The organism is Candidatus Saccharibacteria bacterium (assembly GCA_016700315.1).
GTDB lineage: Bacteria > Patescibacteriota > Saccharimonadia > Saccharimonadales > SZUA-47.
This window is the reverse complement of sequence record CP065013.1, coordinates 57,072-114,742: the sequence shown is the minus strand read 5'-3', so window position 1 is coordinate 114,742 and position 57,671 is coordinate 57,072. Positions and strand designations below refer to the sequence as shown.

The window sequence follows — 57,671 nt, the reverse complement described above, 5'->3', positions numbered from 1 at the left end:
AAGAGTTGGATTAGCGGTGGGCGCCGGAAGTGTCCATTTGCTTGGTACTGCGGGGGCGGTTTTTAGCGATTATCCAAGCAATCAGACTCGGATCAAAGACATAAGTTTAGCGAACTTTGTTGGGGTGGAGGATGTTTGCCAACCAACTAATGATCCGCAAGCCGTAGGCGGTATGACAACCAAGCTCGAAGCTGCAAGGCTCTTTCTTGATGCTCCGCAAAAGGCGCTTTACGTGGCCTCTGCCGAAGAACCCTATGCATTAGCCGAAGCCGAAAAAGGCCAAATCGGTACCAAATTCACGCTCTAAAAGGCGTATAATGAGTTAGTAAAACTAAAGGGAGAATCAATGAACCCAAATTCTTATCTAGAAACAGCCAAAAAAGAGTTCGACAAAGCTCGTGAACGTTTTGAGGACGAGGCCAAGAAGCTTCGTACTGGCCGGGCCCACCCGAGCATGGTTGAGGGTGTCACTGCGCTAGCCTACGGCACGCCAATGCCACTGGTTCAGCTGGCTACTATTACTACTCCTGAGGCTCAGCTGATTCAAATTTCTCCTTTTGACCCAAGTAACCTGAGTGCCATCTCTCAAGCAATTCGTGACAACCAGAGTCTGGGCTTGAACCCCTCGGACGATGGTCATGTGATACGCCTGCAGATACCGCCGCTCACAACTGAACGCCGCGCCCAAATCGTTAAGCAGCTCCATGAAAAGCTTGAGGAGAGCATGATTGCTATGCGCAACGCCCGACACGAAGCTAGGAGTAAAATTACTCAAGCCGAAAAAGATAAGCTTGCAAGTAAAGATGACGTAGCCCGACTAGAAAAGCAGATCGACGAAGCTATGGCAAAGGTCAAAGCCGAAATTGAGTCGGTAGCCAAAGCCAGAGAGCAAGAAATAATGACACTTTAGTAAATTCTAAGTACTAAATCCTAAATTCTAAAGTAAGATAAACTAGTAATTTGACAGATTTGTTAAACATTTGTTAAACTTAGGATATGAAAATTATTGAATCTAACCCAAAAAAAGTACGAGAAATAGGCTTAAGACAGCTAAGGCTAAATGCAGACGAGGTTGTTGAGGCAGTTCGAAGTGGCCAAAGTTATTTGGTGCGGCGAAAAAGCGAAGCAGTTTTTCGTATTGTGCCTGTCGAGGAAGAAGTCTGGCAAACAGTAATAGATTTTACCAAGGTCAACCACGAAGGTGTGGAGATCAAAGATATATTGGGTGCTATGGAAAAGGTCAAGCGAGATAATCCTGATAAGTATGGCCGATAAGATCGAAAAGTTTCTAAATAAACTATCCCGCAAAGAATTTGAACTTTTCGAGTCTTTGCTTCTAGACATTCGTAATGATCAGTTGGACAATCTTGACGTAAAACCTTTAAAAGGCCACAAAGATATTTATAGAGTTCGAAAAGGCCAAATTCGAATTATTTTTAGCAAGAAAACAACAGGCACTGTCATTATTTTAGAGCTCTCCAGACGAGACGATCAAACGTATCGTAATTTTTAGCTACAATCAGCGAGTTAGCTAATGTATACTGTAGCTAATGTCATTGTTTCTAATCATTTTGGGGTTGGTGCTTTTCATCTGTTTGGTGTTGGTGCACGAGTGGGGACACTACAAAGCCGCTCGTTCTAGTGGAGTTGATGTTGAAGAATTTGGTCTAGGCTTTCCACCACGAATTTGGGGCAAAAAACTCAAAAGCGGCATGCTTTTGAGTGTTAATTTGTTGCCACTAGGCGGTTTTGTAAAACTCAAAGGCGAGCACGATGCCGACCGCAGTAAGGGGAGTTTCGGCGCGGCAAGTGATGCCGATAAGATTCGGATTATGCTGGCCGGCGTGGTAATGAATTTAGTGGTTGCGATTAGCCTCTTTACCTTGCTAGCGATGACGGGGTTACCGAAGTTAATCCCACATCAATTTAGTATAAAATCGGACACAAAAATTGTTCGAAATGACGTGTATGTCGGTTATATTGAGCCCGACAGCCCGGCTAGCAGCGCGGGCTTAAGGGTTGGAGATAGGCTGCTAAGATACAGCAGCGATGATTGTTCGGAGGCCCAGACCTGCAAACTTTTTAGTTCTGCCGATGGCCTGAGAGCCGCTACTAGCAGTAATGCCGGCAAAACTATAACTGTCGAATACGAACGTGATCGAACTATAAAAACCGCAAGCGTAAATTTGCGCTCCAATGAAGAAGTTGAAGCTAGCAATAGCACCGATAACCCCAAAGGATTCATGGGAGTTTTACCAAGCGAGTTTACGCAGACTCGTAGCACTTGGAGCGCGCCGATCCAAGGTGTGGTTTTGAGTTACCAGATCACCAAGGAGACTTTTAAGGGTATAGGAAGGGCGCTAAGTAGTCTGGTCAAAGGAGACACGACAACGGCTAGCGAGCAAGTTTCAGGACCGTTAGGAATTTTTAAGATTCTTCAAGAGGGCAGTAGGCTGGGAATAAACTTTTTGCTAGTGATCATTGCCGTAATCTCTCTGACGCTGGCGATTATGAACGTGCTGCCGATACCGGCGCTCGATGGTGGTAGGTTATTTGTGATGATGCTGTTTCGTTACGCCAAAAGACCTCTGAGTAAAGAGACCGAAGAGAGAATTCATGGTACTGGTTTTGCAATCCTTATGTTATTGTTCATTCTTATAACTATTGTCGACGTAAAACGGTTTTACTAATGTCTATCACAACCTCTAAAAAAAAGAATCCGCAGCAGGGTACTTTCTCACTACTTAAAAAGCTAACTGAGTCATTAAAAGTTGTAACTGGTAGCGCTGCGATATTTGTAGGTGCACAGTTTCTGGCAATGATATTGTTAGGAATATTTCTAAGTGCTGCCGGTGGGTTTGACGCTGCAAAAATTGAAAATCTACTAACTGATTCTATACTGACGCAGTTTGTTCTCGTACTAATGATTGAAGCATTAGTTGTTGCAGGTGTCTGGGTTATGGTGCAATTCTATGATCGTAAGCTAAAAACTGTTTTTAATCTTCAGAAACCTACGTTATCGCTATTGTGGAAAGTAGTAAAAGTTTTTCTCCTTTATCTACTGGTTTCGTGGGCCGCAATGTTACTAATAAGCCAGACTCTACCCAGAGTTGATACCGAAATGGAGCAAGACATAGGATTTAAGAATGCGGCAGGCTGGCAATTATCAATTGTTTTTCTTGCGCTATGTGTGGCTGTGCCAATCGGTGAGGAGCTAATGTTTAGAGGTCTGCTTTTTAAGGGGCTAAATCGGTACGTTGGCTATCTAATTGCCGCAACTATAACTACCTTACTTTTTGGAGCGGCTCATCTAGAGTTTATTGGCGGAAAGCCGCTCAACTGGGCGGCCGGGATTGACACGGCGATTCTGTCTGTCTTCTTGATTAAGCTGTATAAAAGAACTGGGACTATAACAGCCCCGATTATGCTACACGCTCTAAAGAACTCGCTAGCCTTTGTGTTTCTCTTTCTCGTAAAGTAAAATAACACTTATATGAGACGAAGTGAATTATTTACTCGCACTTCCAAAACGGCGCCAGCCGACGAAGTCGCAAAGAATGCCCAATTATTAATTCGAGCAGGCTATGTTTTTAAGGAAATGGCCGGAGTCTACGATTATTTACCGCTGGGACTTAGAGTAATAGAAAAGATCAAGCAAGTTGTCCGCGAGGAAATGAACAAAGTTCGTAGCCAAGAAGTCATTATGAGTAGTCTGCAACGCAGAGAAATATGGGAGAAAACTGGCCGCTGGGATGATAAAGTGGTCGATGTTTGGTTCAAAACCAAAATGCAAGACGGCATAGAGCTTGGTCTGGGCTGGAGTCACGAGGAACCAATTGTGGAAATGATGAAGCAGCACATACATAGCTACAAAGATTTGCCTGCAAGCTTATATCAGTTCCAAACCAAACTACGCAATGAACTGAGAGCCAAAAGCGGCATTATGCGTGGTCGTGAGTTTGTCATGAAAGACATGTACAGTTTTCATGAATCTGCAGAAGATTTGGACGATTACTACAATCAAACTATCGAAGCTTATAAAAGGGTCTACGAAAGATTAGGGCTTGGCGGCGATACTTATGTGACCTTCGCTAGTGGCGGCGCGTTCACTAAGTTTAGCCACGAATTCCAGACTATCTGTGGTGCTGGCGAAGATGTTATTTATCTTCATCGAGAGAAGAATATCGCAGTCAATGAAGAGGTTATCGACGAAGCCATCAAAGAGCTCGGGATAAACCGGCAAGAGTTAGAGCCTATAAAAACAGCCGAGGTCGGCAATATTTTTAATTTTGGTACTCAGAAAACGGATGAAATGGAACTGTTTTATACCGATTCAAGTGGTACCAGAAAATCGCTCTATATTGGTAGTTACGGTATAGGTATTACTAGAGTTATGGGAGTGATTGTTGAGAAATTTGCAGATGAAAAAGGCATTGTTTGGCCAGCAGAAGTAGCGCCTTTTAGGGTCTATCTTGCAACGGTAGGGCAAGCAGAATCGGTCTCAAAAGCCGCCGAAGAAATCTATCATAATTTAGAAGATGCTGGTATTGAGGTGCTTTATGATGATAGAGATGAACGCCCTGGTGAAAAATTCGCTGACGCCGACTTGCTGGGCATCCCTTTCAGAGTTGTAATTAGCGAACGTACACTGTCGGGGGGTTCGGTTGAGCTAAAAGAGAGAACAAGCTCAGACATACAAATGGTCAAAATTGAAGATTTAGTAGCGGCGATAAAAGTCTAGCCAAGTCCTTTTAAGCTTGGTATAGTAAAGACTAGTTGGGCGTTATGTGCGGAGGAAACTCCAGTAAGTTCAGGCAAAAACCAACAAGCGACGGTAGATAAATCTAGTAACCTAAAAAGGATATTTTATTTCATGAAAAAGCAGTTTCACTTGACCAAAGAAGGGGTGGCCGAACTTGAGAAAGAGCTAGAACTACTTAAGAGTCAGCGAACGGCGGTAGCCGAGCGTATAAAGACCGCTCGTGAATTTGGTGATTTGGCCGAGAATGCTGAGTATAGCTCAGCGCGTGAAGAGCAGAACAAAGCCGAAGGCAGAATTTCTGATATTGAAAATATACTTCTAAATGTTGAAGTGATTGCAAAACCCAAAGGCGATAACAAAGTTGCCATGGGTAGTAACGTGAAGCTCAAGAGCGACGACGGTAAGGCGAAAGAGTTCCAGGTAGTAGGCACAGTTGAAGCTGACCCTCTTAAAGGTAAAATTAGCGATGAATCGCCAATTGGCCAGGCATTAATCGGTAAAAAAGTTGGCGACCAAGTAGAAATCAAGACGCCGGCAGGCATTGATAGTTACAAAGTAGCTGAAATATCATAAGTTAGTAGTTAGTAGTTAGTAGTTAGTAGTTAGTAGTTAGTAGTTAGTAGTTAGTAGTTAGTAGTTAGTAGTTAGTAGTTAGTAGTTAGTAGTTAGTAGTAGTTCGCTGCGGGTAGATTTTATGTCTATTTGGGTCAGTGCAACTTAATGGTCCCACAAAATTCGGAATTCTATAATCTATAATCTATAATCAATTACATATGGCAACACTAAAAGATTTTCGTGATGAGCGACTGCGCAAACTTGAAGAGCTGAGAAAGCTTGGCATAAACCCATACCCGGCAGATTCTAATCGTACACACAATTTAGGGCAGATATTGAATGACTTCGACCAGCTAGAAGGTGCGACGGTCGGTGTGGTTGGTCGCATAGTCTCAATCCGTAAGTTTGGCAAAATAGCGTTCGTGGTCATAAAAGATGCTAGTGGTGAACTGCAGCTTTTTGTTAAGGCGGATAACCAATCTGGCAACCCGAAACGGGCTGATAGCGAGCTGGCAGTGCCAGAAGAATTACCACTGCTCGACAGTGGCGATTTCGTTGAGGCTAGAGGCGAAGTGGTTAGAACCCAGACCGGCGAAATATCGGTCGAAGTAAAAACTATGCGCTTGCTTTCCAAAGCTTTGAGGCCGATGCCAACACGTCAGGAGGGTTTTACTGACAAAGAACAGCGCCTACGTCGTAGATACATAGATACCAATGTCAATGATGAAGTAAAACAGCGATACATTAGGCGTAGTAAGTTTTGGCAGGCTACCAGAGATTTTATGAATGAGCGTGGGTTTTTGGAAGTAAACATCCCAGTACTTGAGCACACAACTGGCGGGGCTGACGCGAACCCATTTGTTACTCACATGGATGCGCTGGATCAGGATTTTTATTTACGCATTAGTCATGAGCTGCCACTTAAAAGATTGATAGGCGGCGGTTACGAAAAAGTCTACGATATCGGGCCGCGTTTTAGAAACGAAAATTATACAGAAGAGCATCTGCCAGAGCATATCGCAATGGAATGGTATTGGGCTTACGCTAGCTGGCAAGATGGTATGCAGCTGATGGAAGACATGTTTAGCTTTGTGCTAGAAAAAACTTTTGGAACCAAGAAGTTCAACCTTCGTGGTTTCGAGGTCGATTTTGCAAAACCATGGGCCAAACTCGATTACGCAAGTGTTATCAAAGCCGAGTACGGTATAGATGTTTTTGATTGTACGTTGGAGCAGGTCCAAAAAGCATTAAAAGAACACAAACTTGAGGTCGAAAAAACCGATAATATTCCGCGGTCTATCGACAAGCTTTGGAAACGAATCAGGGCAGGTGTGGCGGGGCCAGCTTGGCTAATCAATACGCCGTTATTTATTAGTCCGCTTGCAAAAACTAATCTTGAAAATCCCGATACTGTGCAGCGTTTTCAGGCAGTGATTGCTGGCAGCGAATTGTGCAACGGCTATTCTGAGCTTAATGACCCAATTGATCAGTTAAATCGCTTCCTAGAACAAGAAGCGATGCGCGCCAGCGGCGATGCAGAAGCTCAAATGCTTGATATTGATTACGTCGAAATGCTCGAATATGGCATGCCGCCAACTTGTGGGCTTGGCTTTTCTGAACGTGTTTTTTGGATTTTTGAAGGTGTTTCGGCCCGTGAGGGTGTGCCGTTCCCACAAATGCGCCACGAAATAGACGACGTAACAAAGTCTATCTACTCAGAACTGAAATTTTAGAGAAATAAGATGAAGACTCTGACGTAATTTGGGCGGTAGTTTTAATAACCCCCAGCTCGACATTAGTCAACCCAAGTAAACAGGAATTACACGTTTGCACCTTTTTGATGAAAATCTCCGTTACGCGCTCACCGTACGTTGAGTACGGCTCGGCTTGCGGTACTCTATTTTCATCCGAAAATGCACTAAACACGTAATTCCTGTAGTTCTCGGAAACATTATAATAATATTGTAATATTTTGCGGAATTTGCTAAAGTCATAGTATGACAGTAACAACAATCCAAAAAATTATAAAAATTGGCACATCCGCAGGAGTCACGATACCTGCAAAAAACCTCAAAAGCCTCAACCTAAAACCGGGCGATGAAGTTAGTGTTACATTTAAAAAGCTAGAAGCGCCTGCTAATGAAGTAGCACTAAACTACAAAAAATTTAAACAGCAATACGGCCAGGCGCTCAAAAATCTAGCAGGTAGATAATAGTGAAGTATCTTAGTACAGAAGATATTCTGTTGATACATTTTCAGCTAATTGAAGACTATGGCGGAAGTCATGGTGTTCGTGATGAGAGAAGTCTGTTTTCGGTTATAGCTGCACCACAACAAAGCGTTTTCGGGCAAGAGCAGTACAATGGAGTTTTCGAAAAAGCTGCGGTTTACGCGCGTATCGTTATTTCTGATCATCTTTTTGTTGATGGGAACAAAAGAACAGGTATCACTTGTGCTGCTTTGTTTATGATGCAGAATGGCCATCTGTTAAATGCTATGCCTAAAGAACTAGAAGATTTTGCGGTTCATATAGCCTTCTCGAAAGCGGATATTCCCGAAATAGCTGCTTGGTTTAAATCACACACCTCCAGTATCTAGACATCAGAAAGCTACAACAAACTTTGCACATGTGCGCAAAGTTTGTTGTATTTAAGGTCTTAACTGGCCAGATGGGATACTGCAAGCTTGCTGCGAGTGTATACTAGAGCAGATGAAGCAAGCTATGGCTCTGGGGATTTTGAGTGAAGGTAATTCTGTTTTTTTGACTGGGCCCGCAGGTAGCGGAAAAACGTACGTTCTTAACGAGTTTGTTAAGTGGGCGAGGGCCAATGGAAAGAAAGTAGCCGTTACCGCGAGCACAGGCCTTGCTGCAACTCATCTTGGAGGAAACACGATACACTCCTGGGCGGGTATTGGTATCGCTGATGAACTTAATAAAGGGCAGATCGAATCGATGAGTAAGAGCCGAAAGGCACAAATCCAAACCTCCGACATTTTGATCATCGACGAAGTTTCTATGCTTCATGATTTTAGGCTAGATATGGTGGAAAAGGTTTGTAGATTGGTTCGAGAAAACGATTCACCGTTTGGTGGTTTGCAGGTTGTGCTGAGCGGTGACTTTTTCCAATTACCACCTATTAACCGAGATGGTAGTAGGCAGGGTGATTTTATTTTTGATAGTTTTTCATGGCAAGAGCTTGATCCAATAGTTTGTTATCTGGAGGAACAGCATCGTCAGAACGACGACATGCTTAGTGAAATTCTGACGGCCTTTCGTGAGAATGATTTACGTCGTCGTCATGTTGAGGCGCTAATGAATAGACGTTTAAGCACTGAATTACCGGAGGGGACAACAGAACTCTACACTCACAATATAAATGTAGATGTAATAAATAACGCTAAGCTCGGCGCAGTGGAGGGTGAAGAACATGAGTTTTTTATGAACTCAAGTGGGCGCAAAACGGGCGTAGCTACGCTCAAAAAAAGTTGCCTAGCGCCAGAAGTTTTGAAACTTAAAGAGGGTGCATTTGTGATGTTCGTCAAAAACAGCCAAGAGCAAAAATATGTTAATGGTACGCTTGGCGAGGTGGTCGGTTTTGAAGAAGATTCGGGATTGCCAATAGTCAGAATCAAAAACAGTAAGCAAGTAGTTGCCGACTACGAAACATGGGAACTAAGAGACGGTGAAAAAAAGATAGCTAGCATTAGTCAGATCCCGCTGCGCTTAGCCTGGGCGATCACCATTCACAAAAGCCAGGGTATGACCCTGGACTCTGCGCACATTGATCTATCAAAGGCCTTTGTCCCGGGCATGGGTTACGTAGCGATCAGTCGTGTTAGGTCGCTGGATAGTTTGAGTCTTGGTGGGCTTAACAGGACGGCCCTAACAATGAATGAGCGTGCGCAGGAAATCGATAAACAATTACGAAAATCATCTCTCCAAAATGACGCTTTGTATAAAACCCTAGAGAGCGCATGGGAAAAAGCATGTGCTCAAAAGAAGCTCAAAAAGACTAAATCAGGCGGAACTTGGGCAGAAAAACTTGCCAAGATGAGACTTGAGTATCCGAATGCCTATACTCCATGGACAGGGCAAGATGACCAAAAACTGCTCAAACTAAACTCAAAAGGCAAAACATTCCGGCAATTGAGCCAGCAGTTTGGCCGTCACGAAGGCTCTATAAAAGCTCGCTTAGAAAAACTGGTACTTTAACCCCAGATCGACATAAGGCAACCCAAGTGTTGTGTTGAGCTGGGGTTATCTAAAGCAAAAGCTTCCTAACATTAAATTTTGTACTTGACATTACTTACTACCTTGTATAACATAGTAGTGTATGAATCAGACTACTGACCAAAACGAATTCGTCGAATCAAGTGCCGTACAGATGAAAAAGGGCGCTTTAACCTACGCCGTGCTACTGCTTTGTTCGCAAGGAAAAGTGTATAGCAGTCAAATAATTGTCAAACTTCACGCCAGTGAGCTAATCGTCGTCGAGGGGACGCTCTATCCGCTGCTAAACCGATTAGCTGGAATTGGGCTTTTGGGCTATGAATGGCAAGAGTCAGAGCAGGGACCGCCCCGTAAATACTACTGGTTAACAGATGAGGGAAAAACGGTAATGAAGGGTCTAGCGGCCGCCTACAAGAATTTAAATAGTGCGATAAAGAAACTGGAAGGAGAAAAAAGCAGATGAACGAAGTGAAACGCATCAACCTTAACCGTTCGCAATTCGTGATTGCGCACGATGCCTACAAACACCTGCAAGTGTACCTAGAGGCTGTCAAAAAACACGCCGAAAGTGAAGAAGTTGTTAACGAAATTGAAGCACGAATGGCCGAACTACTAATTGAGAATCGTGGTATCGCTAATGAAAAGGTTGTTCTAAAAGAAGATATTGAATACTTAAAAAACCAGCTTGGTCAGCCGGTAGACTTTGAAAGTGACGAACCGGTAGGTGACAGGTATAATAGTAGATCAAAAACAAACGAAAGCCGTAAACTGATGCGAGACCCAGAGGGTCAGATAATCGGAGGCGTGGCCAGTGGTTTGGGTGTATATTTTGAAACCGATCCTCTGTGGTTTCGACTACTATTCATCGCACTAGCATTTGGTAGTGGTTTCGGTGTCATGCTGTATGTTGCGATGTGGATATTGCTCCCTCAAGCAATAACCGAATCAGACAGACTCAAGATGCAGGGGATCCCCGTGACAGTTGATAATATAAAAGAGAGAATCGAATCTCTAAACATCAACGATAAAACCACTCAGGCTAGCAAGAAGTTCACAAAAGCTGCATCTTTTATCGTCAGCCTAGTTGTTAATTTTTTCGCCTATATCTTACTTGTAGTTTCTTTATTGTCTTTGTTCGGGGTTTTTACAGCGGCAAGTTATATATATTTTGCAAATCTGAAGTTAAACGGAGTCGATATTTTCCCACTAACCCTAATTGAGAAGTTTGGTTTTGGGTTTACGATACTGTCGGTATTGCTGTTTTTCGCAGGCATAGTAATGGTTAGCCTGAGAATAATTCGTAAGAAAAGGGCCATGTCAGAACGTAAGGCAAACTGGTTCGGTGTTATTATGGCATTCAGCTTTTGCTTGGGATTGAGTATGATTGGTAGTACTGCGCCAAAGTTGGAAGCGCGTTATCGTAGCACGTATAGCGTTGAAAGTAGAACACTGAAGCCGTTCAACTCCATAATTGTAAGCGGTAAGCTCGAAGTTAGTGACAACAGCAAGATCAATAATCATGTTTTAGACACTTGGTACAGCAACGTCAAGCTTACTACCCATAAAAATATTGATATATCCAAGATAAAGACGGTTGTCAACGAAAGTGGCGTTTTGTCTGTCGACACTACGGCGGTCGATACTAGCGAAGACAGTTGTCCGGAAATATGCACGATCCCAATCCCCATAATTGAAGTATTAAATTAGTGTACAATAATAGTAATGATTGAACTAAAAAATATATCCAAGACTTATGGCAAAAAAGAGACTGCCTTCACTGCTCTCTCAGAAGTGAGCTTTTCAATTCCTGATGGCGCTAGTGTGGCGATAGTGGGTAAAAGCGGCTCTGGCAAGAGCACTCTGATGCACGTCATGAGTGGGCTTGACCCTGCAACAGAAGGCCAAGTGATTGTTGACGGTGTAAATATTGCTGGGATGAAAGCCAAGGCCAAAGACAGTTTTAGAAGCAAAAAAATGGGTTTTGTTTTTCAGTCGTTCTTTGTCGAGGCCAACCAAAAAGTTCTTAGCAATGTCAGCTTACCTCTAGAAATTTCCAATGTCAGACCAAGGGCTCGAAAGGCAAGGGCACTCCAGGCTTTAACGCAAGTTGAGCTTGCCGACAAAGCCGATTCAAGAGCTCGTAATCTATCTGGTGGCCAGAAGCAGCGCTTGGCGATAGCCAGAGCAATTGTTAACAAACCAAGCATAATTTTTGCCGATGAGCCTACAGGCAACCTCGATAGTGAGACTGGTGACAAAATCATGCAGCTGCTCTTTAACATGAACAAAAAACTGGGTGCAACTTTGGTTATGGTGACCCACGATCATGACCTGGCTAGTATGTGTGACATAAAAGTTTACATCAAAGACGGACGGCTAGAAAAGATCACTGGCGCCGCCAAAGCTGGAGGCAAAAAATGAGATTGCTTGATACAATTGCTCGAAGTGGCCGAAGTTTGCGGAGTGCTAAAGGCCGCACGATTCTAACGGCACTCGCCATTGCTGTTGGAGGTTTTACGCTTACAGCAACTTTGGCAGCCGGTAATGGCATTAGGCAGTACACCTCGAATCTTATTAAGAGTAATTTTGACCCATCTGAGCTGATAGTTGGCCGCGACCCGGAAGTGGCTAATACCGGCAGCCCAAACACCGCACCAAAAGAGTATGACGAGAATACATCCAACCTAAACTTCGGTGGCGGTGGTGGCGGTTCGAGTAGCATCGCAATAAAACAAGTTAGCAGCACCGATCTAGCTGAGCTAAAGTCTCTACCTTACGCTGAAAGAGTCAGGGAAGAAACGCAAATTTCAGCTCGCTACATTACCCGCGAAGGCCAGAAAAAGTATGCACTAAGTTTGATCGGGTTTAACCCGGCGCAGCGGCCAGAAATAACAGCTGGCAATCTAGACCAGGACTCACTAAGCCCGGGGCACATCATTATTCCAGATAATTTTTTGGGTGCTTTGGGTTTCAAAGATGCTAACGAAGCTCTTGGCAAAACCGTGAATCTGAACATTCAACAATCTTTTACTACTGCAAATGTACAGAGTTTAGTTGATAGTTTTAAAAGTGGGCAGCTAAACCCGCAGAGTCTGGCTGAGTCACAAGTTGCCAGCAAGGATATGGTGTTAACTATCTCAGCAGTTAGTCGAAAATCACCAACTAGTTTTAGTTTTGGTGCGCCACCATTCATTGTTTCCGAGAAAGATGCCAGCGACATATACGAATATACCTCTAAAGATACGTCTGGCTATGGTAAGTATATTTACGCATATGTACGTATACGAAATGGCCAAGATCAAAAAGCAATGGACGAAGCCCGAGACGATCTCGGCAAAAAAGGCTATTACGTCATCGGTACAAGAGAAATCCAGAAATCAGTCACACAAATAGTTGATACACTTCAGATTGTCGTGGCGGTTTTTGGGTTCATAACCCTCATCGCCTCAATCTTCGGCATTGTCAACACGCAGTACATTAGCGTGTTAGAGCGTACTCGCGAGATTGGCTTAATGAAAGCATTGGGTATGCGCAACCGTGATGTGCGAAGGCTGTTCATGCTCGAAGCTGGGTGGATTGGTTTACTCGGCGGTATCTTAGGTGCGCTGATAGCCTTTGTTGTGGGGACAATGATGAACCCATGGATTAGCAAGAAACTCGATCTAGGCAATGATCTATTGATCTTTAGAATTGAGCAGGTAGTCATGCTGCTTTTGGTTCTCTGTTTTGTAGCAATAATGGCAGGTTATTTGCCGGCCCGTAAAGCCGCCAAGCTTGATCCTATTGAGGCTCTCAGAACAGAGTAAAGCTAAAAAAGGGGCATTATGAAGGCCATTTGGAAAGATAAAATAGTTGCCGAATCTGTGCAAGACGACCTAGTTAATATTGAAGGCAACTGGTATTTTCCGCCTAGTAGCGTCAATCTTAAACTTTTGCGAAAAAGTGACACACCATACACATGTCCGTGGAAGGGTGCCTGCCAGTTCTTCGATGTCGGTGAAGGCGAAGACTGGTCAGAAGACAACGCCTGGTGCTATCCAGAACCGATGGCCTCGGCTGTTCAGCGAGTAGGCAGGGAATTTGCTGGATACATAGCCTTCTATGGCAATGTAAAGATTACCGACTAACCAAAGAGTATGACAAAAAAGACTAAAAAAACCATTGAACAAAAAAAGGTTGGTGGTAATAACTTGAAATCTAAATACAGGAATCTATTGTTACTAATTCTAATATTCTGGTTTTTTATTTCAATTGCAGCTTTGGCATTACAAAATAGCTTGCTAGTCACTGTTTCGCGTGACCAGAACGACGTCTATGATAGAAGCTTTGCTGCACAAAAGGCTAGTCTAGGTTTTGGCTGCGGGCTGTTAACCGACAAAAAAGCTAAGCAATTCTTAGCAGGTGATGTAAGCAAAACCATCATTAACACACCAAGTGTTTTCTATGCCAGGATAGACCACAACAAGCCTGATCTTGAGAGTGGTTTAAATGAATCCTGTGTTTATCACAACAAGGATAACAATCAAAAGTTTGTTAGTCTGAGCTTGGTCAGCTATAGCAGTCCTCAAAAAGCCGCAGCCGTGTTTGACTACTTTCTAAAAGCTGGGCAGAATCAAGCCTTTGAGCTTGCTCAAGTACAGAACCAAAGAGTTATATACTCGAACGAAGGCTTCATGACATTACAGCAAAACCGGATATTTTCAGTTAATGCGAGTAATGGTAATTCTAGCGAAAACGAAGCGTTCACGAGACCGATTTTTGAGCAGTTGATGTCAGAAATTCAGCAGTAATTTGTATGTTTGGCTTGCCGCTGTTACACTTAACTCATTATGGCTACAAAGAGGAAAAGTACAACCACAAAGCGGACAGCTAGTACCGTTAAACAAACTGGCAAAAAAGTTAGCTCTAAAACAACTAAGAAATCTAGCACAAAAACAACAAAATCGGCAATTGCCAAAGCATCAAAAATCGCTTCAATTAAGCCTGTAAGTAAAGTCGAGAATTCAACAAACAGCAAGAGTAAAAATAAATCATTGTCGGTCATGGAGAGGCTTCGCCGCTGGAATATGGCAGCGGGCTTATTGCATTTAGCTCAGGCTGTGGCAGTTGTACTGTTGGCAAGTAATCGAACCTTCCCAGTTACAACTAGTTATTTGACAACTGATAGTCTAGCCGGAGGCAGCGCACCAGTATTGGTCAATGCATCAAGGAGCTTCTTTGATTTAAACCTTGCTTATGTTATTGCGGCATTTTTTGCCCTATCGGCGATCGCTCACTTCTCAGTTAGCACCTGGTATCGTAAAAAATATGAAAGCGATCTAAGCCAGGGCATTAACCGTGCTCGTTGGTATGAGTATTCGCTTAGTGCCAGCACTATGATTGTAGCGATTGCCATGATTGCCGGTGTGGCAGACTTAGCGACGCTTCTGATGATGTTTGGCCTAACGGCAGTCATGAATCTATGCGGTTTGGTAATGGAGCTACATAACAAGCGGAGCGAAAAAGTTAATTGGTCAAGCTACGTTGTAGGTTGTGTGGCCGGCGCGTTACCTTGGTTTGTTTATGCGTGGTACGTTTTTGGTTCAAGCCGCTACGGTGAAGCTAGCCCACCAACTTTTGTCTACGCAATACTAGTTAGCATATTCTTGATGTTTAACTCGTTTGCTATCAACATGTGGCTTCAGTACAAGCGCAAAGGTCGCTGGGCAGACTACCTTTATGGTGAAAAAACTTATATTGTGCTCAGTCTTGTAGCCAAAACTTTACTGGCATGGCAGGTCTTTGCCGGCGCCCTCCGCCCGTAGTAAATGACCGAGTTCGTTACAATTGAGAAGCTGGTTCATGGTGGGCAGGGGTTAGGCACGCTTCCTGACGGCCGTAAGATTTTTGCATGGAATGCGCTGCCGGGTGAAGAAGTAGAAGTTGAGATTAGCAAATCCAAAAAGACACACGCCGAAGGTTTTGCTACCAAGATAATCAAGCCAAGCCCAGATCGCATAAGTGAGCTAGGTCGAGAGGACATCGAGCTATCAACCCAGCCGCTTAAAATAATGAGCTATGAGGCAGAACTGTCCGCCAAAAGGTCGATAGTCACAGAGATATTTGAGCGTGAGTCAGTTATCTTGCCAGATTTTGAGGTGCAAAGCACTGGTCCGGTTAATCACTATCGAAACAAGGTTGAATTCTCGTTTTGGGGTGACGAAGCCGGGCTTCATTTTGCGCATTACTTGCGAGCAACTCACCGCAAAATATTCTTAGAACTGCCGTACAATGATCTTATTTACCAGAATATGTCTGACCAAGCTAAAGCCCTTTTACAAGAGTTAAATGATCAAAAAATTAGAGCGGGCAGTCTAAAGTCGGTTATTATACGCAGCGAAACGGCTTCCAAAAACGCAAAAGTGGCACTAGCTCTATTCGTCAAAACCAAAACTTTTCCCAAGCTCAAACTAGATAACCTTGTTGTCTACTACAGTGATCCCAAAAGCCCAGCATCGATTACAACCGAGAAGATTTATCAGAACGGTTCAACAATCTTGAGCGATCGGTTACTGGGCTGCGCGCTAAGCTATGACGTGTTATCGTTTTTCCAGGTTAACTTACCAATTTTTGAACTGGCGCTTAAACGAATCGACCATTTAACTAGCGGAGCAACCAATAAAGTTGATATGTACTCAGGTGTCGGCTCGATCGGCATACCTATTGGCGGCACCAAAGTTCTGGTCGAACTCGACCCAGTAAATGCAAAAATGGCTCGCGAAAATGTCAGTAAACAACCAATCGAAGTAGTTGAAGCCAGTACCGAAAAAGCGCTTCGCTACATAACAAAAGACTCGGTAATTATAGTTGATCCACCTCGGTCGGGTCTGCACAAGGATGTTGTCGCAAAAATTATCAACGAGAAACCGGCGCAAATTGTTTACCTTTCTTGTAATCCAGCTACTCAGGCCAGGGATGTGCGGCTACTCGTTGACGGCGGTTACAAAATCCAAAACTTCGATGCCTACAACTTTTTTCCACGCACTCCACATATCGAAACACTTATCAGCTTGACTTTAAGTTAAACTTCATGTTAAACTTCAACTATGAAAACAATTACAGCATTAGAACTTCGCGAAGATCTAAAATCTATTTTAGCAAGGGCAAGTCGTGGTGAAACTGTACGCATAACTTACAAAAATAAATTTCAGGCTCAAATCGGGCCGGTCCAAACTCCCAAACAATCAAATGCATCTCGTGTGTTTGCTGCTAATAGCGAAGTATCTAACTATCTTTCGAGCCAGACTAGGGGCAAACTTGACGATTTAGAATACCGAGAGAAAATCAAAGAAGAATATAAGGACCATAGGTATCTGGGTAATTTGTAGTGGCGGCGCAACAAGCTTTTTTGGATATTAATATCATTATAGATATTATCATTCAAAGATCTAGGGCAGAGAAAATCCAAAAACTACTAAAAGACTACGATTTATTCATTAACCCTTCGATAATTGATACGGTATATTACATAATCAATAAAGACTCAAAGATTCCGAATCATGTATTTAGGAAAGCCATGGGTAGCTACCATATCTGTAATGTTAATGGCAATACAGTAGAGCTTGCATTCGATATTGCTGCTGAAAACGATCTAGAAGATGCATTGCAAGTAGCGTGCGCGCTTGATAATAATGTGGAAAATTTTGTTACTGCCGACAGACAAATAAAGAAGCTCTATGGCAAAAAAATAAATGTCATAGAAGTTTAAGTTCTGAGAAAGCAATAATTTAAGCTAGAGTTATATAGATGAAGTTCGTTGATTACTACAAAGTTTTAGGGCTGAAGAAATCAGCGAGTTCGGCCGAAATCAGAAAGGCCTACTTAAATCGCGCCAAAGAACATCATCCTGATCGTGGTGGCCAAGAGCAGCGTATGCACAAAATCAATGAAGCCTACGAAACTCTGAAAGACGAGAGAGCCAGAGCACTGTACGACGAGATACACCGCGCCAAATATAGCCCGGCGCCGGACGAATCGATTTTTTTCACAGAAATGGCCAGCGATCATAGAACCAGAGAGCAGCTGCTGGAAGATACCAATAAGAGTCTGCGCCAAAATGGTTTAGTGACAGCTGTATCGAGTGCGGTGGCCGTTTTAATTTATCTTTACACTAACAGCAATATCTACTTAGCAGTTCTGCCGCTGATGTTGATTGCGACTTTGCGTTTTTCACGCGCATTTTATGATCGTTTAAGTTTGCGCGCAAAACCAAAAACAACTTTTTTGGAAACCAGGATTCTTTTTACCTGTTATGCTATGGCTGTATTGGTAGTGGGTTTTGGGACTTACGGAATTCTAGCGCGGTATCGTGGCGAAAAAACCGGCGTAGTTTCGTCGGCAGTTTTAAATGATGATGCACTCTCCAAGATCAAAGAAGCGAGAAACTCCTACGAATCATGTCAAAGTGACTTTACTCAAGTTAGTACTCAGTTGCAGCTAACAAATCAACAGATAGATAAAGCCTTCGTGAGTGGAGACCAAGTTGCATACAGTCAATTAAAAAATGAGCGTGAAAGTTTGGTTACTACATTCGCTAATCAACAAACAAAATGCTCAGAACTGCAGGTCGCATACAACCAGCTTCTCAATAAATATAAAGTGGAAAATGGAGTAGCAAAATGAAACAACACCGTTTTTTTGTTAAAGATACTGAACTTGGCGAGTCGATCTGGGTAGATGACAAAAACTTACTCAGGCAATGGCTTAGCGTCCTAAGATATCAGACAGGATCTCAACTCGTGCTGTTTGACGGAGAGCGAGAAGACAGACTATACGAACTTACAAGGATTGGTAATGGGGCTGTGCAGCTAAAGTTGGTTACTGAGCTTGAAAGGCGTATACCAGAACGTGATTTGTATCTGCTTTTTTCTTTGCTCAAAAAAGACAAAAATGATTGGGTACTCCAGAAGTGCACCGAGCTTGGTGTGCGACATTTTGTGCCCATACTTAGTTCAAGAACCGAGAAGACCGGCTTCAACCTTGAGCGAGCAGCAAAAATAGTTGTCGAGGCGGCAGAGCAGTGCGGACGCTCCGACGTCCCGCGCGTGCGTGAGCCAATTCATCTCGAAACAGCTCTCAAAGAATTTGAAGGTAAAATTGATTTATATTTTGCCGAGCAATCAGACCATCTACTATCTACTACATCCCATCTACCAAGCGCCGTAGGGGTTTTCATCGGTCCTGAGGGCGGCTGGACCGAAGAAGAAAAAGAGCTATTGGCAGCCAATTGTGAAAAACTTAATCTCGGTCAATTCACCCTCCGCGCCGAAACCGCCTCAATTGTTGCAGTTAGCAGCCTAACGTGGTATAAATAACTTCAATAGCATTCAAATCTATAGGAGTATAAAGTCATGACTAAACTGATTAAACAAATGTTAGCTTATGGAGCTTTAGGGGCCGGCATGGGGGGTATGGTGCCTTTGGCAATAGGTCTTACTGAAGGACCTGAGCATTCCCCAAAGGTCGACAAATGCGTACAAGCCTTACCAACTCCAGGAACTAAAATTTCCGAACTACCCGATTCGTGCGCAGCCTTGTCTGTCCTAATAACCAGGACTGAAGTCTATACTCATGAAAACTCCAATACATCCAAAAGAGTTACTTATGTTGTACCGACAAAAGAAGACCTGACGCGAATTGCTGAAAAACAGGATGCCACAAACGACGCACGTTTTAGAAAAAGCTTATTAGTTTTTCCGCTAGGCTCGGCAGTTTTAGTAGCAATAGTTGGTCCGATTGTTTCTCACTTAAATGAGAAGCAAAAAGCTAGGCCAAACATTAAATAATCATCCTAGTTGTAACTTTAACCCTAGACCCTCTAACCTAAAACCTATAACCTAAGTACATGAGTTACATGAGGGAGAGATCAAAACCGTATCAGTCAGGGCAGAAAGAGCCGTTTAAAGTAAGCCGTAGTAAGATCGAACTTTTCATGCAGTGCCCACGTTGTTTTTGGCTAGACGCCCGGCTTAAGATTAAACGGCCCAGTAGCCCGCCGTTCAATATCAATAAAGCCATCGACGAACTTTTTAAGAAAGAGTTTGATATGTATCGGGCCAAAGCTGAGCCGCATCCTTTGATGCTTGAACACAAAGTAAGAGCGGTGCCTTATGCTCACAAAGATCTCGATACTTGGCGAGAGAATTTTGTTGGGGTTGCGACTCTGCACGAACCTACGAACTTACACGTTTTTGGCGCAGTAGACGACATCTGGGTGGATGATGCCGGCAAACTGATGGTCGTTGACTACAAAGCTACTGCCAAAGATAAGCCCGTTAAAGAACTAGGCGCTGAAGGCGGCTGGCAAGACATGTACCGCCGGCAGATGGAGATTTATCAATGGTTACTACGAGCCAATGGCTTCGACGTCAGCGATACTGGTTACTTTGTTTATGCTACCGGAACGACTGATCGTGCCGGCTTTAACAATGTTGTTGAGTTCGAGACTCATGTTTTCCCGCATAAAGGCAAGAGCGACTGGGTGGGCGATACGCTTGTTGCCATGAAAAATTGTCTTGATAACGACAAAATGCCAGAGGTGGGTACGGCTGCCATGGGCGGTCCTTGCGAATTCTGTGCTTATGCCAAAGCCAGAACAGAGCTAACTCTAAAAGCACTAAAATCTATATCATAAATCCTAAAAAGCAAAAAATAATAACTAAAAGCTGTAGACTGTAGACTGTTAGTTGTATAATAATTATAGATGATTGATATACAAATACTCAGGGATAATCCCGATCTTGTTGCTGAAAAATCAAAGCAAAAAGGCTACGAAGTTGATGTGCCGAAAATCTTAGAGCTTGATAAATCACGTCGTGAGTTGTTGCAAGTTGTTGAGGCGCTTCGCGCAAAGCGCAACGAACTAACCGAACGAATGAAGCAGTCGGTTGGCGGTGGTAAGCCAGACCAAGCCTTAATAGAAGAGGGCAAAAATCTTAAGATCGAGCTTGCAGAAAAGGAGAATTATTTAAACAGCATCGAGCAAAATCTAACGCAGCTTTTAAAGCAGGTACCAAACATGCCGCTCGATTCAGTGCCGGTTGGCGCAAGCGAAGACGAGAATCTTGAGGTAAAAGTTTGGGGGCAAAAAAGACAGTTCGATTTTCAACCGTTGAATCACGCAGTTTTTGCCGAAAATAGAGGCTGGCTTGACAAAGAGCGCGCTGCCAAAGTTACGGGTGCACGATTTGCTTATATTAAGGGCGATTTAGTAAAACTTCACTGGGCACTTTTGCAGTTTGCTAGCGACATCTTAACCGATGAAACTCAACTTAGCAGTATCGCAGAAAGTGCAAGCCTTAAAGTGAGTAGTAAGCCATTTACTTTGGTGTTGCCGCCGCACCTTTTAAAAACCGAAATCTACGACAAGATGGATCGACTAGAGCCACAAGAAGAACGCTACAAAATTGAAGGTGATGAGCTGTGGCTGCAGGGCAGCGCCGAACACGTGCTTGGTAGTATGCACGCCGACGAAATTCTTGCCGAGGCAGACCTGCCAATTCGCTACCTAGGTTATGCCACAAGTTTTAGGCGCGAAGCAGGGACCTACGGCAAGGATATGGAGGGCATAATCCGTATGCATCAATTCGATAAGCTGGAAATGGAATCTTTAACGGTAGCTGAAGATGGGTTAAGCGAACACTTATTTATGGTAGCCATTCAAGAATACCTGATGCAGCAACTTAACCTGCCTTATCACATATTAGAAAAGTGTACTTTCGACATAGGCAAGCCTGATGCTAAAGCTGTCGACATAGAGGCCTGGATTCCAACCCAAAATAAATACCGCGAAACCCATACCGCCGATTACATGACAGACTATCAGGCCCGCCGCCTCCAGACCAAAGTGCGGCGTAGTAGTGGTGAAACTGAGCTTGTTTATACTAACGATGCTACGGCCTTATCCATGCGTCCCCTAGTGGCAATTATCGAAAATTATCAAACCTCTGACGGCAAATTAATCGTGCCAGAAGTATTAAGGCCCTATATGGGCGGAAGGGAAGTTCTATAAAATGAACAAACAAATTGACATAGATGGAGTGCATTTTGAGGCTGACGAAGATATCAAAAAGTATATCGACAAAAAACTTTCTAAACTTTTCAAATACGGCGGCCGCCGCAACCGCGAAGCGATGCACGCCAGCGTTAAACTCAAGCAAACCCCGAGCAAAGATAAGCGCAAATTAACTTGCGAAGTGATTTTTAAGTTACCAAACGAAACGATTACTGTAACTGAGACCGCAACCAATATGTATGCTGCATTTGACATTGTCCATGCCAAACTAAAGACACAGCTAAGCAAGTACAAAGAGACAAAAGTTATGCGTCATCAAGGCCGTAAGCAGAACAGAGTGCGTGCTGCCCTAGGCAAGATTTTACCAAAACGCTAGGTTATTTATTATTTTCAAGTTTTTTAGCTCAAAACTAGCGAAGGTCGTGTTATAATTACTCCTATAAACGGGCGTTAGTGTATGGTGGAAACAGCCCAAAAATAGAAGGGTAATTATTACAGAATGAAAAAATTTTTGAAGCGTGCGCTTGGTGATCCTCAAGCAAAGACTTTGAAACGCTATAAAAAGCGTGTTGTGCAGATTAATGCTCTCGAAGATAAATACAAAAAAATGAGCGATAAAGAGCTAGCTGCGCAAACAGCTATTCTGAAGGATCGTATCAAAAACGAGAAGAAGAACCCGCTTGACATCGTGCTTAATGACGCTTTTGCGCTAGTCCGTGAAGCGGCTAGCCGAACAATCGGACAACGCCACTTCGATGTTCAGCTGATCGGCGGTATGACGCTACATGAGGGTAAGATTGCCGAAATGAAGACCGGTGAAGGAAAAACCCTTGTGGCAACACTGCCGCTTTATCTGAACGCTCTAGAAGGTAAGGGCGCGCATCTTGTTACCGTCAACGATTATTTGGCTCAGCTGCATGCTGGCTGGATGGGGGAAATTTATAACTTTTTGGGACTTTCTTGTGCTGTTATTATGGCCGATTTGTCGTATATTTTTGATCCGACCTTTGACAACAAAGATCACGATGACCCACGCTTCCGCCATCTAATGCCTTGTACTCGACAAGAGGCATATGCCGCTGATATTACTTATGGAACAAACAATGAGTTTGGTTTTGATTATCTTCGTGACAACATGGTGCGCGAAGTCGATCAGCTGCGCCAACGTGATCTAAACTATGCTATTGTCGACGAAGTTGACTCAATCTTGATTGATGAGGCCAGAACGCCGTTGATCATCTCGGCGCCAGCCACCACAAGCGGTAGTTCTTATGCGCAATTTGCCAAAATTATCCGCCAGCTCAAGCGCGATAAGCATTACGAAGTTGACGAAAAACGCAAAGAAACTGCTTTGACCGACGAAGGTATTGATCAAGTTGAGAAAGCTCTCGGCATCAAGAACCTCTACGGTACAGATAATATCCGCAACATCTATCACCTCAACCAAGCTCTAAAAGCCCAGGCGCTCTTCAAGCGCGACAAAGACTACGTTGTCACTAACGACGGCGAGGTGGTAATCGTTGACGAATTCACTGGACGTCTACTCAAAGGTCGGCGCTACAACGAAGGTTTGCACCAAGCTATCGAGGCCAAAGAAGGCGTCGAAGTTCAGGAAGAATCAATGACGCTTGCGACAATTTCTTTCCAAAACTATTTCCGTCTCTACAACAAGCTAGCTGGTATGACCGGAACAGCCGAAACTGAGGCAGAAGAGTTTCACCAGATATACAAACTCGATGTCGTCCAGATTCCGCCAAACCGCAAGGTAGTTCGTGATGATCGAGCCGACAAGATTTACAAGACCGAAATGGGCAAGTTTAACGCCATAATCGACGAAGTAAAAGTTCTTCATGCCGAAGGCCGGCCCGTCCTAATTGGTACCGTTTCAATCGAAAAAAACGAAGTGTTAAGCCGCTTGCTCAAAAAAGCTGGCGTACCCCACCAAGTCTTAAACGCCAAGAACAACGAAAGTGAAGCCAAGATAATTATGCAGGCTGGCCAAAAAGGTGCGGTTACGCTTGCTACCAACATTGCTGGTCGTGGCACCGACATTATGCTTGGAGAAGGGGTGAAAGAAGTCGGCGGTTTGGCTGTGATCGGAAGTGAACGCCACGAATCCAGACGTATCGATAACCAGCTGCGTGGTCGTGGTGGTCGTCAGGGCGACCCAGGTACAAGTCAGTTCTTCGTTAGTACCGAAGACGACCTAATGCGAATTTTCGGTGGCGAGAAGATACAGGCCGTCATGGGCAGACTAAAAATTGACGACTCGATGCCGCTTCAGAACCGCTTCGTAAGCAAGAGTCTAGAAGGCGCGCAGAAAAAGGTCGAAGGTTTTAACTTCGATACTCGTAAAAATGTTGTTCAATACGACGACGTCATGAACAGACACCGTAAGGCAACATACATAATGCGCAAACAAATCTTGCACGAGGCCGACATTCATGGACGCATAAAAGTATTCATCAACGATGAAGCGCGTCAGCTTTCTCGCAGCCCAGAAAGCATCACTGACAATTTTGAGCCAATGGTCAAGGAAGTTTTCCCGCTTAGCGAGAAGACTTTAGATAAACTTTTTGATTCAGATACTCACAAATTCGAGAAGTCACTCGAAGAGGCTGCGCTAAAACAATACTCAACTCAAGAGACTCGCTTCGGCGCAGAAGTTCTGCGAAAAGTGGAGCGCGATGTTTATTTGCAGATTTTGGATAATCTTTGGATGCAACACCTAGAAAACATGGAGCACTTGCGCGAAGGTATAGGTTGGGTTGGTATTGGCCAGCGTGACCCGCTGGTTGAATATCGCCGTCAAGCTCAGCATTTGTTTGAGACGATGCAGCAAGATCTCAGGCATGATACTCTGCGCACGCTTTTCCACGCCGAGCCGATCGAAGAAGATGCGCTTGATAGGCCGGTCGAAACCGAACTGACTCGAGCTGCTCGTAGTTCGGTTGAAGGCAGCGACGTAGTTGTTGAAATCGAGGATAATTATTCCGAGGAAGATTTCTTGGGATCGGATAAAGCTAAGCATGCAGCTACAAGGCCAAGCCTAAGTCATAAGAAGAAGCAACAATCACGCAAAAAAGAACGCAAAAATAAGGCCAAAAACCGTCGTCGGAAGTAAGAGGCAGCGTCTTAAGTAAGCATCTTAAAGAATGAAACATACAATCACAGAAGTGAAGTTCAAAAGCGGCCTCAAGGGTTTATTCGTTGATGTGCCAGATGCAGATGTTCTATATACAGAGATAAACTTTCGCGCAGGTGAGTACCTTCTAGAGCGTGGTAAGTGGGAGACTGCGCATTTGATGGAACATGTGCTGCTTGGTGCCAATAAGCGCTATCCAAAAGCTCGCGAATTCCAGGCTGAAATAGAAAAAAACGGTGCTTACTGCAACGCTTCTACAGGTGTTTATGACATAACTTACGAGTCGGAGTGTGCAGATTTTGAATGGAAGCGGGTGCTAGAGCTGTTGTTGGTAGCCATTGCCGAACCGCTTTTTTTGGAGGAAGAATTTGTCAGCGAAGCCGGTAATGTTCGTGAAGAATTAGTCGGTCGGAGCAATAATCATTTTCGCCATCTCAATATTGCTCTTCGGGAACAGATGGGGCTTATAGCAATGACCGACCAAAAACGCCTGGAAGCCATGAAGGAGGTGACCCTAAAAGACGTCGCCGATCATTATAGAAATACCCATACAATCAACAACGCTCGATTCGTTGTTGCCGGTAAACTGAAGGGCCGCGAGCAGCAAATCGAGGAAATGTTCACTAAGTTTTTGACTGTGCCGACTGGCGGACCTAGATTTGAGCTGCCAGTGGAAGTTCCAAGGAAGCTAGCTAAGCCTTTGGTAGTGAGACGTACGCATGTGCCAAATATGTATTTTTATCTCGACACTTACACCAAGAAACATCTCAAAAACGAAGACCGCGATGCGCTACTTGTAGCGAGTACGCTCCTTACCGAGACACTTTATTCGAGGATTTTTGGCTTAGCTCGTGAGCGTGGATTGGTTTATGCTATGGGTTCAGGGCAGTCGCCACTCAAAAAAGGTCACGGTTGGTGGCTAGGTGCGCAGGTTAGCCTTGCTAACGCGCCAGCACTTTTCAAAATGATACGCGACGAGCTGGCCAGTGTTCATAGCGGGATTTTGGCAGAGCATGAGATCAAAGCTGCTACCCAATACCTCATCGGCCGGTATCAGCGCTCAGGCCAGACAGTGAGCGGGATCGTCAACGGTTACACACCCTCATACTATTTCGAAGATCAACTAGAAGATTTTGCGCATTTTACTGAGCGTATGAACGCTGTGACAGTAGAAGATGTGACGAGGGTGTTCAAAAGTATGTTTACGGAAAATATTTGGGGGCTTGCAAGTCTAGGCAACATAAAACTTAGCTTTGTACGTGAGTTAAGCGAAACCCTAAAGCCCGTTTGGAGCAAGTAATGCTGTCTGAAATCAAGCTGCTTTATGAAGACATCAAAAAAGCTTCCGCCCAGCTTAAAATTACTGAAAAATCTGAGAGTTTAGCCAAGTTGGAACAGTTGATGCAGGCAGCAGATTTTTGGGGTGATCCAAGCAGCGCTGAGGCGACCAGTCGTCAGGCTGCTAGCCTAAAAAACGAAGTAGAAACATGGGCCAAGCTCACCGAAAATGCCAAAGATCTGGCGGAGCTAGCTGAGCTCGGTGACGAGTCGCTGAGTAGCGAAATAGAGCAGTCATATAGCAAGCTTAAATCGGAGTATGACATCTTAAAAACGGCCTTGTTGTTCAATGGGGCACACGACGATTATCCAGCAATTATTAGTATTCACGCTGGGGCAGGTGGGACGGACGCGCAAGATTGGGCAGAAATGCTGGAGCGGATGTATCTAAGATGGGCAGAGCAGAAAGGCTTCAAGGCGGTGGTGATTGACAGAAGTGCCGGCGAGGAAGCGGGTTTAAAGAGCGTGACTTTTAGTATTGCTGGGCCACACGCCTACGGTCTTGCCAAAGCCGAGCATGGTGTACATCGTTTGGTGCGTCTAAGTCCCTTTAATGCCGACAGCCTGCGCCAGACTTCTTTTGCCAAAGTTGAAGTCGTACCAGCTATTGAGCAAGATAGTGAAGTGGTAATCGATGAAAAAGATCTCAAAATTGATGTTTATCGAAGTGGTGGCAAAGGTGGCCAAAGTGTCAACACTACAGACTCGGCTGTAAGGATTACGCATTTGCCAACCGGGATTGTCGTGGCGATTCAGAATGAGCGTAGTCAGGTTCAGAACAAAGACATGGCCATGACGATTCTGCGCTCCAAGCTCGCGCAATTACTTGAGGAGCAGCACAAAGAAGAACTAAGTGAGCTACGCGGTCCGAATGAACAGGCGGCGTGGGGCAACCAGATACGAAACTATGTCCTTCATCCATACACAATGGTCAAAGATACTCGAACAAAGCACGAGACAACTGATGCACAGAGTGTCTTAGACGGTGGGCTTGACGAGTTTATGCTCAGTTACTTGGAGCTTTCTACATCGTAGCTTAAGTCTAGGAAAAACATCTCACTGTTTTTAACTGCGTTGATAAGATCACACATACTAGGGATTAAATCTAACGACATTAGTTCTGAGTACGTTACCCACTTGTTCTCCCCATGCGCGTCTTTCTCTATCATTTCACCCTTCAAGTTAACTGCTAATAGCATGGTAAAATTTACATATGAAACGGTTTCATTATTTTCTGAGATATGTATGAAGCCCGAGCCAATCACGGTAAAATCTGCAGTTAGGGAAGTTCTGCGTAGCAGTGCGTACTTAGCCGCCTCTATTATGGTTTTCCCAGCTATCGGTTCTCCGTGAATAAATCCGTACTTTCCAAACATCGGTTGGACAAGTCTTTTTCTAACCAACCATAGTCCGTCTATAAGTGAGTATATAAGTATGATTGAATGAGCTTGATAAAGGGTGAATTTTTTGTTTTGGCTTGAGTTTATGCAGTATAGCTTACCCTCGCTAGTAAGTGAGTATAAGCTATCTCTATCTTTCTGAACTAGTTTTTGTGATATCAATGATTTCAGATGGTAAGTAAACACGTTACCCTCCAAAGTCTTCGGCTTCAGATCTGAATAACGAGCGCCTGATGTCTCTACTAGTTTCTTAATTACATCTCTTTGTACGTGGTGTAAGTCCATCAAGGTAATTTTATTCGACTAGAACATGCTTTGTCTATGCTGCAGAATTCAGTTACTAATAATAAGGAGATGAGAAATGCCAAAAGAAGTAAAATTTTTTGCAGAGAAAGAAAAAAAGATTTGGGCTCTAACCCCAAAGGCCGATAAATTCGAAAGCTTTGCTGACGTAGCGGCAGAGTTAGAGAAAATGAATCGCGCAGTTATTAAGGCTCTTGGTGATGCTGAAGAACCAAAAGATTTCTCAGATATCGGTAGGGACAACCTATTAAGATATTTACAGAGTTGCGATATTGGCCTGGCTCATAATAAGAAGCTTGCTGCGGCCAGGCTTGAAGAACAGATTGCAAATCCTAGACTAAGTCAAGAACGTCTATACCAGCAAAGCTTTATTGAACTAGGCTACAGCGCGGGTGTATTAGCAGTCGTAGCTTTCACAGCATTCGACGATAGCCAGCCAGAAGAGTGGGTTATTGAGGGGTTCTTAGGTGATGCTATTGTCCCACAAGTGGAAGTGCTGCCCATGATTCATCCTACGGTTTTCGGTATTGACGTAGAAGATCAGGCTAGGCTCAATAGATTCACGGACAAATTGTATCCAGTGTAACAGTTACTAGAGGCCAGGCCTCTGGCAAAGGGTGTTTATTATTTCTTTGACAAATCGAGAGAGAGAGTAATATTCGTTTTGTATTAATCAAAAAATAAAAAAGGAATACAAAAATGAGCGAAGGATTTCCAACACAAACAAATGAATCATTACCGATTGAACAGGCATATCAACCACAATTCTCTAAAGAAGAAAGAGTAGACGACTACCTGCAAGCACACCCCAATGCAGTACAAGACCCTAGAGAAGCCGAAGTAATGGCACACGCAAGCTAGTTAGCAGAGGAGGCCGTAGTAAAAGCGGTAAATAAGGCAGAGGACGACATGATAGCAGGTAGAAATACGCACTCGCCACTCCAGCATGCTAGACTAATGAGAGAAAGTGCTAATGTGAGTGCTGCTGAGGCATCAAGGGTATTTCGGGCAGGCCAAGTAATAAAGGGTAATATCAGATAAAAACCGCATAAGCTTTATACTTATTACTCGATACTTTATACTATAAGAGTATGATACTGCTCGATCGGGTAACAATGGCTTATAGCAAAAAAGCGGGGGCGGCGCTCGATCGTGTCTCTTTACACGTCGAACCCAAAGAGTTTGTTATTATTATTGGCCAGAGCGGGGCGGGTAAGAGTACGCTTCTACGGCTACTAACCCGAGAAGAACGCCCGACTAGCGGCAAGATCGTGATCGGCGGCGTTGATTATGACAAACTGAAAAACAAAGATATTCCATACCTACGACGTAAAATTGGCGTTGTGTTTCAGGATTTTAAGCTGCTGCCAAAGCGTACAGTTTTTGAGAATGTAGCCTTCGCGCTAGAGATAGTTGGCATGGGCAACAAAGAGATCGCCCATACAGTGCCCAAAGTTTTAGATATCGTAGGGCTAAAGGGCAAAGAGCATTTTTACCCGGCCGAACTATCTGGTGGAGAGCGTCAGCGTGTAGCGATTGCTAGAGCAGTTGTTAGACAGCCCAAAATATTAATAGCCGATGAGCCAACGGGCAACCTCGACCCCAAACATGCGTGGGACGTCATACGCGTCCTCGAAAAAATTAACCGTTTCGGAACCACCGTGATCTTGACTACTCACAACCAGGAGATTGTTAATAAACTGCGTCGCCGAGTTGTGACAATTAAGGACGGCCGCGTAATAAGTGATCGGGCTGGATCGGAGTACGTCCAGAGATGAAAAACCTCAATACTCTCCGTCGAGTGCTCAGTATGGGCGCCAAAAACCTTTTCCGAAACTCATGGCTGACTATCGCAGCTATCGCAGTTATGATTGTTTCTTTGGTCATAATCCAGCTAGCAGTTGTTTTGAATGTAACTGCCAGCAACGCCATCAACCAGATCGCCAAAAATCTAAAAGCAGCAGTTTATCTCAAAGACGACGTTAGTGATAGTGACAGGCAAAAGCTGTTTAGCGCCCTAAAAGCAAACAATAATGTTGATAGTATCGAATACATCAGTCCAGAAAAAGCCCAGAAGGACTTAGCAGGTAGCTTCAAGAATAATGAAGAGATTCTGCAGGCCTATGCTTTGGTTGGTGGCGGGGTACTGCCTGCCTCATATAAGGTCAGCGTCAAAGATTTATCAAGAATCTCAGAAGTCCAGACAGTTGCAGAAGCAAACGAGTTTAGAGACATAGTAAGTAACGTTTCACTTGGCCAAACAGACGCTAAAAAAACGATAGATCGTGCAGCCGGCGCGCAGAAGTCCATAACAGTTGGGAGTATTGTGGCGGCCGGTACTTTGGCGATTATCTCAATCATGATAATTTTTAACACCATTAGAATGGCCATTTTTACTCGTCAAGAAGAGATAAGAATTATGAAGTTAATCGGCGCTACACCTAACTACATACGTGGACCATTCCTGGTTGAGTCGGCCTTATATGGGATAATTGCAGGTATTTTGGCTAACAGCATTGTCTATGCAATGGTCGTTTCAATCGGAGCTAAAGTAGCAGAACAGGCAGAGTTCGCTGCAACTTACCAACTTTTTACAAAAACTTCTATCATGATTGCTATGTTACTTGGTTCGATTCTCATAGGGGTAATGATAGGAGTATTCTCGAGTCTTTTGGCGATGGAACGACATTTGAAGCTGAAGCATTGGTAAGGGCTAAAGCTTCGGGTTTATAGTTGATAGATGAAGACTGAATACTCGTGAATGAAGACTGAAGACTGTTTGCTGATAACTGTTTATGAATTTTTTTTAGATTTTCGACTTCCTCGTTCTTCGTTCATCGTTCTAGGCCCGCCTTCGGCGGACTTACTGCTTGCTGCTAATCCCTAATCACCGGTTGCATTTGCTACAATATAGTTACCTCTATAAATAAGACGGAGGTATTGCATTATGTGGTACAATATAAAAGTTGTGAATACAACACAAAAACTTTCTAAAACAAAACTTTTCACGGCGATTCTTTTAGCAGCCGTATTTGTCGTTGGAGGTTTGCAGCTAAAACCGACTAGTAAAGCCGATGCAGCCAGTAGTGTTGAACTTCGCGCTCAGTCAAGCGCACTTCAGGATCAGATAAATGCCAGCAAACAACGTATTAAAGAACTGCAAGCACAAGCGCAAACTCTTCAAGTTAAAATCGAAGGCTTAACAGCAGAAATCTCGACAGCCAATGACCAAATACGTCTCACTCAAGTTAAGTTAGAAGAACTAGCTGATCGTTTAGTCAGGACTCAAGCAGAGTTAGATCGCCAAAAAGGACTTCTGAAAGCATCATTACGAGCTTTGTATCAGAAGAAAGGTGCATCGCCGGTTGAACTTCTGATTGCCAGCGAAAGCTTTTCGGATTTTATCAGCAATCAAGAGTATCTAGATCGTTTGCAGACTTCAGTCAAAGATTCGGCCGACGAGGTTGTCAAACTTAAGCAACAAATTCAGGCCGAGCAAGATGAACAAAAAGCGCTTTTGGTCGAACAAGAAAATCAACGCAACATTTTAGCGACCAAGCAGCAGGAACAACAGCAGCTCTTAGAGCAGACAAAAGGCGATCAAAGAACCTACGAAGGTCTAGTCGCTGGCCTTCTAGCACAACAGCAGCAGGTAAATGCGGCACTTTTCGCGGCAATTCGTTTGGAAAGCGGTAACGGAAACAACGGTGGCTATCCATATAACGACTATGCCTTTAGTATGACGCCTGGCGGCTGCGGTCCCGGCGAAGGTCCGGACCGCTGGAACTACTGTACTCGACAATGTGTTAGCTATGCCGCATGGGCGGTCGAGCGTTCCGGTAGACAAGCGCCAGTCGGCTACGGTAATGCCAAAAATTGGGTGAATGTAGCACCAGCTTCATGGCAGTTCAATACTCCACAAGCTGGAGACGTGGGCGTTGCAACAGGTGGTGGCTACGGGCATGTTGTATACATAGAACAAGTCTATGGCGATGGTACAATGCGTATTAGCCAATACAATGCGCAGTTAACAGGTAGCTACAGCGAAGCAACAGTCTCAATCTATATGTTCAATAAATACATTCGCTTCCCATAAGCGATTTCTATAATATCCCCAGCGTGAAATAAAGCAACCTAAGTTAATATAAATTTGTATCTGTAAATCTTATCACTGCGGCGTATTTTACGTGTTAACGGCTACGTAAAATTACTTAAAACCCACATATTCCTTATCTGTATAAGGTCCGTCCTTATACAGATAAGGAATATGTGAATTATGATATTTATATCTGTTGATTAATGAAGAGATTCATGTGAATTTTATTGTTAGTAAAAAAATAAGAGCCGGTAAGATCTTTTACACGAGCTGTATCTAGGCAACTTGATTCAAATCTTAGTTCAACTAACTATAATTTGCTAAACTGTAATAAAGCATAAGTAAAAATGGGAGAGAAGATTGGAAAATAGCGAAGACGCTTTTGCTAAGCGAGCTAACAACAAAACCAAATACGGAAAACTAGCACTGACCTTGATTTTGGCTTCTGGCTTGTTTTTTGCAGGCTGGGGTATTGGCAGCGGTCGCATTAGTCTAGATGGTACAAAAAAAGTAGCCGTAAGCACTACGCCAAAAGAGCTAGATTTCTCAAGTGTTGATGAGCTCTATTCTGAGTTGAAAGAAAATTACGATGGTGAACTAGACACAAATAAGCTAATTGACGGTATTAAAATAGGCCTAGCTCAGGCAACAGGTGATCCTTACACCGAATATTTTAACGAAGAAGGCAGCAAAGAGTTTAATCAAGAGCTTAGCGGTACATTCAGTGGGATCGGGGCTGAGCTTGGTAAAGATGGCGAAAAACTCGTAGTTATTTCTCCGATTGCAGATAGTCCAGCTTCGAAGGCAGGCTTACTGCCTAAAGACGTAATTGCTAGCATAGATGACCAGTCGGCCGCAGGCTTAAGCGTTAGCCAAGCCGTAGACAAAATCAGAGGTAAAGAAGGTACGAAAGTGAAGCTAGGAATCGTGCGCGGGGAAACCGAAGCACTGAGCTTCGATATTACTCGTGCTCAAATTAACATTCCTAGCGTAAAGTCTGAGATCAAAGGCGATGTCGGCATAATAACTGTTTCTCGTTTTTGGGATGACACCGCGAGTTTGGCCGAAAAAGCTGCAGATGATTTTAACCAAAAAGGTATCAAAAAGATCGTACTAGATTTACGTAACGATCCAGGTGGCTCACTGAATGCAGCGGTTGCGCTATCTAGTCTGTGGCTTGATAAAGGCCAGACTGTGCTTATGGAAAAACAGGGTAGTAAAGTTATACAAACCCTCAAGGCCAGCGGCAATCAGAAGTTTAAAGATGCAAAGACTGTTGTACTGATCAATGAAGGTAGCGCCAGCGCTAGCGAGATTACGGCTGGAGCACTAAAAGATAACGGCAAGGCAACTCTAATTGGTGTGAAGTCCTATGGTAAAGGCAGTGTGCAGCAGGTTATCCCCCTAAAGAGTGGTGGCACACTTAAGGTCACGATTGCTCGTTGGTATACGCCGTCAGATAAAAATATCGACAAAGAAGGCATAAAACCAGACCAAGAAGTTAAGCGCAGCCTTGATGACATAAAAGCCAAACTGGATCCGCAGTTGGATGCAGCTTTCAGTGCGCTAAAGTAGCAAGCCCACCGAAGGCGGACGATGAACGAGGGGATAGAAAATCTAAGCTCTAGATAGTATTAAGTATTATGTATAAAGTATAAGCCCAGAGATAGTAGCGAGTAGTTAGTAGTAAGTAGCAAGCGTAAAATTCTAAATTCTAAGCTCTAAATTCTATAATAGACCCTAGTCCCTGGACCCTAGACCGTAGTCCTACTAATCACTCTAAACTCTAACCTCTAACCTATAACCTAATCATTGCTCTTTTATAAACCATCAACTATAAACTATAAACTCGTCCCTAGTCCCTAGACCCTAGATTCGAGTCCCTAGCTCTTGGTTCATGACTCTTGACTCTTGACTCTACTTGAGCGGTAGGCAGTACGGGGTAATACTTGCTAGCTACTAGACCCGGGTCCGTAGCTCCTAGACCTTGGTTCCCAGTCAGTCTAACCAATAACCTTAAGCCTTCTTATTTCTCTTGTCTATTGTCGGAGCAATGTGTAAAATATATCCATAAGCGTGGGAGCAGAAGGGGTTTTTGGAATTGGTTAAAAAACCAACGAAATTTATATTTGTTACAGGTGGTGTGCTTTCCGGACTTGGGAAGGGTATTACTGCCGCCTCGATTGGCAACCTCTTAAAAGCTCGTGGCTTGAAAGTGAATCTACAAAAATGTGACCCGTATCTAAACGTTGATGCGGGCCTTTTAAATCCTCGGGAACACGGTGAGTGCTATGTTACGTATGACGGAGCAGAGACCGATCTCGATCTTGGCCATTACGAGCGTTTTATCGATGAAGAGCTAAACACCAGGAGTAGCCTGATGAGCGGCAAAGTTTTACTCAAGCTCATTCAAGACGAACGGGCTGGCAAGTTTGACGGAGATGATGTGCAGATCATCCCGCACTTAACAGGTGCGATACAAGAATGGATCCTAAAAGCAGGTGAGGGCTATGATGTACACATTGTAGAAATCGGCGGTACAGTTGGCGACTATGAATCGTTGAGTTTTATGGAGGCGATAAGAGAACTTGGGATTAGAGTTGGTCTTGAGAACTGCGCCTATGTACACGTTGTTTACTTGCCATATTTAGGAGCGAGTAATGAATTCAAAACCAAGCCAGCGCAGAATTCTGTTCGGGACTTGCGTGGGCTAGGTATTGCACCAAACATCTTAGTTGCTCGCAGCGAAAAACAAGCTAGCGAGTCTGCACGTAGCAAGCTGAGTCTATTCTCTGGTGTCTCTGAGAGTGCAATTGCGCTTTTGCATAATGCCTCCACTATCTATGAAGTTCCTCTTACTCTCGAAGAAGATGGTATTGCTGAAGCCGTTATTTCTAAGCTAGGTTTAAAGACTGGCAAACCAGACCTCAAAGAATGGCGCAAAGTGGTAGATCGAGCCAAAATGCAGCATCCAAAAACTGTCAAAGTAGGCTTTATCGCAAAGTATATGGACAACACAGATACTTATATGTCGGTTTTTGAAGCGCTTAGATCGGCCAGCTGGCAAGAAGGTGTGAACGTAGATATTACATGGGTTGATGCCGCAAAACTGAACAAAGCTGTGGGGCTTGCAGATTTTGACGGCATTCTGGTACCTGGAGGTTTTGGGCAGCGCGGTCTAGAGGGAAAAATAATGGCTGCGCAGTACGCACTCCAGAATAAAAAACCATATCTAGGAATTTGTCTAGGACTTCAAATGGCTGTAATTGCGGCTGCGCGTAACGCAGGCGTTCACGGCGCTACTACCTTCGAGTTAGATCAAGCTTCAAAGAACCAAGTAATCACAACTATGCAGGATCAAAAGGATAAGCTCCAAACTGGCGGCACAATGAGACTAGGAAACTACGCTTGTCATATCGAAAAGAACAGCCTAGCTCACAAGACTTATGGCGCAACTGAAATTGTCGAACGTCATCGACACCGCGGTGAATGTAACAATGACTTCCGTAGCGAATACGAGAGCTGGGGTATCAAAGCCAGTGGCCTAAACCGCGAAAACAATCTTGTAGAAATGATCGAAGCCATAGATCATCCTTTCTTCTTAGCTACACAAGCGCATCCAGAGTTTAAGTCACGCCCTAACCGCCCGCACCCAATGTTCGTCGGTTTCATAAGATCTATGCTGTAGCTTGTTCATGCTACGCCGACTCCTCTCATATCAAACACTTTTCTATAGCTCCAAAATTGAAATAATAAAATTGCTTATGGTAAGATAGGGTTATGGATAATCAACAACCACTTAAACCTTCAGACCTAAAACCAAAGAAAATTCTACTTGTCGAGGACGATGACAGCTTAGCCAGTGTCTATACGACGCGCTTGCAGGCCGAAGGTTTCGACATCCAACGTGTACCAAACGGCGAAGAGGCACTAGCTGCTGCGCTTAAGTTTGATCCAGATTTAATATTGCTCGATGTTATGATGCCAAAGGTTAGCGGATTCGATGTTCTAGATATACTTCGTAATACCCCAGAAACCGCCAATACAAAAGTCATTATGCTAACAGCTCTAAGCCAAGACAGTGACCGTGAAAAAGCCATGAGCTTGGGCGTAGACGATTACCTCGTCAAATCTCAAGTTGTTATAGCCGACGTTGTCGAGCGTATACGTCAACACTTGTCCTAAGTTGTGATTTTGCCGTTTTTTAAGTAAAAGATACTGCAACCTCGTACGCATGATTGATTTATAATGTTAGTATGAAGTCTAATGAATTTACAGTCCTGGATAAAAAGATCGATCAGCTAACAGATATGATCGGTAATTTTGCGAATGAAGTTACAGACAGGTTTGATAAAGTAGATGAGAGGTTCGGTGGTCTAGAAACCCGCATGGACGGCTTAGAAACCCGCATGGACGGTCTAGAAACCCACATGGACGGTTTGGACAATCGCATGGACGGCTTAGAAACCCGCATGGTTAGCATGGAATCAACGCAACGTGATGTTGTTGATAGGCTCACCCGAGTTGAAGGTAGATTGGCTGCTATCGAAACAGATATCAAAGAGTTATATTCTATGGCAAATATGCCGACGCCTAGTTTTAAGAGTAAAACCCAAAAGGGTAGAGTGATAGAGATTTATAATCTAGTTATTGAGCTCGCCAAACAAAGTGGCGTAAAATTACCTCACGAAGCATAATTTAGCGCAGCGAACTCCTACGAAGCAGCCTTCTAAAAATGCCAATCTAGGACAATAATAGCTTCTTATATAATTACTGCCTATTCCGCACGGTTCTTTATTATAAGGTGCTATCCAAAAAACATATTTTTGGTAATGTTATAAAAATTACATAATACCTTTCGTTACTATAGCATTGCAAAATTATAAAGCTTATGCTAAGATAATATTATTATGATATTCAAAACAAAAACTAACAAACCGGTCGAAACAGAACAGACGCTGCAGGCTACAGGGCCGCTAAACCTTGACCTTGACCAAGTCCCAGCTGCTACTCGCTTTGGCATCTTCGGCGGAAGGTAGCGATGTCAATTTTAGGACCAAGAAAAGGGAAGGTTCCTAATGAAGTAAGCAGGGCTACCATTGAATTTCTAAGATCAGAGACGGCAGCCGCAGAACAATCGGCAAGGCACAATTTTAACCATTTAGTAACAACTCATCTAGGCCTCGTCGCTTTGTTTGGAGAGGTTCGAAGTCCTGCTGCTACTCAAGCCGACAGACAGCCTGAAAAGCCAACTAAAGTCGTGAAAATAACGCAATAGGCATCAATAAAATATGTCATACGAAGCAAATAAACAAGCAAATACTATAAATCATGAACCAATCGGCCCGGACAGTTTCAAGTCTTTTGTAGAATCATGGGGCGTCGTCGGCGATAGTCCGTCAGAAAGATTACAAGCAATGTTAGGTCTTGGTCTTGATGGTCTGGCTTTGTTTCTGACTGATATAAATCGATGTATTCAAGGGGAAGAAGAAACTCAAATTCACGACTCGACAATGCAGGTGGGTGGCGTAGATATGGTGCCGATTAAAAATCGATATGATTTGTTTAAGGATTTTTATGAACAGCTCAACCTTGCAGCTAACAATATCAATCCGGAAAGAGCGGGCGATGCGTTAGCAATGGTAATTACTACGCTACATCCCTTCAAGGAAGCTAATGGTCGGACCGGACGAGCAGTTTCTTTCATGCTACATGATCTTTACGACGATCAAGCTGATTATGCCAAGAACTTCAGCTATGTAACTGCTAGTAGAGATCAGGCAAAGGCAAAGGGGTTAGCAAGCCATGAGTTGGCAGCACCTTTTTTGAAGCTTTCGAGTCTAGACCTAGGTCAGAATCTTGATTTACAAAGTTTTGGTAGCGTTAAAGACTATTTTACGAGACTACTAAGTGAAGAAGATGGCAATCTGTACAGCGGTACTTTTGGTTACGCAGCACTACGTAAGGAATGAATTATAGAATACCAGTGAACTGAACGAAATCAGTGTGTACAAGGGCGTTATTAGCTATAGCAAAAACTGTATCTTCTGGAAGTTAGACAAATATTTTTATTGAAAAGTTACTTAACGACGACTTCGGTGCGGCGGACGGTTTTGCCGGTGTAGTTTTTCTTGCGGCGTGTAACAAAGCTTACAACGCCGTCACGAGCAGCATGTATGGTGTGATTACGAGCTTTGTAGGTGCCGTCTCCAGCTAGTTTAGTGACACCAACTTGGCGCACCAAGACTTCGCCTGCGCGGACTTTTTGGCCGCCGCTGCGCTTTAGACCAAGTCTTTGGCCGGGACTGTCTTTGACATTTTTACTGGTGCCGCCAGCTTTTACCTTGGACATTTGTTATAGACTCCTTATTGCTTAGTGATAGTTACGAGTTGGCGGGCAACAAACTGATCTTCACGATCATAAAACAAATTTTTGCTGTCACAATGTTCGTATTTCACCCAATTATAGCCGATTTGCTCTAGCTTTTCAAGCACAGGTAGCTTTTTGTACCCCCGTACGCCGCGCCGCCAAGCCGGTACTGCTAAGCAGAGGCGAGTGTTGGCACTAATCTGGCTGGCAAGGTTAATCAAAAACTTCTCGTGCAGCCTATCTACGGCTGCAACCATTTTGCTGAGTTCGTTGTCGGAAATCTGCTTAGTTAGAGGAGGCCCAAGGTAGGTCTCGCAGGCAATCGCAAGCTTTGAGCCTTGTGCTTTGAGCTTTGAAAAATCCCAGCGATAGTAGTGGTTGCATCCCACCAGGAACGAAACTCGTTGATAGTTGATAAGCGATCATTCCTCTTGATCGTTCACGTTCTTTAGAGCCAGTCTAAGTTGTCTCTTGAATAATCGATCATTCGTGGTTCTAGGTCGCTGCCATAGGCGCTGTAGCCCATCAACAGAGCTTCTTGCAGCACCACGCCAGTTCCGCAGAACGGATCTAGCACACAGACTGCGCCAGCCGGCCTGCTTTCTGGCTGAGCCAGAAACTCTGCCGGCTTCTTGGGCATTTCCGGCTTCAAGAGTCCAGTGTTCACTTCACCGTAGTTTACTACGGCTCGTTGCGCGCTTCCTCTTGGCACCGAAACTTCCTCAAGCGCAGGCCGTGTGCCGTTACTTGCGCCAACCAGCCCGTTGTTATCGTACCGCGTACCTTGCACTCCGTACTCGTCAACTGCAAGGTTGATGATGGTCTGAGCCAGTTTTGGTGGCAACATACCAACTCTGCTGTCGCGCTTTGGTCGGCCGCGGTCGCGGGCAACGTAGCTATCAATATCTTGAACAAATTTAGTTTGGGCTAGGTATGTTTGCTTGCCGCTGCTAACTATCAGTAGCTCCCAAGCATTCTGAGTTGTCAATTTATTGTGATAGACTTCGGCGGTTGAAAGTTCGAGGTTTTTGTTGAGGATTACTCGCACAGGCTTGCCGCTAGTTTTGAGTAATTTTTTGAAGCCTAGTATCGACCGCTGGAGTTTGGGCACGGGGACTCTGAGGCCATATAGGCTTATGCCTAGCGTTAGCTTGCCCTGGGTGTAGCTAGCATGTTCAGGTAGGGTGCGGCTTAAGTACTGCTCGATTGACGGCCAATCGTTTGGGAGCTCAGCCAGTATTTTGGCAAGCTTAAGACTGCCGCCAAGCCGTGCGTAGTCGGCGGCGGTGACCTCGCTATTTATTATCGCCGCTTCGCTCGTGAAGGGCTGGATATTTTGCGCCCCAAAAACGGCCTCTAGCTCGGCTAGCGAGAGCTTTGGTAGCCTCCCAAGAATTGATATGTACTGTTTCACTACTCAATTATAACTTGTATGGCGCAAATCATTGTGCTTGTGTTTTTGTTATATATAAGTAAAAATAAGATAGACAATAAATCAAACGCTGAAAGGATAGCTGATGTACAAAAATATTAAACGAACATTGAGCCTGCTGAGTAGTACTCTTCTTGCATTATTCGCACTAGCTCCTATGGCAGCTTCGGCGCAACAAGGTGGAGGGTCACTTTATTATAGTGGCGTAGAAAAGAGCTTCAGTAGCCCTTATCCCAGCAGATTAAATGTTAGCCTTAATAGCGTGTCAGCTTATGTTAGCGGCAGGGTATCAGTTAATATAAACACGGCAATATCGTCTGTTACAAATAGCTCTGGTTCGATCAGCTTCACTGTATCACCTACAAGTCTGGCAATGACTTGCTATGAAAATGATAACGCCGCAAAACCCAGAGCAAGCTATAGCTGGTCGGCAAGCGACTACACTAATCTTGCGAGCGGAGTGGTAGGCAGAACAGGTGTTGATGGTATAGGTACAGGTTGCGGAATTACATATACCCATAATTTTGCTGCTGGTACAGAGTACATTGTGGGATTTGATACTTCAAGTCCTGGCGTAGTTAGTATGTACCTCAAAGAAGGAGCAGGAGCTGATGCGAAGTTAGCCGACATTGCTATGGCTGAAGACCAGCTGAAAAGTGTAAATGTAGGTCGGGGCACTTCTGATGGTGAAGGCACCTGCACAAGTCTTGCTGCAAACGAAATAAACGTTCAGGTGCTCAGTGGCTCAACAGCCGAAGACCTAAGTCTTAGTAAGGACGCTGGTGCTTGCTCGGCAGTCGATCAGTCTACGTACAATTCGTCTACCAAGGTTGCTAATATCAAGAATATTGCGGGAAACAGTAGTGGAGTAGTGGTTAAACATAGCGTAGTTGGTACCGGCACGACGGTTATCAATGTAGAGGGAGCGTATTTGGAGGCTTCTACTTCTTTGACGTACAACTCGGGCGGTTTTCCGACTGATTATCTATCATTCAGCGATAGCGCAGCCCAGCAAGTTTACTTTTCGCTGGATACAGTTTCTGATGGTAAGGCTATACCAAAAGACGCTGCTTGGCCTATCGCTGGCGGTATCTTCGACATGTTGGCGGGGGATATAGACTTGGCCGGTAACAGCGTCAAACTAGATACTTCGGCTACAGATTTCAAAGCTTTAGCTCATAATCTGAATACTGTCACAAAAGATGGCTCGTTTACGCTATTTGTACCCTATAAGACAGGCACGAGCTTTGTTGGTATCTGTGCTGGAGCGAGCGAAATGGCTGCTGTTAACGATAAATGCTCTGGTATCTACTACCTGAAAGATGGCCAGACAAAAACTGACGCCGACACAAAATCTATACCTGCAGGCAAGAGTGTCAAGGCAACCATAATAACTCTGAACGGCAATAAGTTCTGGCAAATAGATGGCTTGACTGGTTCTGGTGGCTTTAGTGCCGGAATCGCCAGCGATCCAGCTACGGGCATCAGCGTTAGTACCATGTCTATGCCAGTTGTGATGGCTCTAATCGCTGTTACAATTTCTGCCGCGCTGCTGTCCAGAAGGTTTGCAGGCGCACGCAACAAGCGCTAGAATGAACTAGTATCTTTAACGAAAAATAAAAATAACCAAAAAAGGACGCGCCCAAAAATATGGACGCTCGGACGCAAAGACAATCTGTTTCGACTCCAGCTGCAGTACTGGACTATTCTTCGAGTGCGCGCCGCCTTTTAGGCGATCAAAGGGTTAGTCGGGCAGGGCTAGTTTACAGTTTGCCAAAATCCAGGCCAACTCATCACCTTCAGGATATTGTAGTCAGCAAAAAAAGACTCAACAGTAGCAGTGAAAACTACGCCCGATTTTATCGTCAGCCAGCCAAGCTCGTGCCAGCGGCGTTGCCAGCAACAATGCCTGTTGGAAAAACAGCATCCAAAACTGTTCGGCGACCTCAACCCATTCAAACTGTAGCAGCCACCGAGTTAAGCACAACACCAAAAAAACCAAAGCGCAGTAGGTCAAAAAAAGTTGCAAACCTGGCGGTGGTACTGGCATTCGCTATGAGCGGGCTTCTGGGCTTTACGGCTCTGCAATACCAAAAGGCTTTGCGAAAAGTTGAGGCAGTGCCAGAAGTTGCTTATGCCACAGAGGATCAAACAGCAGTTCTCGGTGAATCGACGGAAACAGAAGACGTCCAACAGAACGAAGATCTGAGCCGCAGTAAAATTGACGAAACAAAGCCAGCTGGGGCTTACAAGTCAGCAGATGGTTCTCGTCCTAGAAAAATTAGTATTAAAAAGTTAGGTATAGCTGGTTACGTGCAAGCTGTTGGAGTTACAAAATCCGGCGCGCTAGCCGTACCGGGCAATATATGGAATGTGGGCTGGGCAAATAACAGCGCCAAACCGTCTGAAGATAAGGGAGTTGTGGTGATAAACGGGCATGTGCACGGCCCGACTAAACCAGGAATATTTTATAATCTCGGCAAGTTAGCTGCGGGCGACCAGATAGTAGTAACAGACGTCACAGGGCAAACGTACACGTATGTGGTTGTTAGAAGTCAGACATACAAGGCTGGAGAGGCAAACGTCGATCTATATAGCTCTGTATCTCGGGATAAACAGGGATTAAATTTGGTAACTTGTACAGGAAAAATTAGTGGTGATCATTATGAGGACAGGCTTGTAGTTTTCGCAGAAAAAATATAGCTCCGTGATAATCAAATAGAGTTTTGATTGAAGTGGTAGAGGGTGTGGCTTATAATTCAAGCTGATGGATATCAAAGAAACCAAAAAAACAAAAAGGATTAAGCTCCTACTTAATCTGCTGACTAGTCTGGCGCTGCTGGTACTTATTTTTGTTAGTCGGCACGCCATTGTCGATGCCTTCAGTAAGCTTGGGCAGCTCGATACTTTTTCGTTACTGCTAATGATCCCACTCCAGTTTTTGGGTTATTACGCGGTCGGTAGGTTGTACGGCGACTTCTTCAAAGCTCGAGGTGAGGCGCTAAAGCCAAAAACGGCTTTCAAAATTGCCATGGAGCTAAACTTTGTAAATCACGTTTTCCCAAGTGGCGGTGTCAGTGGTTTTAGCTATTTGAGCTTGAGACTCAAAAAAGAGGGTATTGGCACTGCACAAAGTACTTTGGCGCAGCTACTTCGGTTTGCTCTCACTTTTATTTCGTTTCTGCTTCTTCTGGTTTTCGGCTTATTTGTGCTGGCGCTCAGACGAAAGACCAACCCGCTTACAATCTTGATAGCTAGCAGCGTGATGTTTTTGACAATTTTTGGTGTACTGCTTTCGATTTACATTATTAGTGACTCAAACCGCATAAAAGCTTTTGTTCGTTGGCTGCCGCGCTTCGTTAATCGAGTCGTAGGGTTATTTAGAAAGAACAAAAAGGATACGATCAGCATAGCTAAAGTCGAGAAAACGCTCGATGAGATGCACCGAGATTACATGAGTCTGATGGCTGACAAGAGTGCTCTAAAGCGTCCATTTTTGTGGGCGCTTTTGATAAATACTACAGAAATATTGACGATTTATTCAGCTTACGTTGCATTCGGAGAATACATCAACCCAGGTGGACTCATAATTGCCTACGCCATCGCCAACCTAGCTGGGTTGGTAGCGATTTTGCCTGGTGGTGTCGGCGTTTATGAAGGCCTAATGACGGCGGTCATGACGGCCAGTGGTGTGGACAAGGCTTTGGCACTATCGGCGACAGTCGTCTATCGAGTTATCACGATGCTAATCGGTCTGCCAATTGGCTACTATTTCTATCATCGCAACATGAACAACCGCCAAATCTATGAGCTAGAAAAAGATATTGAATCTCACGAAGAGGTTTAGCAGGTGCAGGGAATAGAAAGCATTATTTTAGGTGTTAGTGACGCTGTAGGTTTGCTTAACCAGACTTTAGAAATGGTCTATCCGCAGATGACCATAGTTGGTGAGCTGGTTAACTTTCGTGTTGCTAAGGGGAAATGGCTGTACTTTGATGTGCGTGATGAATATGCCAAGCTACACTGTTTTGGCACAGTCTATATGCTGCCGGGGCCGCTGGAAGACGGAATGATGGTTGAGGTTACGGTTGCACCGAGGTTGCACCCACAATTCGGCTTTACGGCCAACTTAAGTTCTGTCAGGCCGGTTGGCGAGGGTTCGATTGTAAAAGCGGCAAGTTTGCTACAAAAAAAGCTAGAGCGCGAAGGTCTTTTTGCTGTCGAGAGAAAAAGAGCGCTGCCACTGCTGCCGCAGAAAGTAGCACTAGTGACATCCGATGAGTCAGCCGCATACAGTGATTTCATAAAAATAGCTCGGAGTCGCTGGCCGCTTGCAGAAATCGAGGTTTATTCTGTTTTGGTGCAAGGCGTCGATGCGCCGGCACAAATTATCGAGGCCATAGCTTTATCTAACTTGGCCGAACAGCCTGCGGATGTTGTGGTGATCACTCGCGGCGGCGGTAGTGCCGATGATCTGGCTGCATTTAATGATGAAAGAGTTGTGCGGGCTGTGGCCTCAAGTCGCATACCAACCTTGGCGGCAATAGGGCATGAACGTGACTTTAGCTTGGCAGAGCTTGCGGCTGATGCACGGGCAAGTACTCCTAGTAATGCGGCCGAGCTGCTACTACCCGACAAGAAAGACTTTATCCAAAATCTTGCAAACAAAAATGACTGGTTGAGACAAGGTTTAATTGGCTGTATTGGCGCTAACAGCAGCTGGATCGGTGTTAGGACTGATGTATTGAATGCGGTTGTCGATAGGATCTTTAGCAACAAAAGAAAAGCTATAGAGTCTAGCACCAAGGCGCTTCGGGTTCTTGACCCGGCAGCGGTTTTGCGGCGCGGCTATGCTCTGGCTAGAAAAAACGGCAAGTACATTGTCTCCGCGGTCAAAGCTAAAAACGAAAAAAGTTTTGATCTTAGTTTTGCAGATGGTGATGTGTCGGTTACAATTAGTTCGACATGAAGAGTTTTTCGGAATTGCAGGCTCAGCTAGACCAAATAATTGAATGGTTTGAGTCAGATCAGGTTGATATAGACGAAGCAGTTGATAAATTTAAACAGGGGCAGAAGCTCATTGCCGAGCTTAATGAACGGATCGCGAAAGCCGAGCTACAAATCAAGAAGATAAAGAAGGCCTAGGGGCGATATGCCGGCATTGATATTAATAATAGTTTTGGCGGTCATATTGCTTTTCGGAATCGTGGTTTTTGTCGGAGCACCGTACCTGCCGACCCTTAGGCCACAAGCTGAAGTGGCGCTTAAAATGCTTGATCTAAAAAAGGGTCAAACATTATTTGATCTTGGTTGCGGTGACGGTAAAATCCTGAGCTTAGCTGCACAACAAGGAATTAAAGCCGTAGGAGTAGAAATAAACTTGTTTCTAGTGATAATCGCGTGGCTCAGAACCCGCCGTTATGGCCAGCTCGTAACTGTAAGGTGGGGTAATTTTTGGACTACCAGCGTCTCCGATGCAGATGGCATATTTGTATTTCTGCACACAAGGTTTATGCAGAGATTGCACAAAAAAATTATAAACGAATGTAAGGTTAAGCCGGTTAAACTTGTTAGTTATGCTTTCAGGATACCTGAAAAAAGCATATCTGATGAGAGGCAAGGCATGCTGCTTTACATGTACAACTAGCTTGCATAGCGATTTAAACTCAAGTAATATTACAGATATGCACAAGCGTTATTATCGTGGGGAAGTAGCAGCTACTTTAGTCGTAGCTATTACTTTAGGTGTTTTGTTTGTTGTCAGTAGCGTTTTTGGTGCTTTTACTTTTGCTCGCAAGCAGGATTTACAAACAAGTGTTGATAAGAAAATAGCCGAGGCCGTAGAAGTTGCCAAGAAACAAGAAGCTAGCAAAAAGGAACTAGAGTTTGCCGAAAAAGAGAAACAGCCTACACGGCAGTTTCAAGGCGACCCAACCTATGGCCAGATTACTTTCTCTTATCCCAAAACCTGGAGCGGCCTTACCAATCCAAGTGCCTCAACTCCTGTCAATGCCACTTTTCATCCAATCTTGATACCGTCATCGGGAGTTAGCGATAGTTTTTCTTATGCTCTGAAAGTTAGAGTAACGAATCAGAACTACGATAAAACACTAGAGTCGTATAAATCCTCGATTAAAAGCGGTAAGCTGACAGCAATGCCGTACCGGGCCAAATTAGTGCCATCGATACTGGGCACAAGACTAGACGGGGAAGTCGATTCTCGTAAAGTGGGATCTATGGTAATACTGCCGCTACGTGATAAAACGATATTTATTTATAGCGAAAGCAAAGAATTCGCCAGTGATTTCGACAACATAGTGCTAGAAAGCCTAACCTTCGTACCCTAATTAAAGTATAATTAGTAATAATTGAGGGTAAGGTGAACAAGATTGATCAAACTTATATAGTAGGGGCTTTGGCGGATGATTTAAAGACGCCGCTGATGCAGATTGCCTACACTGCCGAGTTGGCTAGACATACAAAAAACCTTGATTCTTTTGGGCAGATAGAGCTACTGGCTCGTAGCGCGATGAATGACATAGATAGTTTGTTGCTGGGACTGCGCAGTGGGTTGAATCAACTAGAGCTACCGCTGGTTGCTCAATCACCTTCGGCAGCTGTTTACGATGCGATCAATTTGAGCCATAGCTTTATAAGGCGCTATGGCTGCCAAGTTACTACCGACTTTAGGGTCAAAAACAATGCCATGCTCAATCCTGAAGCGCTAACCGCCGTACTCAGAACATTATTGAGAACGATTGCAACCATTGGCTATGGTTTTAGCAAAGTTCAAAAAATCATGATTTATGTTGGCCAAAAAAATAACTGTCCGAACATTAAGATTATAAGTTCTGCCGATATTAAACAGGCGCTTTGGCAAATAAGTGTTGATGGCTTGAAGCACAAAAACAGTGCGGATTTGTCTCACATTGCTGGGGGTGGTCCTACGGCAAGTATTTATGTTGCGAACCAACTTCTATGCGCTATGAACGGTAAGTTAAAACTAATCTCATCTACTGCTGGGTCGGGTTACAGCATGACATTAATGCCAAGTGCTCAACTGAAAATAGTATGACAACCATTTTGTTTGAACCAGACCCAATTCAAGCTGCGTCAATAACCGAGTATATCGGTTCTAGCGTAATTACAGTGGAAAGCGTTGAGCAACTATTTGAAACATTGGATAATCAAAAAGTTGATCTTCTGATATGCGAGTATCAACTTGGTGATCACAATTGTTTTGACATCTTAAACGAACTTCGCAGCTACTCTGATCTTTCTGATCTAATAGTGGTGCTACTAACTAACACATTTATTAGCTCAGCGGTTCTACAGTCCAAAAACTTCAAACGACTTAGAGTGGCAAGATACTTATACAAACCCAATACTACGTTAGCAGACCTAAAAAGAGTAACTGCTGAGCTCCAGGCCTAATAGAAGATGCAACGCGAACAAACTGAATCAATTGTTTTGTCGAGACGAGACTATGGCGAGGCGGATAGGATCGTAGCCTTTCTTAGCCCCAAGTTTGGAAAAATTAGCTGCCTAGTAAAAGGAGCAAGAAAACCAAAAAGCAAAATGGCAGGTGGAATCGAGCTTTTTTGCGTGTCCGACATAGTATTCATTAACGGCCGCTCAGAACTTAAGACTCTGGTAGGAGCGAGTAGTAAACGAGTTTATGACAATATCTCTAAAAACCTAGAGAAAACAATGTGGCTGTATGAGGTGCTAAAACTGTACAATAAGCACATCGAGTCTTCTGCTGACGGCGACCTGTATGAGCTACTTAAAAACACAATTAGTTTTTTGAACGAGCAAACTTCTAAATTGTGGGCTGCTAAGTTATATTTCTATTCACGCTGGCTTAACTTGAACGGGCGAAATGTTGATGCATACAAAGAGGCTACCGGCAAAGTACTTGAACTGAACAAGACATATAATTATGATCTTCTAGCACAGGCTTTTGTATTAAGTAGTGCCGGTGATTTTACCGCAAAAGATATAAAAATCATCAGGCTGGCTCAAGAATACGACGTTCAAAGATTAAATCGTTTAAGTATTAGCATTGATGAAGGCTTTAAGGCGACTAATTTGTTCGAAAGGCTAGTAAGTCTTTCATTATAGCAGTACGAATAATATAATAGTGCGAGTGTCGGATAGATGTTGTGTAAAATTATTAGCAAATTGCGAAGGTGCCAGGCCTGATCTGGTTGCTGGCTTATTCGACCCAGAGGATTTCGAAAAGCGAATGCCGCCTATTGAACATGTCGGTGAAGAAAATCCGCCCCGGATTGTACGACGAACTGGCTTAGAGAGACTATGTGTGATTGATCATGCGGTTGAGAGCAGGAGACTTTCTAAGCTTCGCGCACAAGAGCCAACCTGCATCATAGGGCCTCCGCAGAGTAGTTTCTGTGTTCATGAAGTGCCAAATGTCTCCATACTGCGTCGTATAAAGTTTGCGTTTGGTTTATAATACACCTTAATGAATGATGTAACTCTAGAAAAAATAATTTCCTTATGCAAGCGTCGCGGCTTTGTATATCCGGGCAGTGAGATATATGGGGGTGAGGCAGGTCTATATGACTTCGGACCGTATGGAGTAGAGCTGCTAAACAACATTAAAAAATCTTGGTGGAAGAGTAATGTTCATGACCGCGAGGATATGGTTGGTATCGATTCCGCAATGTTTAAAAACCCAAAAGTCTGGGAGGCAAGTGGTCATGTCGGCGGATTTAGCGATCCGCTAAGCGAATGTAAGCAGTGCCACACCCGTATTAGAGTAGACAAAGAGCTTACTGTCGTTGGAGTTGTTGCCGACGAAAAAATGACCGAAGACCAGCTAAATAAACTTTTTGATTCCAATCGTGAAAAAATAAAGTGCCCCAGCTGCGGCAAAAAAGATTTTACAGAAGTTAAGGCTTTTAATCTTTTAGTAAAATCAAATCTTGGGGATTTTACTGGTCATGACGAGCGGCCAGTTTACCTACCCGGAGAGGCTTGTCAAGGAATTTACTTGAACTTTAAAAACGTCATTGATACTACGCGCATGAAGGTGCCTTTTGGCATTGCCCAGATAGGTAAAGCTTTTAGAAATGAGATTAGTCCTAGGAATTTCTTGTTTAGAACGCGCGAAATGGAGCAGGCGGACACCCAATATTTCGTCAAACCAAATCAGAATAAAGAAATTTACGAAAAGATTAAGCAGGACAGATGGAACTGGTACCTAAGTCTGGGAATAAAGGAAGAGAATCTGAGGCTAACACAGCACCAGAACCTGGTTTTTTATGCAAAGGATGCTTGGGACATTGAATACAATTATCCAAGTCTAGGCTTTGACGAGGTAGAGGGAATCCACGACCGTAGTGATTACGATCTAAGCCAGCACACGAAGTTTTCTGGAGTTGATCTGAGCTACACTGACCCACAAACTAAAGAAAAATTCATTCCATGGGTGCTAGAAACGTCGGCTGGAATGGGGCGCATATTCCTAGCTGTACTAAGTGACGCTTATACAGAAGAGACGCTCCAAAACGGCGAAGTTAGAACACTGCTTAAGCTAAAGCCAGAGCTTGCGCCTGTTCGGTATGCTGTTTTTCCGCTGCTTAAGAACAAGCCAGAACTTGTAGCTAAGGCCCGCGAGCTGTACGAGCTTTTAAGCGAAAAATACATATGTGAGTGGGACGACAACGGTAACATTGGGAAGCGCTATCGTCGTCAGGATGAAATAGGCACACCTGCTTGCGTAGTGGTTGATTTTCAAAGCCTTGAAGATGGCAGTGTCACTGTTCGTGATCGTGATTCTACAGAGCAGCAAAGAGTTAGGCCCGAAGACTTAACTTAATTAGGATAGCCAGTTAAGGTAACGCTATAGGGCTAAGCCTATATCTGTTTATGTGTGTTGTATGCTCCAACGTAAGTCGACGCGACTAAACGCGTCATAATGGATAAAGAAAACCCAACGCTATAGTAGGCAAAAACTGTGGCTAATACTAAAATATTCTAAAGTTTTTGTAGATTTTTTTACGTGGAATTGTTTTTTATTAGTTTCAACTTGATATCTATAATTATTTGGAGTATTACATAAGCATAACTACTAAAATAAAGGATAAAAAATGAAACTTTACGACAGGCAAGCACCTAGGAGTATGATAACTAGTGTCTCTATGGGCGCACACGAGTGGTTAAACTTTTGTCATGAGCAGGGTATTGTACCAGACTGATCCCAAAGAGATGTAAGGGAAGTAAAAAATGCCTGGGAGGTCGGAAAGTCAGCAGAGATAATTATATTCCCAATTGGGCCAAGGTCGATCGGACATACTGCCATTGCTGGTTATTAAGATGTTAAGCTGCTCGCCTGAGCTTATGATATTAGACTTTAATAATCTGTTATAAAAACCTTTGAAAAAAGCAATCTTTCCTGTGGATAAAGTTTGACCATCGATAATTAGTGATTATAATAATACTGAGAAACAGTAAAAATCAAAAAGGCTTAAAAATGAGAATGAAAAAAGTTTTACGTTATAGCGCCTTGTTCGTGGCAGTTTTTTCTGCTGCGAGCATTTTTATATTACAAAAACAACATAGCAGGGGAGACGCAGGCCCTTTTAGTTCTCAACCGGCGTGGTGTACTCCTGGGTCGCCGAACGCTAGCTCAACCTATTGCGCTGGTCGAAGGTTGACAGTAAAAGACAGTGCAGGCTGGAATCAGTCTAGATGGATGGGTCAATACTCTGTGCGAACAACTGCTACGTCATGGTGGTTGACTTATTGTTTGCGAGATGATCTAGGTCACCCGATTGCTACAAGCAACGGCACGATCATGTCAAATCTCATAGACAAGAATGGCAATACGGTAGCGCTTACGCCAAAGTATTCATACATTCTGTGGAAATGGGGTGATACCAGTGATAACAACAGGGCTGCAGCCGTGTGGATGCTGGGGCATTACTACGCCAAAGATCGCACTGACAGCGGTCATATTATCGTGCCGAATCTGAATGCAAGTTCAAGTTCTACAGTAAATTCTCTAGCGCAAAGTATGGACGCCGAAGCCGCAACTCAGTATGGCGCTTGGAAATTAACTGTAAACGCTCCAACACCTCCAGGCTGGTCCGGTAGCAGTACTCCAGGTAATGTGATGTTAAAATCGGCAACTAACGCAGCAATCGCTGGCGCAACAGTTACTTTATCGGCGAGCGGCGGAACAGTCACGCCATCTAGCGGCACTACAAACGCTAGCGGTATCCTAAATTTTAGTTTTACCTCAAGTGGCGGACCAGTCACGATTACTGCTAACGTCGCTAGCTCACCTGCCACTTATAAGATTATCAACCCACCAGGTGGGGCTGACCAATATGTCGGTAGTTCTGGCGGTAATCGGGCGCTGTCAGCTAATAGAACTGCTGAGCCTTTATACGCAGTAGGTGACTACGTTTGGTATGATACTGACCAAGATGGAATTCAAGACGTAGGCGAAGCCGCTGTAGTCAGTGCAACAGTTGAGTTACTTAGTACCTCAGACGTCGTGCTTGACAGTACCGTAACCGACGCAAATGGGCACTACGTTTTTGACGGACTCTCAGCTGGTACTTACAAAATTAAGTTTTCAGATATGCCGGCTGGATATGTCTTTACTACACAAAATGCTCCTGGAAGCACTGTTTCAGACGACTCGAATCCAGCAGGCACTGGTATTACAGCTAATTTTACTCTCGATGATAGTCAACCAAATATGCGCGCTCCAATACCGGCTGATGGCGTAATAGATGCTGGACTGATAGACCCAACAATAGACGCTGGCATATACGAAAATAGTCCAGAGATGGATCTAAAAATTACTAAATCTTTATTCAATGCGGGTCCGTACATTAGAGGGGATAGTGTTCGGTACGACCTAGTTGTAACAAACAATGGCCCTAACGCGGCTGCTGCAAACTGGTCAATAACTGATTTATTACCTACAGGATTAACTTTTGCAGTCACTCAACCAAATATCGCATCTGACGCAGGTTTTACCTGCGGCGCACCGAGCAGTATAACTGGTGGAAATTCGATAACTTGCACCAACAACGCTAGCCTTGCTCCAGGAGCTCAAAGAAAACTGGCTCTAGATGTGACAATAAATGCAAACGCTCCACTTAATTCTGCTCTTAAAAACGTTACTTATGTCTCTCCAGCTCCGGGTGATATTGCCGAGACTAATCCGCTAGTAGTGCCAACATTTGCCACAAACACGACGACTTCTACAACCAACAATGACTCCGAAGAAGATCTAATAGTTTCAATGATTTTTGGGGTTGGTGATTATGTCTGGTATGACGATAATCATAACGGTATTCAAGACGTTGGAGAATTACCAGTTAATAATGTAACTGTTGAGCTTTTAGACACTGCTGAGAACGTGATTGCAACTACTGCAACTAATGCTAGCGGACACTATGTTTTTGATGAAGTCTATGCAGGGACTTATTCGGTCAAATTTAGTAATCTACCCGCTAACTATTCATTTACGGCTCAGGAAGTGAGCAGTGGGACAGAAGCAAACGATTCTAATGCTGATGCAGCAACTGGGCTAACAAATACATTTGTAATTGGCGAGAATGAAACAAATATGCGAGCTGTCGTACCTGGAGACGGGGTAACACTAGCTCAGCAAATTAACCCCACAATTGATGCTGGATTGGTGGTCGGTGAAATCGATCTGACCATTACCAAAAGATTGGTCACAGCAGGGCCATACAAACGTGGCCAAACTTTGCAGTACGAACTGGTTGGTAAAAATAATGGTCCTAGCGGGGCAGTGGCTGGATGGTCAATGACTGACTTGCTGCCAACTGGTTTGAGTTTTAGTGCTACACAGCCTCACGGTGATTCAGACGCTGGCTTTACGTGCTCTCCGCCTTCGAGTGTTGCTGGCGGATCGTCGCTGACTTGTACAAGTAGTTCAAGCTTAGGAGTTGGTGCAGAGCGAAAACTGTACCTTACCGTTAAGATTGACGACAATGCAGCAATCGATACGAGTTTGCACAATCTTGGTTACATATCGCCGGCCACTGGTGAGAAAACAGAGACAAACCTACTTCAAGTACCAACTTTTGCTACAGTGAATACCGCCTCTACCTCGACAAATAATGATAGCGAAGCTGTGCTTAGCCTTTCAGTTGAGTCTGTAGCAAATACTGGCTTTAAGAACATTATTAAAGATACTAACACTTTCATACCACTGGGTTTACTGCTAATTGTAGCGGGATACGCCGCTTACAATCACTCGTTCAAACGTCAGTAAAAAACAAAAGAATTAAAAACAAATAAAATTAATGGATATAAAAAGTAGCGTTCAGTTAGGCCGTAAAAGGGTATACCTAGATAGCCCTGGTCTTAAGCGTCGTGTTTTTACCAATGGCAATGCTAGATCCGATTATGGTTTAACTTTAAAACCAGAAGTAAAGCGCCCGAACCCTGATAGTAATGTGACAATAAGCATGGCTGAATCAGCACAGCGGATAGTCGGTGTAACACAAGCGCAGCCGGCTATATTGAGAAAAACTAACGCGTCATGCGAACCGCCGACAAAACTTGCTGCAGAAAGCGGATTAAAGACAAGGAAATTGTCCTCAAAAAAAGCCACAAAGGTTTTATCTGCTGGTGTAATGATAGCTGGGCTATTAATTGTAGGATTGTCTTACAGGCAAAGCAATGAGCTAAAGGCGGAGATAGCCAAAGTTACTAATAGTGCAGTTCTCGGTGACTCGACCGAAGGCTTAACCAGCGATGCCAAACCCGATGAGTCGCCCATTGGTAATGATAAGTTAGCATCATACTCTGTCGCCGCAAATATGCCACGCTACATCACGATAGAAGGTTTAAGGGTGAAGTCTAGGGTAATGCGGGTAGGAACGACAAAGGAAGGTGCCGTTGGGTCACCACGCAATATTAATGATGTTGGTTGGTACGAAAACTCCGTTGTGCCGGGACAGGAGGGATCATCTCTATTAGTTGGGCATAATCAAGGATGGACAGCCCGAGGCGTGTTTGCAGATCTTGGTACTCTTGAGCAAGGCGAGACGATAAAAATTACCTACGGTTCTGGGGTAGAGTCTAGTTTTCAGATTAAATCTGTTGAAAAAGTTCCGCTCGAAAAGGTTGATATGGCAAAATACTTAACGACAGAACGGAAGACAGCCACTATTTTTGTAATGAGCTGCTCTGGCAAGTATGACAAAACTAACGACGAGTACCAAGAGCGAACAATCGTAGAAGCCGTAAAACTTTAATAATGTCGTTCTCTAACAAAGGGTATTTATGATATTTGGAAATTTTAGAAGTTGTGTCTATAGTTGATATAGATGTTTAGACGCAAGAAAACACAAAAACAGCTCGCAAACTATGCCTTTATTGACAGCCAAAACCTTAATCTTGGTGTTCAGAAATACGGCTGGAAGCTAGATTGGAAAAAGTTCCGAGAAGTCCTGCGCACCCGTTTCAATGTCGAGAAAGCCTTCATGTTCATTGGCTATATGCCGGAAAATGAGGATCTGTATCGTCAAATGCAAGAAGCAGGTTACTTGGTGGTATTACGTCCAACGCTTGATATGTATATCGAGGAGAGTCAAGAGCCAAGAGTCAAGAGTCAAGAAAAAGGCGCAAAAGAAGATAAGCCTGCCACCAAAGGTAATGTTGATACAGATTTAGTTTTATACGCGATGAAGGAAATCAATAATTATCATAAGGCTGTAATAGTTTCAGGTGACGGAGATTTCTACAGCTTAGTTGAGTACCTGAGCCAGAAGGGGAAGCTGCTGCACGTGCTTGCACCCAACATGCGGTGGTCTAGTCTGCTAAAACCCTTTGAGCAGTACATAGTCAGAGTAGACTCCTTCAAACGTGATGTATTCTACGCCAGCATCAGACCAAACCGACAGTTACGACGATCACCGAAGCTCTAACCTCTCACCTCGGGACGCACGCCCAGGCTGTCACCACGAAGGCCGACATCGCCGTGGTCCAAGACCACCCGACCGTAGTCAGGATACCAGCGGACGGCGAGCCCGTCCGCACCATTGTCTATGGTACCTTCAGCCCATGACCAGATGCCGCCTATCTTGCCATCAATAGGATCTTGTTTGTTGAATTGTCTCATAGCATGGATAGTAAGTAGCGTTTCAGCCTTAGGGTTGGTGATTGTATATATGTCTGGGTCAGTGTTGCTATTGTCTGGACCAGTTGGCAATTTGTCTAGAATGTCACGAAGGTTTTCAGGGATAGATCTGTCAGCTGCGGTGCCATTGTGGGCAACATTGGGGACTGGGACTTTACTACTGACTGGTACAACACTGACTTGCCACTGTGGGGCATTAGGATTAGTGTCTATGACACTAATCCATTGTGTAGCAACTTCATTGTTTATCCATAATCCATCACCATCTGCTAGGTTATGGAGCTTGTGCGCAGAGTCGGGATGATTGGTGTCTTGCCAAGCCCTTAGTCCTGAGAATAAGGCTCGCCAGCTTCCTGGTGTGTAGTTACCATCTGCGAGCTTCTCCCCAAGTGGCCGATTGATGGGAGTAAACACCAATTGTGAAGGTATATTCAGTTCTTCATAGGCTTTAGTAGCCTCAAGAAGTCGTTGCCAGTTGGTGTTAGCAAACTCTGGGCTGTCTAGATTAGGTATATCACTGAAGACGTGGCCTGTTTCTTCTATCATCCTACCCATTTGATGATGGGTTTGTTTTACTAATTCTGCAAAAGCTCTACCTTCAGGAGATGATGACAGCGAGTCAAGACTGCCGTTGTTAGTAGAGTCAGAACCCATACGCTCAACAGGAGCAAGTGAAGGAAGTCCAAGATTACCAAGAGCAATTAGTGTTGCCTGAGTAGCTTCTACTCCTTGACCTACAGAGCCTCGAGCTTCTGGGCTTGCCATAGCACCAAGATTAACTAGTGCTTCGACTTGTTCTGGGGTGAGGGGTTTAGGCATTGAAATGTCCATCTTTTAGTAACTTATCAACAGCTTTTTTAGCTGCGGGGCTAACGTAGTGTCCGTTGTCAGAATTAACTATCTGCTGCACAGCATTTCGAATCGCTATACGAGTGTTTTTCGCGACTTGGTCGGAGTTGCTATGCGTAAAGGTTACTTCTAGTATCCTATCTAGCTCCCTTGGCGATAGACAGCCTGCAAGTTCTGGTCGGGCTTGTGCCGATACGCCACTACCGACGACATTAACAGGAGGCTCAGTAGCTTTAACGACAAGCTTAGCTACGAGCTGCTTTACATCAGTAAATAAGTTCATGATGTCAGCACTTGGTAGTTTCCAGCCGAAATTATCTACGTATCGAGCAAAAAATAATCTTCCGATTGTCTCATCACCTCGTCTAGTAGTTTCATACGCATCTGAACCAGTTGAACTCTGGTAAGGAAGCGGCACATCAATACGACTTAGTCGTGCGTCACCAGCGCTATCTTGTTGTTGGCGTCCCTGACGACGATTTCCCTGCGTATCGGTCATTGCATTACGCGTGGCTATGACACTGAATCCAGGTTGGATAGTAATAACTTCACCAGCAACCGTTATGGTTTGTCCGGGTTTCTTCAGTAGTAGGTCGTTGAAGAATATTTTCTGATCAGCTGTCAGTGCATTATCTTCGTCAAAGATTACAGCTATACCTTTTCTTGCGGCTTCAGCAAGTTTGGCGGGTGCCTCTCCGAGAGTGCCGTCTTCAAAGGTTTGCTGTACTAATTGAGCTTCGGCCTCTGATGTTGAAGAGAATGATATCAAAATGGGCTCTAGATCTGTTTCTTCTAGGTCAGGATGATTAGCGCGTGCATTTATGCGTCCAATAAACTTGGCCACACTGGTCTTTGCGACTCCTGGCTCCCCGACCAACCTGATATGGTGGCCTACAGCAAACTGACGTGCCGCTTCAACAATAACTTCTTTTATGTTGGCATCCAATACCACTCCGTGCTCATCAAGGACTGTACGGTCAAAGAATCCTCTAAGGACTGATTCAAAACCGGCTATGGTAGCTCTAACTTCATCGGTATGTTGTTCGGTCTCGTTAGTTGGGTGAGATTTAGCTGAATCATACTTTTTTTTAGCTAGAGCGACTATCGACCTGGGAAGCTTATCCGCTTTAAGAATGGTTTTAATATAATCCTCAAATGCTCCTTTGTCGTCGCTCAAATGCTTTAGGTATCCACCAGCCTTTTCAACTGCTTGGCTGGGCGTAAAACCGTCAATAACAGGTAGTGTCGTCGCGTCAAGTAGCTCTTCTGCGATAGTAGGATCTTGGTTCTCTATATTGTCTAATATTTCACAAGACCTTTCACCTGGTAGACCCCACGATGGGTCCGCTGTTGCTATTGTTCTGCCACTATCTACAAACTGGCAAACACGACGACAGGCATTCGCACCCATACAGGCAACCAAAGGAGAATTACCAGTTGGGACAACTAATGACTCAAAGCTCCGTTCAACTTCACTCATAGCACTAAGTATAACACAATAAGTTTGAAATGTCTATATTTTCATGCTATAATACAATCATGACGGCTGTGTTTGAGAGAAGAGAAGTAGCCACTACACCGACTTATACAGGTGAGCTTGCTATAGGGGACGATGTGGCCGACTTTACCAGGGACTTTTCTGATGCTGTTGATGCAACTTTGGCTGCAGAAAACGTAACAGCTGATGTCCGGGTAGTAGACGGCATCGATACATCTGTTACAACCTATAATACTGTTTCTGGAAAAATAGACATTCAGATCAGCTTACCGCTCGTACTGCTTGCATCTGAGGAGAATAGGCTAGCTTTTTTAGGGTTCAATGTTTTACATGAAGTCGGGCATGCAAAACGATTTAAACATCAGAGACCTACTAAGGTAATGCCGAAAGAAGAAGCATACTTTAGTAATATTACCGAAGACACAGCTATCAATTATGACAATGCTCGAAAAACTCGTTATATAACTAATATTACAAAA

63 protein-coding genes (2 of these 63 cut by a window edge) are annotated in these 57,671 nt (G+C 44.1%); 57 read left to right on the top strand and 6 right to left on the bottom strand.

Features of this window, described 5'->3' with window-relative positions; translation table 11 throughout:
- The 31 genes from IPO96_00625 to prfB form a co-directional block, all read left to right on the top strand.
- Window positions 1-307, top strand: the 3' end of a protein-coding gene (locus tag IPO96_00625; GenBank protein ID QQS65051.1) for a hypothetical protein. It extends 452 nt beyond the left edge of the window; the window shows 307 of its 759 coding nt (coding positions 453-759); its start codon lies off the left edge, out of view; the stop codon is at window positions 305-307.
- A gap of 39 nt (window positions 308-346) precedes the next feature.
- The gene (frr, locus tag IPO96_00620) at window positions 347-910 is read left to right on the top strand and encodes a ribosome recycling factor (protein QQS65050.1); all 564 of its coding nucleotides are present in this window, start codon (window positions 347-349) and stop codon (window positions 908-910) included.
- An 86-nt stretch (window positions 911-996) separates the two neighbouring features.
- On the top strand, window positions 997-1,275 hold the full coding sequence (locus IPO96_00615; protein QQS65049.1) for a type II toxin-antitoxin system prevent-host-death family antitoxin: 279 nt from the start codon (window positions 997-999) through the stop codon (window positions 1,273-1,275).
- Window positions 1,265-1,513, top strand: coding sequence for a hypothetical protein (locus IPO96_00610; GenBank protein ID QQS65048.1), 249 nt, complete (start codon window positions 1,265-1,267; stop codon window positions 1,511-1,513). The genes IPO96_00615 and IPO96_00610 overlap by 11 nt, the downstream gene beginning before the upstream one ends.
- Before the next feature lie 37 nt (window positions 1,514-1,550).
- Window positions 1,551-2,690, top strand: coding sequence for a site-2 protease family protein (locus IPO96_00605; protein ID QQS65047.1), 1,140 nt, complete (start codon window positions 1,551-1,553; stop codon window positions 2,688-2,690).
- A complete protein-coding gene (locus tag IPO96_00600; GenBank protein QQS65046.1) occupies window positions 2,690-3,481 on the top strand; it encodes a CPBP family intramembrane metalloprotease in 792 nt (263 codons plus the stop codon). The genes IPO96_00605 and IPO96_00600 overlap by 1 nt, the downstream gene beginning before the upstream one ends.
- A 12-nt stretch (window positions 3,482-3,493) precedes the next feature.
- A complete protein-coding gene (locus tag IPO96_00595) occupies window positions 3,494-4,741 on the top strand; it encodes a prolyl-tRNA synthetase (protein ID QQS65045.1) in 1,248 nt (415 codons plus the stop codon).
- Between the two features lie 132 nt (window positions 4,742-4,873).
- Window positions 4,874-5,335 (top strand): transcription elongation factor GreA, encoded by a 462-nt coding sequence (gene greA / locus IPO96_00590; protein ID QQS65044.1) that lies wholly within the window; start codon window positions 4,874-4,876, stop codon window positions 5,333-5,335.
- Between the two features lie 200 nt (window positions 5,336-5,535).
- A complete protein-coding gene (gene lysS, locus IPO96_00585) occupies window positions 5,536-7,050 on the top strand; it encodes a lysine--tRNA ligase (protein QQS65043.1) in 1,515 nt (504 codons plus the stop codon).
- Window positions 7,051-7,314: 264 nt separating this feature from the next.
- Window positions 7,315-7,530: a hypothetical protein gene (locus IPO96_00580; GenBank protein ID QQS65042.1), complete on the top strand. Its 216-nt coding sequence runs from the start codon at window positions 7,315-7,317 to the stop codon at window positions 7,528-7,530.
- 2 nt (window positions 7,531-7,532) lie between these two features.
- Window positions 7,533-7,916 (top strand): type II toxin-antitoxin system death-on-curing family toxin, encoded by a 384-nt coding sequence (locus tag IPO96_00575; GenBank protein QQS65041.1) that lies wholly within the window; start codon window positions 7,533-7,535, stop codon window positions 7,914-7,916.
- A 112-nt stretch (window positions 7,917-8,028) separates the two neighbouring features.
- A complete protein-coding gene (locus IPO96_00570; protein ID QQS65040.1) occupies window positions 8,029-9,531 on the top strand; it encodes an AAA family ATPase in 1,503 nt (500 codons plus the stop codon).
- 121 nt (window positions 9,532-9,652) lie between these two features.
- Window positions 9,653-10,012 carry a PadR family transcriptional regulator gene (locus tag IPO96_00565; protein QQS65039.1) on the top strand — a complete coding sequence of 120 codons (360 nt, stop codon included), beginning with the start codon at window positions 9,653-9,655 and terminating at the stop codon, window positions 10,010-10,012.
- The gene (locus IPO96_00560; protein ID QQS65038.1) at window positions 10,009-11,256 is read left to right on the top strand and encodes a PspC domain-containing protein; all 1,248 of its coding nucleotides are present in this window, start codon (window positions 10,009-10,011) and stop codon (window positions 11,254-11,256) included. Before IPO96_00565 ends, IPO96_00560 begins: the two co-directional genes overlap by 4 nt.
- Window positions 11,257-11,265: 9 nt before the next feature.
- Window positions 11,266-11,970 (top strand): ABC transporter ATP-binding protein, encoded by a 705-nt coding sequence (locus IPO96_00555; GenBank protein ID QQS65403.1) that lies wholly within the window; start codon window positions 11,266-11,268, stop codon window positions 11,968-11,970.
- Window positions 11,967-13,355: an ABC transporter permease gene (locus IPO96_00550; protein ID QQS65037.1), complete on the top strand. Its 1,389-nt coding sequence runs from the start codon at window positions 11,967-11,969 to the stop codon at window positions 13,353-13,355. The genes IPO96_00555 and IPO96_00550 overlap by 4 nt, the downstream gene beginning before the upstream one ends.
- An 18-nt stretch (window positions 13,356-13,373) precedes the next feature.
- The gene (locus IPO96_00545) at window positions 13,374-13,676 is read left to right on the top strand and encodes a DUF427 domain-containing protein (GenBank protein ID QQS65036.1); all 303 of its coding nucleotides are present in this window, start codon (window positions 13,374-13,376) and stop codon (window positions 13,674-13,676) included.
- A gap of 9 nt (window positions 13,677-13,685) precedes the next feature.
- Complete coding sequence (locus IPO96_00540) at window positions 13,686-14,339, top strand: hypothetical protein (GenBank protein ID QQS65035.1); 654 nt, start codon at window positions 13,686-13,688, stop codon at window positions 14,337-14,339.
- 252 nt (window positions 14,340-14,591) lie between these two features.
- Window positions 14,592-15,353 (top strand): heliorhodopsin HeR, encoded by a 762-nt coding sequence (heR, locus tag IPO96_00535; protein ID QQS65402.1) that lies wholly within the window; start codon window positions 14,592-14,594, stop codon window positions 15,351-15,353.
- 3 nt (window positions 15,354-15,356) lie between these two features.
- Window positions 15,357-16,613, top strand: coding sequence for a class I SAM-dependent RNA methyltransferase (locus IPO96_00530; protein QQS65034.1), 1,257 nt, complete (start codon window positions 15,357-15,359; stop codon window positions 16,611-16,613).
- Window positions 16,614-16,634: 21 nt separating this feature from the next.
- Entirely contained in the window at window positions 16,635-16,916 is a 282-nt protein-coding gene (locus IPO96_00525) for a hypothetical protein (GenBank protein QQS65033.1), read from the top strand.
- Window positions 16,916-17,296: a PIN domain-containing protein gene (locus IPO96_00520; GenBank protein QQS65032.1), complete on the top strand. Its 381-nt coding sequence runs from the start codon at window positions 16,916-16,918 to the stop codon at window positions 17,294-17,296. Before IPO96_00525 ends, IPO96_00520 begins: the two co-directional genes overlap by 1 nt.
- A 38-nt stretch (window positions 17,297-17,334) precedes the next feature.
- Window positions 17,335-18,210 (top strand): DnaJ domain-containing protein, encoded by an 876-nt coding sequence (locus IPO96_00515; protein ID QQS65031.1) that lies wholly within the window; start codon window positions 17,335-17,337, stop codon window positions 18,208-18,210.
- Window positions 18,207-18,902, top strand: coding sequence for a 16S rRNA (uracil(1498)-N(3))-methyltransferase (locus tag IPO96_00510; GenBank protein ID QQS65030.1), 696 nt, complete (start codon window positions 18,207-18,209; stop codon window positions 18,900-18,902). The genes IPO96_00515 and IPO96_00510 overlap by 4 nt, the downstream gene beginning before the upstream one ends.
- 36 nt (window positions 18,903-18,938) lie before the next feature.
- A complete protein-coding gene (locus IPO96_00505) occupies window positions 18,939-19,373 on the top strand; it encodes a hypothetical protein (GenBank protein ID QQS65029.1) in 435 nt (144 codons plus the stop codon).
- Between the two features lie 59 nt (window positions 19,374-19,432).
- Entirely contained in the window at window positions 19,433-20,221 is a 789-nt protein-coding gene (locus IPO96_00500) for a PD-(D/E)XK nuclease family protein (protein ID QQS65028.1), read from the top strand.
- A gap of 69 nt (window positions 20,222-20,290) precedes the next feature.
- Window positions 20,291-21,598 (top strand): serine--tRNA ligase, encoded by a 1,308-nt coding sequence (gene serS, locus IPO96_00495; GenBank protein QQS65027.1) that lies wholly within the window; start codon window positions 20,291-20,293, stop codon window positions 21,596-21,598.
- Window position 21,599: 1 nt separating this feature from the next.
- Window positions 21,600-21,977 (top strand): ribosome-associated translation inhibitor RaiA, encoded by a 378-nt coding sequence (gene raiA / locus IPO96_00490; protein ID QQS65026.1) that lies wholly within the window; start codon window positions 21,600-21,602, stop codon window positions 21,975-21,977.
- 123 nt (window positions 21,978-22,100) lie between these two features.
- The gene (locus IPO96_00485; protein QQS65025.1) at window positions 22,101-24,725 is read left to right on the top strand and encodes a preprotein translocase subunit SecA; all 2,625 of its coding nucleotides are present in this window, start codon (window positions 22,101-22,103) and stop codon (window positions 24,723-24,725) included.
- Between the two features lie 52 nt (window positions 24,726-24,777).
- Complete coding sequence (locus IPO96_00480) at window positions 24,778-26,046, top strand: insulinase family protein (GenBank protein ID QQS65024.1); 1,269 nt, start codon at window positions 24,778-24,780, stop codon at window positions 26,044-26,046.
- Window positions 26,046-27,119, top strand: a complete 1,074-nt coding sequence (prfB, locus tag IPO96_00475; GenBank protein ID QQS65023.1) for a peptide chain release factor 2 — start codon at window positions 26,046-26,048, stop codon at window positions 27,117-27,119. Before IPO96_00480 ends, prfB begins: the two co-directional genes overlap by 1 nt.
- Here the strand turns inward: prfB and IPO96_00470 are convergent.
- A complete protein-coding gene (locus tag IPO96_00470) occupies window positions 27,095-27,769 on the bottom strand; it encodes a hypothetical protein (protein ID QQS65022.1) in 675 nt (224 codons plus the stop codon). The genes prfB and IPO96_00470 overlap by 25 nt on opposite strands.
- Window positions 27,770-27,845: 76 nt before the next feature.
- On the opposite strand from IPO96_00470, the gene IPO96_00465 reads away from it, so the two are divergent.
- From IPO96_00465 to IPO96_00420, 10 genes are all read left to right on the top strand, one after another.
- Entirely contained in the window at window positions 27,846-28,373 is a 528-nt protein-coding gene (locus IPO96_00465; GenBank protein QQS65021.1) for a hypothetical protein, read from the top strand.
- 113 nt (window positions 28,374-28,486) lie between these two features.
- Window positions 28,487-28,648 (top strand): hypothetical protein, encoded by a 162-nt coding sequence (locus IPO96_00460; protein ID QQS65020.1) that lies wholly within the window; start codon window positions 28,487-28,489, stop codon window positions 28,646-28,648.
- A gap of 230 nt (window positions 28,649-28,878) precedes the next feature.
- Window positions 28,879-29,565, top strand: a complete 687-nt coding sequence (gene ftsE, locus IPO96_00455) for a cell division ATP-binding protein FtsE (GenBank protein QQS65019.1) — start codon at window positions 28,879-28,881, stop codon at window positions 29,563-29,565.
- Window positions 29,562-30,497 carry an ABC transporter permease gene (locus tag IPO96_00450; protein QQS65018.1) on the top strand — a complete coding sequence of 312 codons (936 nt, stop codon included), beginning with the start codon at window positions 29,562-29,564 and terminating at the stop codon, window positions 30,495-30,497. The genes ftsE and IPO96_00450 overlap by 4 nt, the downstream gene beginning before the upstream one ends.
- Before the next feature lie 258 nt (window positions 30,498-30,755).
- A complete protein-coding gene (locus IPO96_00445) occupies window positions 30,756-31,883 on the top strand; it encodes a CHAP domain-containing protein (GenBank protein QQS65017.1) in 1,128 nt (375 codons plus the stop codon).
- 360 nt (window positions 31,884-32,243) lie between these two features.
- Window positions 32,244-33,458: a S41 family peptidase gene (locus tag IPO96_00440; GenBank protein ID QQS65016.1), complete on the top strand. Its 1,215-nt coding sequence runs from the start codon at window positions 32,244-32,246 to the stop codon at window positions 33,456-33,458.
- A 526-nt stretch (window positions 33,459-33,984) separates the two neighbouring features.
- Window positions 33,985-35,571, top strand: a complete 1,587-nt coding sequence (locus tag IPO96_00435; GenBank protein ID QQS65015.1) for a CTP synthase — start codon at window positions 33,985-33,987, stop codon at window positions 35,569-35,571.
- Window positions 35,572-35,663: 92 nt separating this feature from the next.
- Window positions 35,664-36,068 (top strand): response regulator, encoded by a 405-nt coding sequence (locus IPO96_00430; protein ID QQS65014.1) that lies wholly within the window; start codon window positions 35,664-35,666, stop codon window positions 36,066-36,068.
- Between the two features lie 71 nt (window positions 36,069-36,139).
- On the top strand, window positions 36,140-36,580 hold the full coding sequence (locus IPO96_00425; GenBank protein ID QQS65013.1) for a hypothetical protein: 441 nt from the start codon (window positions 36,140-36,142) through the stop codon (window positions 36,578-36,580).
- Between the two features lie 594 nt (window positions 36,581-37,174).
- Window positions 37,175-37,855 (top strand): Fic family protein, encoded by a 681-nt coding sequence (locus IPO96_00420; protein QQS65012.1) that lies wholly within the window; start codon window positions 37,175-37,177, stop codon window positions 37,853-37,855.
- A gap of 107 nt (window positions 37,856-37,962) precedes the next feature.
- Here the strand turns inward: IPO96_00420 and IPO96_00415 are convergent, their stop codons facing one another.
- From IPO96_00415 to IPO96_00405, 3 genes are read right to left on the bottom strand one after another with little or no spacing between them, the layout of a single operon-like run.
- A complete protein-coding gene (locus tag IPO96_00415) occupies window positions 37,963-38,235 on the bottom strand; it encodes a 50S ribosomal protein L27 (GenBank protein ID QQS65011.1) in 273 nt (90 codons plus the stop codon).
- A gap of 14 nt (window positions 38,236-38,249) precedes the next feature.
- Window positions 38,250-38,642, bottom strand: coding sequence for a hypothetical protein (locus IPO96_00410; GenBank protein QQS65010.1), 393 nt, complete (start codon window positions 38,640-38,642; stop codon window positions 38,250-38,252).
- Window positions 38,643-38,701: 59 nt separating this feature from the next.
- Entirely contained in the window at window positions 38,702-39,667 is a 966-nt protein-coding gene (locus IPO96_00405; protein ID QQS65009.1) for a hypothetical protein, read from the bottom strand.
- A 103-nt stretch (window positions 39,668-39,770) separates the two neighbouring features.
- Between IPO96_00405 and IPO96_00400 the strand changes: the two genes are divergently transcribed.
- From IPO96_00400 to IPO96_00330, 15 genes are all read left to right on the top strand, one after another.
- Window positions 39,771-41,276, top strand: a complete 1,506-nt coding sequence (locus IPO96_00400; GenBank protein QQS65008.1) for a hypothetical protein — start codon at window positions 39,771-39,773, stop codon at window positions 41,274-41,276.
- 59 nt (window positions 41,277-41,335) lie between these two features.
- Window positions 41,336-42,388 (top strand): class F sortase, encoded by a 1,053-nt coding sequence (locus IPO96_00395; protein ID QQS65007.1) that lies wholly within the window; start codon window positions 41,336-41,338, stop codon window positions 42,386-42,388.
- A 64-nt stretch (window positions 42,389-42,452) separates the two neighbouring features.
- The gene (locus IPO96_00390) at window positions 42,453-43,532 is read left to right on the top strand and encodes a flippase-like domain-containing protein (protein QQS65006.1); all 1,080 of its coding nucleotides are present in this window, start codon (window positions 42,453-42,455) and stop codon (window positions 43,530-43,532) included.
- 3 nt (window positions 43,533-43,535) lie between these two features.
- Window positions 43,536-44,654, top strand: a complete 1,119-nt coding sequence (xseA, locus tag IPO96_00385; GenBank protein ID QQS65005.1) for an exodeoxyribonuclease VII large subunit — start codon at window positions 43,536-43,538, stop codon at window positions 44,652-44,654.
- Entirely contained in the window at window positions 44,651-44,830 is a 180-nt protein-coding gene (xseB, locus tag IPO96_00380; protein QQS65004.1) for an exodeoxyribonuclease VII small subunit, read from the top strand. Before xseA ends, xseB begins: the two co-directional genes overlap by 4 nt.
- Window positions 44,831-44,837: 7 nt before the next feature.
- Window positions 44,838-45,332 (top strand): class I SAM-dependent methyltransferase, encoded by a 495-nt coding sequence (locus IPO96_00375; GenBank protein ID QQS65003.1) that lies wholly within the window; start codon window positions 44,838-44,840, stop codon window positions 45,330-45,332.
- A 37-nt stretch (window positions 45,333-45,369) separates the two neighbouring features.
- Window positions 45,370-46,032, top strand: coding sequence for a hypothetical protein (locus tag IPO96_00370; protein ID QQS65002.1), 663 nt, complete (start codon window positions 45,370-45,372; stop codon window positions 46,030-46,032).
- Between the two features lie 32 nt (window positions 46,033-46,064).
- Window positions 46,065-46,760, top strand: a complete 696-nt coding sequence (locus tag IPO96_00365) for a hypothetical protein (GenBank protein QQS65001.1) — start codon at window positions 46,065-46,067, stop codon at window positions 46,758-46,760.
- On the top strand, window positions 46,757-47,119 hold the full coding sequence (locus IPO96_00360; GenBank protein QQS65000.1) for a hypothetical protein: 363 nt from the start codon (window positions 46,757-46,759) through the stop codon (window positions 47,117-47,119). Before IPO96_00365 ends, IPO96_00360 begins: the two co-directional genes overlap by 4 nt.
- A gap of 6 nt (window positions 47,120-47,125) precedes the next feature.
- On the top strand, window positions 47,126-47,809 hold the full coding sequence (recO, locus tag IPO96_00355) for a DNA repair protein RecO (protein ID QQS64999.1): 684 nt from the start codon (window positions 47,126-47,128) through the stop codon (window positions 47,807-47,809).
- 25 nt (window positions 47,810-47,834) lie between these two features.
- Entirely contained in the window at window positions 47,835-48,161 is a 327-nt protein-coding gene (locus IPO96_00350; GenBank protein QQS64998.1) for a hypothetical protein, read from the top strand.
- Between the two features lie 9 nt (window positions 48,162-48,170).
- A complete protein-coding gene (locus IPO96_00345) occupies window positions 48,171-49,529 on the top strand; it encodes a glycine--tRNA ligase (GenBank protein QQS64997.1) in 1,359 nt (452 codons plus the stop codon).
- A gap of 660 nt (window positions 49,530-50,189) precedes the next feature.
- Window positions 50,190-52,973 carry a DUF11 domain-containing protein gene (locus IPO96_00340; GenBank protein QQS64996.1) on the top strand — a complete coding sequence of 928 codons (2,784 nt, stop codon included), beginning with the start codon at window positions 50,190-50,192 and terminating at the stop codon, window positions 52,971-52,973.
- A gap of 31 nt (window positions 52,974-53,004) precedes the next feature.
- The gene (locus tag IPO96_00335; protein QQS64995.1) at window positions 53,005-53,961 is read left to right on the top strand and encodes a class F sortase; all 957 of its coding nucleotides are present in this window, start codon (window positions 53,005-53,007) and stop codon (window positions 53,959-53,961) included.
- A gap of 72 nt (window positions 53,962-54,033) precedes the next feature.
- On the top strand, window positions 54,034-54,633 hold the full coding sequence (locus IPO96_00330; GenBank protein ID QQS64994.1) for an NYN domain-containing protein: 600 nt from the start codon (window positions 54,034-54,036) through the stop codon (window positions 54,631-54,633).
- On the opposite strand, the gene IPO96_00325 is transcribed toward IPO96_00330, so the two are convergent.
- On the bottom strand, window positions 54,630-55,676 hold the full coding sequence (locus IPO96_00325; GenBank protein ID QQS64993.1) for a hypothetical protein: 1,047 nt from the start codon (window positions 55,674-55,676) through the stop codon (window positions 54,630-54,632). The genes IPO96_00330 and IPO96_00325 overlap by 4 nt on opposite strands.
- Window positions 55,657-57,174: a hypothetical protein gene (locus IPO96_00320; protein ID QQS64992.1), complete on the bottom strand. Its 1,518-nt coding sequence runs from the start codon at window positions 57,172-57,174 to the stop codon at window positions 55,657-55,659. The genes IPO96_00325 and IPO96_00320 overlap by 20 nt, the downstream gene beginning before the upstream one ends.
- 59 nt (window positions 57,175-57,233) lie before the next feature.
- Here IPO96_00320 and IPO96_00315 point away from each other — a divergent pair, with 59 nt between their 5' ends.
- Window positions 57,234-57,671, top strand: the 5' end (the start) of a protein-coding gene (locus IPO96_00315; GenBank protein QQS64991.1) for a VWA domain-containing protein. The gene runs 1,521 nt beyond the window's last position; 438 of the gene's 1,959 nt are visible here — the first part of the coding sequence; it begins with the start codon at window positions 57,234-57,236; its stop codon lies off the right edge, out of view.

What these genes read in the sequence shown, in the direction of transcription:
- frr (QQS65050.1), top strand. Translation starts at nt 347, where the DNA reads ATGAACCCAAATTCTTATCTAGAAACAGCCAAAAAAGAGTTCGACAAA.
- IPO96_00615 (QQS65049.1), top strand. Translation starts at nt 997, where the DNA reads ATGAAAATTATTGAATCTAACCCAAAAAAAGTACGAGAAATAGGCTTA.
- IPO96_00610 (QQS65048.1), top strand. Translation starts at nt 1,265, where the DNA reads ATGGCCGATAAGATCGAAAAGTTTCTAAATAAACTATCCCGCAAAGAA.
- IPO96_00605 (QQS65047.1), top strand. Translation starts at nt 1,551, where the DNA reads ATGTCATTGTTTCTAATCATTTTGGGGTTGGTGCTTTTCATCTGTTTG.
- IPO96_00600 (QQS65046.1), top strand. Translation starts at nt 2,690, where the DNA reads ATGTCTATCACAACCTCTAAAAAAAAGAATCCGCAGCAGGGTACTTTC.
- IPO96_00595 (QQS65045.1), top strand. Translation starts at nt 3,494, where the DNA reads ATGAGACGAAGTGAATTATTTACTCGCACTTCCAAAACGGCGCCAGCC.
- greA (QQS65044.1), top strand. Translation starts at nt 4,874, where the DNA reads ATGAAAAAGCAGTTTCACTTGACCAAAGAAGGGGTGGCCGAACTTGAG.
- lysS (QQS65043.1), top strand. Translation starts at nt 5,536, where the DNA reads ATGGCAACACTAAAAGATTTTCGTGATGAGCGACTGCGCAAACTTGAA.
- IPO96_00580 (QQS65042.1), top strand. Translation starts at nt 7,315, where the DNA reads ATGACAGTAACAACAATCCAAAAAATTATAAAAATTGGCACATCCGCA.
- IPO96_00570 (QQS65040.1), top strand. Translation starts at nt 8,029, where the DNA reads ATGAAGCAAGCTATGGCTCTGGGGATTTTGAGTGAAGGTAATTCTGTT.
- IPO96_00565 (QQS65039.1), top strand. Translation starts at nt 9,653, where the DNA reads ATGAATCAGACTACTGACCAAAACGAATTCGTCGAATCAAGTGCCGTA.
- IPO96_00560 (QQS65038.1), top strand. Translation starts at nt 10,009, where the DNA reads ATGAACGAAGTGAAACGCATCAACCTTAACCGTTCGCAATTCGTGATT.
- IPO96_00550 (QQS65037.1), top strand. Translation starts at nt 11,967, where the DNA reads ATGAGATTGCTTGATACAATTGCTCGAAGTGGCCGAAGTTTGCGGAGT.
- IPO96_00545 (QQS65036.1), top strand. Translation starts at nt 13,374, where the DNA reads ATGAAGGCCATTTGGAAAGATAAAATAGTTGCCGAATCTGTGCAAGAC.
- IPO96_00540 (QQS65035.1), top strand. Translation starts at nt 13,686, where the DNA reads ATGACAAAAAAGACTAAAAAAACCATTGAACAAAAAAAGGTTGGTGGT.
- heR (QQS65402.1), top strand. Translation starts at nt 14,592, where the DNA reads ATGGAGAGGCTTCGCCGCTGGAATATGGCAGCGGGCTTATTGCATTTA.
- IPO96_00530 (QQS65034.1), top strand. Translation starts at nt 15,357, where the DNA reads ATGACCGAGTTCGTTACAATTGAGAAGCTGGTTCATGGTGGGCAGGGG.
- IPO96_00525 (QQS65033.1), top strand. Translation starts at nt 16,635, where the DNA reads ATGAAAACAATTACAGCATTAGAACTTCGCGAAGATCTAAAATCTATT.
- IPO96_00515 (QQS65031.1), top strand. Translation starts at nt 17,335, where the DNA reads ATGAAGTTCGTTGATTACTACAAAGTTTTAGGGCTGAAGAAATCAGCG.
- IPO96_00510 (QQS65030.1), top strand. Translation starts at nt 18,207, where the DNA reads ATGAAACAACACCGTTTTTTTGTTAAAGATACTGAACTTGGCGAGTCG.
- IPO96_00505 (QQS65029.1), top strand. Translation starts at nt 18,939, where the DNA reads ATGACTAAACTGATTAAACAAATGTTAGCTTATGGAGCTTTAGGGGCC.
- IPO96_00500 (QQS65028.1), top strand. Translation starts at nt 19,433, where the DNA reads ATGAGTTACATGAGGGAGAGATCAAAACCGTATCAGTCAGGGCAGAAA.
- serS (QQS65027.1), top strand. Translation starts at nt 20,291, where the DNA reads ATGATTGATATACAAATACTCAGGGATAATCCCGATCTTGTTGCTGAA.
- raiA (QQS65026.1), top strand. Translation starts at nt 21,600, where the DNA reads ATGAACAAACAAATTGACATAGATGGAGTGCATTTTGAGGCTGACGAA.
- IPO96_00485 (QQS65025.1), top strand. Translation starts at nt 22,101, where the DNA reads ATGAAAAAATTTTTGAAGCGTGCGCTTGGTGATCCTCAAGCAAAGACT.
- prfB (QQS65023.1), top strand. Translation starts at nt 26,046, where the DNA reads ATGCTGTCTGAAATCAAGCTGCTTTATGAAGACATCAAAAAAGCTTCC.
- IPO96_00470 (QQS65022.1), bottom strand. Translation starts at nt 27,769, where the DNA reads ATGGACTTACACCACGTACAAAGAGATGTAATTAAGAAACTAGTAGAG.
- IPO96_00465 (QQS65021.1), top strand. Translation starts at nt 27,846, where the DNA reads ATGCCAAAAGAAGTAAAATTTTTTGCAGAGAAAGAAAAAAAGATTTGG.
- IPO96_00460 (QQS65020.1), top strand. Translation starts at nt 28,487, where the DNA reads ATGAGCGAAGGATTTCCAACACAAACAAATGAATCATTACCGATTGAA.
- ftsE (QQS65019.1), top strand. Translation starts at nt 28,879, where the DNA reads ATGATACTGCTCGATCGGGTAACAATGGCTTATAGCAAAAAAGCGGGG.
- IPO96_00450 (QQS65018.1), top strand. Translation starts at nt 29,562, where the DNA reads ATGAAAAACCTCAATACTCTCCGTCGAGTGCTCAGTATGGGCGCCAAA.
- IPO96_00430 (QQS65014.1), top strand. Translation starts at nt 35,664, where the DNA reads ATGGATAATCAACAACCACTTAAACCTTCAGACCTAAAACCAAAGAAA.
- IPO96_00425 (QQS65013.1), top strand. Translation starts at nt 36,140, where the DNA reads ATGAAGTCTAATGAATTTACAGTCCTGGATAAAAAGATCGATCAGCTA.
- IPO96_00420 (QQS65012.1), top strand. Translation starts at nt 37,175, where the DNA reads ATGTCATACGAAGCAAATAAACAAGCAAATACTATAAATCATGAACCA.
- IPO96_00415 (QQS65011.1), bottom strand. Translation starts at nt 38,235, where the DNA reads ATGTCCAAGGTAAAAGCTGGCGGCACCAGTAAAAATGTCAAAGACAGT.
- IPO96_00400 (QQS65008.1), top strand. Translation starts at nt 39,771, where the DNA reads ATGTACAAAAATATTAAACGAACATTGAGCCTGCTGAGTAGTACTCTT.
- IPO96_00395 (QQS65007.1), top strand. Translation starts at nt 41,336, where the DNA reads ATGGACGCTCGGACGCAAAGACAATCTGTTTCGACTCCAGCTGCAGTA.
- IPO96_00390 (QQS65006.1), top strand. Translation starts at nt 42,453, where the DNA reads ATGGATATCAAAGAAACCAAAAAAACAAAAAGGATTAAGCTCCTACTT.
- xseB (QQS65004.1), top strand. Translation starts at nt 44,651, where the DNA reads ATGAAGAGTTTTTCGGAATTGCAGGCTCAGCTAGACCAAATAATTGAA.
- IPO96_00375 (QQS65003.1), top strand. Translation starts at nt 44,838, where the DNA reads ATGCCGGCATTGATATTAATAATAGTTTTGGCGGTCATATTGCTTTTC.
- IPO96_00370 (QQS65002.1), top strand. Translation starts at nt 45,370, where the DNA reads ATGCACAAGCGTTATTATCGTGGGGAAGTAGCAGCTACTTTAGTCGTA.
- IPO96_00360 (QQS65000.1), top strand. Translation starts at nt 46,757, where the DNA reads ATGACAACCATTTTGTTTGAACCAGACCCAATTCAAGCTGCGTCAATA.
- recO (QQS64999.1), top strand. Translation starts at nt 47,126, where the DNA reads ATGCAACGCGAACAAACTGAATCAATTGTTTTGTCGAGACGAGACTAT.
- IPO96_00345 (QQS64997.1), top strand. Translation starts at nt 48,171, where the DNA reads ATGAATGATGTAACTCTAGAAAAAATAATTTCCTTATGCAAGCGTCGC.
- IPO96_00340 (QQS64996.1), top strand. Translation starts at nt 50,190, where the DNA reads ATGAAAAAAGTTTTACGTTATAGCGCCTTGTTCGTGGCAGTTTTTTCT.
- IPO96_00335 (QQS64995.1), top strand. Translation starts at nt 53,005, where the DNA reads ATGGATATAAAAAGTAGCGTTCAGTTAGGCCGTAAAAGGGTATACCTA.
- IPO96_00330 (QQS64994.1), top strand. Translation starts at nt 54,034, where the DNA reads ATGTTTAGACGCAAGAAAACACAAAAACAGCTCGCAAACTATGCCTTT.
- IPO96_00325 (QQS64993.1), bottom strand. Translation starts at nt 55,676, where the DNA reads ATGGACATTTCAATGCCTAAACCCCTCACCCCAGAACAAGTCGAAGCA.
- IPO96_00320 (QQS64992.1), bottom strand. Translation starts at nt 57,174, where the DNA reads ATGAGTGAAGTTGAACGGAGCTTTGAGTCATTAGTTGTCCCAACTGGT.